This window comes from Pseudomonas sp. LARHCG127 (genome assembly GCF_052871455.1).
Window position 1 is genome coordinate 1 of sequence record NZ_JBIXJT010000012.1, and the last position, 54,597, is coordinate 54,597.

Annotated in this window: 60 protein-coding genes (1 of these 60 only partly in view); 32 read left to right on the plus strand and 28 right to left on the minus strand. The window is 60.4% G+C overall.

The genetic code is table 11. From position 1 onward, the window contains the following. The first annotated feature begins 595 nt into the window (after positions 1 to 595). Both rhtA and ACIPQ1_RS20005 read left to right on the plus strand, forming a co-directional pair. Positions 596 to 1,486, plus strand: a complete 891-nt coding sequence (rhtA, locus tag ACIPQ1_RS20000; protein ID WP_250965323.1) for a threonine/homoserine exporter RhtA — start codon at positions 596 to 598, stop codon at positions 1,484 to 1,486. 168 nt (positions 1,487 to 1,654) lie between these two features. Next, entirely contained in the window at positions 1,655 to 1,936 is a 282-nt protein-coding gene (locus ACIPQ1_RS20005; RefSeq protein WP_014337379.1) for a hypothetical protein, read from the plus strand. A gap of 6 nt (positions 1,937 to 1,942) precedes the next feature. On the opposite strand, the gene ACIPQ1_RS20010 is transcribed toward ACIPQ1_RS20005, so the two are convergent. Continuing rightward, positions 1,943 to 2,512: a TetR/AcrR family transcriptional regulator gene (locus tag ACIPQ1_RS20010; protein WP_250965322.1), complete on the minus strand. Its 570-nt coding sequence runs from the start codon at positions 2,510 to 2,512 to the stop codon at positions 1,943 to 1,945. An 89-nt stretch (positions 2,513 to 2,601) separates the two neighbouring features. Between ACIPQ1_RS20010 and ACIPQ1_RS20015 the strand changes: the two genes are divergently transcribed. Continuing rightward, positions 2,602 to 3,330, plus strand: coding sequence for an SDR family oxidoreductase (locus ACIPQ1_RS20015; RefSeq protein ID WP_250965321.1), 729 nt, complete (start codon positions 2,602 to 2,604; stop codon positions 3,328 to 3,330). A 34-nt stretch (positions 3,331 to 3,364) separates the two neighbouring features. Next, positions 3,365 to 3,955 carry a 2-hydroxychromene-2-carboxylate isomerase gene (locus ACIPQ1_RS20020; RefSeq protein WP_250965320.1) on the plus strand — a complete coding sequence of 197 codons (591 nt, stop codon included), beginning with the start codon at positions 3,365 to 3,367 and terminating at the stop codon, positions 3,953 to 3,955. A 9-nt stretch (positions 3,956 to 3,964) separates the two neighbouring features. Here the strand turns inward: ACIPQ1_RS20020 and ACIPQ1_RS20025 are convergent, their stop codons facing one another. From ACIPQ1_RS20025 to ACIPQ1_RS20045, 5 genes are all read right to left on the minus strand, one after another. Continuing rightward, the gene (locus ACIPQ1_RS20025) at positions 3,965 to 5,773 is read right to left on the minus strand and encodes an aminopeptidase P family protein (RefSeq protein WP_250965319.1); all 1,809 of its coding nucleotides are present in this window, start codon (positions 5,771 to 5,773) and stop codon (positions 3,965 to 3,967) included. Between the two features lie 45 nt (positions 5,774 to 5,818). Further along, positions 5,819 to 6,985, minus strand: a complete 1,167-nt coding sequence (locus ACIPQ1_RS20030; protein WP_446534672.1) for a cysteine desulfurase family protein — start codon at positions 6,983 to 6,985, stop codon at positions 5,819 to 5,821. A gap of 159 nt (positions 6,986 to 7,144) precedes the next feature. Then, positions 7,145 to 7,759 carry a LysE family translocator gene (locus ACIPQ1_RS20035; RefSeq protein WP_053123629.1) on the minus strand — a complete coding sequence of 205 codons (615 nt, stop codon included), beginning with the start codon at positions 7,757 to 7,759 and terminating at the stop codon, positions 7,145 to 7,147. Positions 7,760 to 7,861: 102 nt separating this feature from the next. Continuing rightward, positions 7,862 to 8,128: a hypothetical protein gene (locus ACIPQ1_RS20040; RefSeq protein ID WP_250965317.1), complete on the minus strand. Its 267-nt coding sequence runs from the start codon at positions 8,126 to 8,128 to the stop codon at positions 7,862 to 7,864. A gap of 116 nt (positions 8,129 to 8,244) precedes the next feature. After that, complete coding sequence (locus ACIPQ1_RS20045) at positions 8,245 to 8,610, minus strand: antibiotic biosynthesis monooxygenase (RefSeq protein ID WP_186709636.1); 366 nt, start codon at positions 8,608 to 8,610, stop codon at positions 8,245 to 8,247. A gap of 96 nt (positions 8,611 to 8,706) precedes the next feature. Between ACIPQ1_RS20045 and soxR the strand changes: the two genes are divergently transcribed. From soxR to ACIPQ1_RS20095, 10 genes are all read left to right on the plus strand, one after another. Continuing rightward, a complete protein-coding gene (gene soxR, locus ACIPQ1_RS20050; protein ID WP_446534673.1) occupies positions 8,707 to 9,159 on the plus strand; it encodes a redox-sensitive transcriptional activator SoxR in 453 nt (150 codons plus the stop codon). Between the two features lie 104 nt (positions 9,160 to 9,263). Then, the gene (locus ACIPQ1_RS20055; RefSeq protein WP_186730980.1) at positions 9,264 to 9,722 is read left to right on the plus strand and encodes a VOC family protein; all 459 of its coding nucleotides are present in this window, start codon (positions 9,264 to 9,266) and stop codon (positions 9,720 to 9,722) included. A 284-nt stretch (positions 9,723 to 10,006) separates the two neighbouring features. Next, positions 10,007 to 11,221: a PepSY-associated TM helix domain-containing protein gene (locus tag ACIPQ1_RS20060; RefSeq protein WP_411385224.1), complete on the plus strand. Its 1,215-nt coding sequence runs from the start codon at positions 10,007 to 10,009 to the stop codon at positions 11,219 to 11,221. Then, a complete protein-coding gene (locus tag ACIPQ1_RS20065; protein ID WP_250965312.1) occupies positions 11,218 to 11,760 on the plus strand; it encodes a thiamine pyrophosphate-binding protein in 543 nt (180 codons plus the stop codon). Before ACIPQ1_RS20060 ends, ACIPQ1_RS20065 begins: the two co-directional genes overlap by 4 nt. Next, positions 11,757 to 12,083, plus strand: coding sequence for a hypothetical protein (locus ACIPQ1_RS20070; protein WP_186709646.1), 327 nt, complete (start codon positions 11,757 to 11,759; stop codon positions 12,081 to 12,083). Before ACIPQ1_RS20065 ends, ACIPQ1_RS20070 begins: the two co-directional genes overlap by 4 nt. Then, positions 12,080 to 12,655 carry a DUF6162 family protein gene (locus tag ACIPQ1_RS20075; protein ID WP_411385225.1) on the plus strand — a complete coding sequence of 192 codons (576 nt, stop codon included), beginning with the start codon at positions 12,080 to 12,082 and terminating at the stop codon, positions 12,653 to 12,655. The genes ACIPQ1_RS20070 and ACIPQ1_RS20075 overlap by 4 nt, the downstream gene beginning before the upstream one ends. 35 nt (positions 12,656 to 12,690) lie before the next feature. Continuing rightward, positions 12,691 to 13,620: a metal ABC transporter substrate-binding protein gene (locus ACIPQ1_RS20080; protein ID WP_053123647.1), complete on the plus strand. Its 930-nt coding sequence runs from the start codon at positions 12,691 to 12,693 to the stop codon at positions 13,618 to 13,620. Continuing rightward, positions 13,617 to 14,369, plus strand: coding sequence for a metal ABC transporter ATP-binding protein (locus tag ACIPQ1_RS20085; protein ID WP_446534674.1), 753 nt, complete (start codon positions 13,617 to 13,619; stop codon positions 14,367 to 14,369). The genes ACIPQ1_RS20080 and ACIPQ1_RS20085 overlap by 4 nt, the downstream gene beginning before the upstream one ends. Further along, positions 14,369 to 15,268, plus strand: a complete 900-nt coding sequence (locus ACIPQ1_RS20090) for a metal ABC transporter permease (RefSeq protein WP_014339414.1) — start codon at positions 14,369 to 14,371, stop codon at positions 15,266 to 15,268. Before ACIPQ1_RS20085 ends, ACIPQ1_RS20090 begins: the two co-directional genes overlap by 1 nt. Then, the gene (locus tag ACIPQ1_RS20095) at positions 15,269 to 16,162 is read left to right on the plus strand and encodes a metal ABC transporter substrate-binding protein (RefSeq protein ID WP_446534675.1); all 894 of its coding nucleotides are present in this window, start codon (positions 15,269 to 15,271) and stop codon (positions 16,160 to 16,162) included. Positions 16,163 to 16,435: 273 nt separating this feature from the next. On the opposite strand, the gene prpF is transcribed toward ACIPQ1_RS20095, so the two are convergent. From prpF to ACIPQ1_RS20120, 5 genes are all read right to left on the minus strand, one after another. Continuing rightward, complete coding sequence (gene prpF, locus ACIPQ1_RS20100) at positions 16,436 to 17,626, minus strand: 2-methylaconitate cis-trans isomerase PrpF (protein ID WP_446534676.1); 1,191 nt, start codon at positions 17,624 to 17,626, stop codon at positions 16,436 to 16,438. Between the two features lie 51 nt (positions 17,627 to 17,677). Then, positions 17,678 to 20,269, minus strand: coding sequence for a Fe/S-dependent 2-methylisocitrate dehydratase AcnD (gene acnD, locus ACIPQ1_RS20105; protein ID WP_446534677.1), 2,592 nt, complete (start codon positions 20,267 to 20,269; stop codon positions 17,678 to 17,680). A 199-nt stretch (positions 20,270 to 20,468) separates the two neighbouring features. Beyond that, on the minus strand, positions 20,469 to 21,596 hold the full coding sequence (gene prpC / locus ACIPQ1_RS20110; protein WP_250965304.1) for a bifunctional 2-methylcitrate synthase/citrate synthase: 1,128 nt from the start codon (positions 21,594 to 21,596) through the stop codon (positions 20,469 to 20,471). Positions 21,597 to 21,637: 41 nt separating this feature from the next. Further along, positions 21,638 to 22,522: a methylisocitrate lyase gene (gene prpB / locus ACIPQ1_RS20115; RefSeq protein ID WP_186709668.1), complete on the minus strand. Its 885-nt coding sequence runs from the start codon at positions 22,520 to 22,522 to the stop codon at positions 21,638 to 21,640. After that, on the minus strand, positions 22,519 to 23,232 hold the full coding sequence (locus ACIPQ1_RS20120) for a GntR family transcriptional regulator (RefSeq protein WP_186731048.1): 714 nt from the start codon (positions 23,230 to 23,232) through the stop codon (positions 22,519 to 22,521). The genes prpB and ACIPQ1_RS20120 overlap by 4 nt, the downstream gene beginning before the upstream one ends. A 284-nt stretch (positions 23,233 to 23,516) precedes the next feature. On the opposite strand from ACIPQ1_RS20120, the gene rloA reads away from it, so the two are divergent. The 4 genes from rloA to pabB all read left to right on the plus strand — a co-directional run bounded on the left by rloA (position 23,517) and on the right by pabB (position 28,237). Further along, positions 23,517 to 24,053, plus strand: a complete 537-nt coding sequence (gene rloA, locus ACIPQ1_RS20125) for a retropepsin-like aspartic peptidase RloA (RefSeq protein WP_053186065.1) — start codon at positions 23,517 to 23,519, stop codon at positions 24,051 to 24,053. A 5-nt stretch (positions 24,054 to 24,058) separates the two neighbouring features. Beyond that, on the plus strand, positions 24,059 to 25,591 hold the full coding sequence (gene rloB / locus ACIPQ1_RS20130) for an osmotic stress tolerance membrane protein RloB (RefSeq protein ID WP_186709676.1): 1,533 nt from the start codon (positions 24,059 to 24,061) through the stop codon (positions 25,589 to 25,591). Then, the gene (locus tag ACIPQ1_RS20135; protein ID WP_446534678.1) at positions 25,591 to 26,577 is read left to right on the plus strand and encodes an alpha-L-glutamate ligase-like protein; all 987 of its coding nucleotides are present in this window, start codon (positions 25,591 to 25,593) and stop codon (positions 26,575 to 26,577) included. Before rloB ends, ACIPQ1_RS20135 begins: the two co-directional genes overlap by 1 nt. Before the next feature lie 316 nt (positions 26,578 to 26,893). Further along, positions 26,894 to 28,237, plus strand: a complete 1,344-nt coding sequence (gene pabB, locus ACIPQ1_RS20140) for an aminodeoxychorismate synthase component I (RefSeq protein WP_446534679.1) — start codon at positions 26,894 to 26,896, stop codon at positions 28,235 to 28,237. 57 nt (positions 28,238 to 28,294) lie between these two features. On the opposite strand, the gene thrH is transcribed toward pabB, so the two are convergent. Further along, positions 28,295 to 28,912, minus strand: a complete 618-nt coding sequence (thrH, locus tag ACIPQ1_RS20145) for a bifunctional phosphoserine phosphatase/homoserine phosphotransferase ThrH (protein WP_411385233.1) — start codon at positions 28,910 to 28,912, stop codon at positions 28,295 to 28,297. 173 nt (positions 28,913 to 29,085) lie between these two features. On the opposite strand from thrH, the gene ACIPQ1_RS20150 reads away from it, so the two are divergent. The 3 genes from ACIPQ1_RS20150 to ACIPQ1_RS20160 all read left to right on the plus strand — a co-directional run bounded on the left by ACIPQ1_RS20150 (position 29,086) and on the right by ACIPQ1_RS20160 (position 32,597). Continuing rightward, positions 29,086 to 29,829, plus strand: coding sequence for a phosphoadenylyl-sulfate reductase (locus tag ACIPQ1_RS20150; RefSeq protein WP_207966986.1), 744 nt, complete (start codon positions 29,086 to 29,088; stop codon positions 29,827 to 29,829). Positions 29,830 to 30,281: 452 nt separating this feature from the next. Next, on the plus strand, positions 30,282 to 31,808 hold the full coding sequence (locus ACIPQ1_RS20155) for an NCS1 family nucleobase:cation symporter-1 (protein WP_446534680.1): 1,527 nt from the start codon (positions 30,282 to 30,284) through the stop codon (positions 31,806 to 31,808). 60 nt (positions 31,809 to 31,868) lie between these two features. Further along, a complete protein-coding gene (locus ACIPQ1_RS20160; protein ID WP_060741345.1) occupies positions 31,869 to 32,597 on the plus strand; it encodes an aspartate/glutamate racemase family protein in 729 nt (242 codons plus the stop codon). A 146-nt stretch (positions 32,598 to 32,743) separates the two neighbouring features. On the opposite strand, the gene ACIPQ1_RS20165 is transcribed toward ACIPQ1_RS20160, so the two are convergent. Then, positions 32,744 to 33,667: a LysR family transcriptional regulator gene (locus ACIPQ1_RS20165; RefSeq protein WP_411385235.1), complete on the minus strand. Its 924-nt coding sequence runs from the start codon at positions 33,665 to 33,667 to the stop codon at positions 32,744 to 32,746. A gap of 125 nt (positions 33,668 to 33,792) precedes the next feature. On the opposite strand from ACIPQ1_RS20165, the gene ACIPQ1_RS20170 reads away from it, so the two are divergent. After that, complete coding sequence (locus ACIPQ1_RS20170; RefSeq protein WP_446534681.1) at positions 33,793 to 34,539, plus strand: 3-oxoacyl-ACP reductase family protein; 747 nt, start codon at positions 33,793 to 33,795, stop codon at positions 34,537 to 34,539. 87 nt (positions 34,540 to 34,626) lie between these two features. Here the strand turns inward: ACIPQ1_RS20170 and ACIPQ1_RS20175 are convergent, their stop codons facing one another. The 6 genes from ACIPQ1_RS20175 to ACIPQ1_RS20200 form a co-directional block, all read right to left on the minus strand. Further along, on the minus strand, positions 34,627 to 35,322 hold the full coding sequence (locus ACIPQ1_RS20175) for an HAD-IA family hydrolase (RefSeq protein ID WP_411385237.1): 696 nt from the start codon (positions 35,320 to 35,322) through the stop codon (positions 34,627 to 34,629). A gap of 263 nt (positions 35,323 to 35,585) precedes the next feature. After that, positions 35,586 to 35,969: a hypothetical protein gene (locus ACIPQ1_RS20180; protein ID WP_411385238.1), complete on the minus strand. Its 384-nt coding sequence runs from the start codon at positions 35,967 to 35,969 to the stop codon at positions 35,586 to 35,588. An 88-nt stretch (positions 35,970 to 36,057) separates the two neighbouring features. Further along, positions 36,058 to 36,258, minus strand: a complete 201-nt coding sequence (locus tag ACIPQ1_RS20185) for a hypothetical protein (RefSeq protein ID WP_250964984.1) — start codon at positions 36,256 to 36,258, stop codon at positions 36,058 to 36,060. A 69-nt stretch (positions 36,259 to 36,327) separates the two neighbouring features. Next, positions 36,328 to 36,501, minus strand: coding sequence for a hypothetical protein (locus ACIPQ1_RS20190; protein WP_163006860.1), 174 nt, complete (start codon positions 36,499 to 36,501; stop codon positions 36,328 to 36,330). A 387-nt stretch (positions 36,502 to 36,888) separates the two neighbouring features. Next, positions 36,889 to 37,299, minus strand: a complete 411-nt coding sequence (locus ACIPQ1_RS20195; protein ID WP_411385239.1) for a glycine zipper domain-containing protein — start codon at positions 37,297 to 37,299, stop codon at positions 36,889 to 36,891. 770 nt (positions 37,300 to 38,069) lie between these two features. Beyond that, complete coding sequence (locus tag ACIPQ1_RS20200) at positions 38,070 to 40,259, minus strand: response regulator (protein WP_446534682.1); 2,190 nt, start codon at positions 40,257 to 40,259, stop codon at positions 38,070 to 38,072. Positions 40,260 to 40,656: 397 nt separating this feature from the next. On the opposite strand from ACIPQ1_RS20200, the gene ACIPQ1_RS20205 reads away from it, so the two are divergent. The 3 genes from ACIPQ1_RS20205 (at position 40,657) to ACIPQ1_RS20215 (ending at position 43,010) form a co-directional block, all read left to right on the plus strand. Beyond that, positions 40,657 to 40,935 (plus strand): hypothetical protein, encoded by a 279-nt coding sequence (locus tag ACIPQ1_RS20205; protein WP_058544244.1) that lies wholly within the window; start codon positions 40,657 to 40,659, stop codon positions 40,933 to 40,935. Positions 40,936 to 41,310: 375 nt separating this feature from the next. Beyond that, positions 41,311 to 42,366: an alpha/beta hydrolase family protein gene (locus tag ACIPQ1_RS20210; protein ID WP_446534727.1), complete on the plus strand. Its 1,056-nt coding sequence runs from the start codon at positions 41,311 to 41,313 to the stop codon at positions 42,364 to 42,366. 74 nt (positions 42,367 to 42,440) lie between these two features. Then, on the plus strand, positions 42,441 to 43,010 hold the full coding sequence (locus tag ACIPQ1_RS20215) for a DJ-1/PfpI family protein (protein WP_446534683.1): 570 nt from the start codon (positions 42,441 to 42,443) through the stop codon (positions 43,008 to 43,010). Positions 43,011 to 43,093: 83 nt separating this feature from the next. On the opposite strand, the gene ACIPQ1_RS20220 is transcribed toward ACIPQ1_RS20215, so the two are convergent. Continuing rightward, positions 43,094 to 43,597, minus strand: coding sequence for an Lrp/AsnC family transcriptional regulator (locus ACIPQ1_RS20220; RefSeq protein ID WP_446534684.1), 504 nt, complete (start codon positions 43,595 to 43,597; stop codon positions 43,094 to 43,096). Positions 43,598 to 43,728: 131 nt separating this feature from the next. On the opposite strand from ACIPQ1_RS20220, the gene ACIPQ1_RS20225 reads away from it, so the two are divergent. The 3 genes from ACIPQ1_RS20225 to ACIPQ1_RS20235 all read left to right on the plus strand — a co-directional run bounded on the left by ACIPQ1_RS20225 (position 43,729) and on the right by ACIPQ1_RS20235 (position 46,396). Further along, positions 43,729 to 45,189: an L-lactate permease gene (locus tag ACIPQ1_RS20225; protein ID WP_446534685.1), complete on the plus strand. Its 1,461-nt coding sequence runs from the start codon at positions 43,729 to 43,731 to the stop codon at positions 45,187 to 45,189. Between the two features lie 118 nt (positions 45,190 to 45,307). After that, positions 45,308 to 45,700, plus strand: coding sequence for a hypothetical protein (locus ACIPQ1_RS20230; RefSeq protein ID WP_411385244.1), 393 nt, complete (start codon positions 45,308 to 45,310; stop codon positions 45,698 to 45,700). 15 nt (positions 45,701 to 45,715) lie between these two features. Beyond that, positions 45,716 to 46,396 carry an HD domain-containing protein gene (locus tag ACIPQ1_RS20235; RefSeq protein WP_446534686.1) on the plus strand — a complete coding sequence of 227 codons (681 nt, stop codon included), beginning with the start codon at positions 45,716 to 45,718 and terminating at the stop codon, positions 46,394 to 46,396. Between the two features lie 29 nt (positions 46,397 to 46,425). Here the strand turns inward: ACIPQ1_RS20235 and ACIPQ1_RS20240 are convergent, their stop codons facing one another. Then, positions 46,426 to 46,971 (minus strand): NADAR family protein, encoded by a 546-nt coding sequence (locus tag ACIPQ1_RS20240; RefSeq protein ID WP_446534687.1) that lies wholly within the window; start codon positions 46,969 to 46,971, stop codon positions 46,426 to 46,428. 350 nt (positions 46,972 to 47,321) lie between these two features. Next, positions 47,322 to 47,945, minus strand: a complete 624-nt coding sequence (locus ACIPQ1_RS20245) for an SMI1/KNR4 family protein (protein ID WP_446534688.1) — start codon at positions 47,943 to 47,945, stop codon at positions 47,322 to 47,324. Between the two features lie 72 nt (positions 47,946 to 48,017). Here ACIPQ1_RS20245 and ACIPQ1_RS20250 point away from each other — a divergent pair, with 72 nt between their 5' ends. Together ACIPQ1_RS20250 and ACIPQ1_RS20255 are read left to right on the plus strand one after the other, a co-directional pair. Next, on the plus strand, positions 48,018 to 48,473 hold the full coding sequence (locus tag ACIPQ1_RS20250; protein WP_446534689.1) for an N-acetyltransferase family protein: 456 nt from the start codon (positions 48,018 to 48,020) through the stop codon (positions 48,471 to 48,473). A 35-nt stretch (positions 48,474 to 48,508) separates the two neighbouring features. Then, on the plus strand, positions 48,509 to 48,703 hold the full coding sequence (locus ACIPQ1_RS20255) for a hypothetical protein (RefSeq protein ID WP_250964969.1): 195 nt from the start codon (positions 48,509 to 48,511) through the stop codon (positions 48,701 to 48,703). A gap of 66 nt (positions 48,704 to 48,769) precedes the next feature. On the opposite strand, the gene ACIPQ1_RS20260 is transcribed toward ACIPQ1_RS20255, so the two are convergent. The 3 genes from ACIPQ1_RS20260 to ACIPQ1_RS20270 form a co-directional block, all read right to left on the minus strand. Further along, positions 48,770 to 49,585, minus strand: a complete 816-nt coding sequence (locus ACIPQ1_RS20260; protein WP_446534690.1) for a suppressor of fused domain protein — start codon at positions 49,583 to 49,585, stop codon at positions 48,770 to 48,772. Beyond that, positions 49,582 to 50,679 (minus strand): sterol desaturase family protein, encoded by a 1,098-nt coding sequence (locus ACIPQ1_RS20265; RefSeq protein ID WP_446534691.1) that lies wholly within the window; start codon positions 50,677 to 50,679, stop codon positions 49,582 to 49,584. The genes ACIPQ1_RS20260 and ACIPQ1_RS20265 overlap by 4 nt, the downstream gene beginning before the upstream one ends. A gap of 126 nt (positions 50,680 to 50,805) precedes the next feature. Next, positions 50,806 to 51,294, minus strand: coding sequence for a GNAT family N-acetyltransferase (locus tag ACIPQ1_RS20270; protein WP_446534692.1), 489 nt, complete (start codon positions 51,292 to 51,294; stop codon positions 50,806 to 50,808). A 95-nt stretch (positions 51,295 to 51,389) separates the two neighbouring features. Between ACIPQ1_RS20270 and ACIPQ1_RS20275 the strand changes: the two genes are divergently transcribed. After that, positions 51,390 to 51,956, plus strand: a complete 567-nt coding sequence (locus ACIPQ1_RS20275; RefSeq protein WP_446534693.1) for a nucleotidyltransferase family protein — start codon at positions 51,390 to 51,392, stop codon at positions 51,954 to 51,956. 6 nt (positions 51,957 to 51,962) lie between these two features. Here ACIPQ1_RS20275 and ACIPQ1_RS20280 read toward each other — a convergent pair whose 3' ends face one another. The 3 genes from ACIPQ1_RS20280 to ACIPQ1_RS20290 form a co-directional block, all read right to left on the minus strand. Then, entirely contained in the window at positions 51,963 to 52,409 is a 447-nt protein-coding gene (locus ACIPQ1_RS20280; RefSeq protein WP_250964964.1) for an NUDIX hydrolase, read from the minus strand. A gap of 75 nt (positions 52,410 to 52,484) precedes the next feature. Continuing rightward, a complete protein-coding gene (dapF, locus tag ACIPQ1_RS20285) occupies positions 52,485 to 53,288 on the minus strand; it encodes a diaminopimelate epimerase (protein WP_446534694.1) in 804 nt (267 codons plus the stop codon). A gap of 112 nt (positions 53,289 to 53,400) precedes the next feature. Continuing rightward, the gene (locus ACIPQ1_RS20290; protein ID WP_446534695.1) at positions 53,401 to 54,210 is read right to left on the minus strand and encodes an MmyB family transcriptional regulator; all 810 of its coding nucleotides are present in this window, start codon (positions 54,208 to 54,210) and stop codon (positions 53,401 to 53,403) included. A 116-nt stretch (positions 54,211 to 54,326) separates the two neighbouring features. On the opposite strand from ACIPQ1_RS20290, the gene ACIPQ1_RS20295 reads away from it, so the two are divergent. Beyond that, positions 54,327 to 54,597, plus strand: partial view of a DUF2834 domain-containing protein gene (locus ACIPQ1_RS20295; protein WP_446534696.1) — the 5' portion only. Its footprint extends 59 nt past the window's final position; 271 of the gene's 330 nt are visible here — the first part of the coding sequence; it begins with the start codon at positions 54,327 to 54,329; its stop codon lies off the right edge, out of view.

Consider the following 54,597-nt stretch of genomic DNA (forward strand, 5'->3'; position numbering starts at 1 on the left):
GCTGATAATCTGTTGACTAGCAGTCTGACTCCACAAGCACCCACACGAATTGCTTGATTCAGTTGTTAAAGAGCGGTTGGCTGAGTCTTTCGTCTCAACCGAGGCGCGCATTCTACAGCGCCCCGTGTATCTGTCAAGCGGTTATTTTAAGAAGTTTTCAAAGTTTCGCTTCGGAAACATCAACAACTTCAACCACTTGCGCTTCCGATCTCTCGTTAGCGGGAGGCGAATTCTACAGCGTTACTCGCTGCTGTCAACACCTCTTTTTCACCGCTTTCGACCGAGAAGATCGAACCGCCGATAGAGCCAAACATCACCGCTCTATCTGCTCCTTCCGGGCCTCGATGAACTGAAGCCCAACACTCTCGAAACCTACTTAACTCATTGAATCTCAAGGAGTTTTCCGTTTCGACCGCGCCGGAAGTGGGGCGAATTATAGACTTCCAGAATCTGCCGTCAACCCTTAATTTGATTTTTCTATCTAACGCGTCGAGACGGCACTTAAATAGGGCCGCTATATAGACGGAATCGCTGCATATGCGCAATATACTGCTCAACTCAGCTTCTCCGCACTTACTCTGGACGACACTTCGCAATGACCCCCCTCTCACATCGCAACCTGGCTTCCACCCTGTACCCGGTTGCCTTGCTATTAATAGCCATGGCTTCCATTCAAGCGGGGGCTTCCCTCGCCAAAAGCATGTTCCCGGTAGTGGGCGCACAAGGCACGACGACGCTGCGACTCATCTTTGCCAGCCTCATCATGCTGTTGATGCTACGCCCCTGGCGCGCCAAGCTCACCGCCCAGTCCCTGCGCACGGTGATCGTCTATGGGATGGCACTGGGCGGCATGAATTTCCTCTTCTATATGTCAGTTCGTACCGTTCCGCTGGGCATCGCCGTTGCATTGGAATTCACCGGGCCTCTGGCAGTCGCCATTTACGCCTCGCGCCGGGCCATCGACTTTCTCTGGATTGCCCTGGCAGTGGTGGGTCTGTTGCTGCTCATACCGACCGGCGCGACCAGCGCCAGTATCGACCTGGTGGGTGCCGGCTACGCACTCGGTGCCGGTTTCTGCTGGGCGTTGTACATCCTGTTTGGCCAGAAAGCCGGTGCGGACAATGGTGTGCAGACCGCTGCACTGGGGGTCATGATCGCGGCCCTGTTCGTCGCGCCCATCGGCATTGTCCACGCGGGCGCCGCACTGCTCACACCGAGCCTGATTCCAATCGCCATCGGCGTCGCCATCCTGTCCACAGCCCTGCCCTATACATTGGAAATGATTTCCCTGACTCGAATGCCTGCCCGTACCTTCGGCACCCTGATGAGCATCGAACCGGCAATCGCAGCCTTGTCGGGGCTCGTCTTTCTCCAGGAGTACTTGTCCCTGGCCCAGTGGATGGCCATCACCTGCATCATCCTCGCGTCGGTGGGTGCAACGCTGACCATGGCTAATACGGCAAAGCCTGCCGTCGCGGCAGATTGAAGCAGGATTTAACGAAGCTCTGGTATTTGCCGCGCATTTAGGCCATGTTTAGGTCCGTAACCTAATGTCAGACATGGATTTTTTCATACAGGACGTCATGAACGCTTTACGCAAGAGCGAACACGATCGTACGCGGACACAAGATCCGCGGCGATTATAAGGACGGGAATGAAACGAATTTTGATACTGATCGCCGTACTTGCAGTAGCGGGCTGTGCGGCGACATCGAAAACAGAAGTCAAGCGCGGCAAAAAAGGCCTGCACATCAACTGCTCCGGCCTGTCCTCATCCTGGGACCAGTGCGCCGCCAGCGCCGCCAACTCATGCGCTCCCAAGGGTTACAAGGTCATTGCCAAGTCCGGCGACGCCGTCGAAGAACCCGGGGATTATCCCTTCGGCCTCAACCCCGCCGGCTATACCAGCCGCAGCATGATTGTCATCTGCAAATAAGCGACCTTAGTCGAGCCCTTGTTCGGCCATTCGACGACTGATTTCCTCATGGCTGGACCTGAGGACGTCACGCTGGACCTGCGGCGAGACCAACATCCGCGCAACCACCAATGCCCCCACGCATTGAGACAGAATGGCCCAGGCCAGGCTGTCGCTTCCCAATATCCGCGCCCAACTTTCATGCAAACGGCAGATCCACGTTTGCGCCGCCTCCCTCACTTGGGCATCTGATCGTGCGATCTCAGCGCCCAGTACCGGCAACGCACACCCTGCCTCGGGCTGCTCGACATGGCTCATGCTCAAGTATTGCTTGAGGCAGCGCTCCAGTTTCATCGAGTCCATGGCGCCGTCGCCGCTCAAGCGGTCGAGGCTTTGGGCCAGTTCCCGCTCAACAATGGCCTTGAACAGCTCATCCTTGGATGAGAAGTGGCTGTAGAACGCGCCGCCGCTCAACCCGATCGCTTTCATCAGGCCATCGACACCGACCGTGGAGAAACCTGATTTCTTGGCGGATACGGCACTGCTGGCGAGCAGTTTCTCGCGGGTTTCCATTTTGTGATTGGCTGAATATCGCATGGTCCTGCCCCTGATCGCTCACCTTGACGCTTGCCGGATCTTAGCATAACGTCCGTTTAGTTAACGATCGTTTACCAATGAGGCTAACCATGAATAACAAGAAGGTCGTACTGGTTGTTGGCGCAGGCGATGCCACTGGCGGAGCGATCGCCAGACGCTTCGCCGAGGAAGGTTACGTGGCCTGTGTGACCCGTCGCAGCGCCGATAAACTCGAGCCGCTGGTCAACGGCATCCGCGCCGAAGGCGGCGAAGCCCACGGGTTCGCCTGTGATGCACGCAAAGAAGACGACGTGATCGCACTCATCGAGCAAATCGAGAACCAGATCGGCCCGATCGAAGCCTTTGTGTTCAACATCGGCGCCAACGTCCCCTGCAGCATCCTTGAAGAAACCGCGCGCAAGTATTTCAAGATCTGGGAAATGGCCTGCTTCTCAGGCTTTCTCAATGCACGGGAAGTGGCCAAGCGCATGGTCAAGCGCCAGCGCGGGACAATTCTGTTTACCGGGGCAACAGCGGGATTACGCGGCGCTTCGGGGTTCGCCGCATTCGCGGGGGCCAAGCATGGCATTCGGGCGCTGGCCCAAAGCATGGCCCGTGAACTGGGACCGCTGAATATCCATGTGGCTCATGTGGTGGTGGACGGCGCTATCGACACCGACTTCATCCGCGATAACTTCCCGGAAAAGTATGCCACCAAGGATCAGGACGGCATCCTGAACCCCGAACACATTGCCGACAATTATTGGTACCTGCACAGCCAACCCCGCGACGCCTGGACCTTCGAGCTGGACCTGCGCCCCTGGAGCGAACGCTGGTAACCCCTCCCCTCATAACAACAAGAGCACAGTTACCATGAGCAAATCCGTGGAGTTTTACTTCGATCTGGGCAGTCCGACGACGTACCTGGCCTACACCCAGCTGCCAACGCTGTGTGCACAGACAAACAGCCAGTTGATCTACCGTCCGATGTTATTGGGGGGCGTCTTCAAGGCGACCGGCAACGCATCGCCGGCAACAGTGCCGGCCAAGAACCCTTACCTATTCAAGGATCTGAATCGCTTCGCCAAACGCTACGGCGTCGCGTTCCAGTTCAATCCACACTTTCCCGTCAACACACTGTTGCTGATGCGCGCAGTGACCGGCATGCAACTGCGCCACCCCGAACGCTTCGAGGCATTCGTCGATTGCCTGTTCCGCGCCTTTTGGGTGGACGCCCGCAACCTCAATGACCCGGCGACGGTCGCATCGGTCCTGAACGAAGGCGGTTTCGACGCCGACTACGTGCTGGCCCTGACGAACGACGAGCAGGTTAAACAAGCACTCAAGAGCGCCACCGAAGCAGCCATCGGCCGGGGCATATTTGGCGCCCCGAGCATGTTTGTCGGCGACGAGCTGTTTTTCGGCCAGGATCGGCTGGACTTCGTCCGTGAAGCCCTCGCCTGATCCTATAGATCAGATCGCCATCGTCCGGGTGTTGAGCCATTGCAGTGCGTCACCGTCCAGCAATGGGCTCAATCGACGCTGAACCTCGGCATGGTAGGCGTTGAACCAGTCTTTTTCATCCTGGGTCAGCAGCGAAGGTTCCAGGCAGCGGGTGTCGATCGGGCACAGGGTGAGGGTTTCGAACTTAAGGAACTCACCGAACTCGCTGCTTCCGGCTTCGCGGTTCAACACCAGGTTCTCGATGCGCACACCCCAGCGGCCGGGACGATAAGTGCCCGGTTCGATCGAGGTGATCATCCCGGCCTGCATCGCCGTTTGCGGCGCGGCAGCGGCTTGATAGGCAATCACCTGCGGGCCTTCGTGGACATTGAGGAAATAGCCTACGCCATGGCCGGTGCCGTGGCCGTAATCGACCTGCTCCGCCCAGATCGGCGCCCGAGCAATGGCATCGAGCAAGGGCGAAAGAATACCCCGCGGAAATTTGGCCCGGGACAGGGCAATCACCCCCTTGAGCACGCGCGTGCAATCACGTTTCTGCTCAGCGGTGGGTGTTCCGACCGGCACCATACGGGTGATGTCCGTGGTGCCTCCCAAGTACTGGCCGCCGGAATCGATCAGCAACAGGCCATCACCTTCGATGACCGCATGGGCTTCTTCCGTCGCGTGGTAATGAGGCATCGCGCCGTTGGCGTTAAAGGCAGCGATGGTGTTGAAACTCAGGGAGACGAAGTCTGGCCGGCGCGTGCGGGCGGCGGTCAGGTGCTCGTCGATGGTCAGCTCGGTGATGCGCTCGCGGCCCCAGGCCCCTTCCAGCCAGGCGAAAAACTCACAGAGCGCCGCGCCGTCCTGCTCCATGGCGCGACGGATGTGCTCGGCGTCGGCCAGGCTTTTGCGCGATTTAGCCAGCGTCGTTGGATTCAGGCCTTCGACCAGCTTCACGCCGCTGCCCAGGTTATCCAGCAAGCCGACCGTCACCCTCGCCGGATCGATCTGCAGGCTCGCGCCGTCCGGCACTTCACGCAACGCGGCGGCGGCTTCGCTGTAATCACGCAGGGTCACGCCGTCCTGCGCCAGAACGGCCCGCAACGGTGCGTCAACCTTGTCCAGGGCCACGAACAGCGTTGCCTGCTGCTGGCTAATCAAGGCAAAGGAGACGAACACCGGGTTGAACGACACATCCGCACCGCGCAGGTTGAACAACCAGGCGATGTCGTCCAGCGTGGCGATGAAATGCCAGTCGGCACCACGCTCCTGGAGGGATTCGCGCAACTTGGCGAGCTTTTCGACGCGGCTGACGGTCGCCTGGGGTGGCAAATGGGCGTAGACCGGTTGATCCGGCAAACTCGGGCGATCGGTCCAGACTTCCTTGAGCAGGTCGATGTCGGTGCGCAACCGCGCGCCGCGTTCGGCGAGCTTGCCGCCCAGGGTGCGGGCCGAGGCCACGGCCATGACTGCACCATCGACCGCGACCACCCCGCCCTCGGGCGTTTGTTCGGCCAGCCAGTCCAGCGGACCGGACTGGCCCGGAATGAGCTTGACCAACTCGATACCGCTGCCCTCCAGCTCCTTGGTCGCCTGCTCCCAATAACGGCTGTCAGCCCAGACACCGGCGAAACTGCCGGTTACGATCAAGGTACCCACCGAGCCATGGAACCCCGACAACCATTGTCGTCCCTGCCAATAACCCGGCAGGTATTCAGACAGATGCGGGTCGGCCGATGGCACCAGCAATGCGTGAACGCCCTCTCGGCTCATCAGTTGGCGGATTCGGGCCAGACGCTGGGGAACCAGTCCATGGGGCAAAGGCTCGGTGCTCATTGTTTCTCCTGCTCATTGAAATTGTTGTTCGATGCCGAAGACGGCTTATTGAGTGGTGACCCAGAATGCCGGCGCAGTCGCGCACGCGGCCTTGATCAACCGCACCGCCTCATCGATATCCTGCTCGGTGGTAAAGCGCCCCAAGCTCAAGCGAATGGTCCGCCCGGCCGCCCGGGCATCGTGACCCAGGGCCAGCAGCACGTGGGACGGCGTGTTCTGCGCCGAATTGCAGGCCGAGGTCGCGGAAAACGCAATCGATGCGCCCAATGTCGCCGGATTGAACTCACCTTCGTTGAACGTCAGGCTCAGGGTGTGGGGAATCCGGCAGCTTGCACTGCCGTTTATACACACTCCGGGCAAGGCCAGCAGCGGCTCGAGCAAACGATTGCGCAATCGGGCGACTTTAGCGAGTTCTTCGTCGAATGCCGTGGCTGCCAATTCGAATGCGGCGCCCATGGCGGCAATCTGGTGGGTCGCCAGGGTCCCGGAGCGCAAACCGCCCTCATGGCCACCGCCATGAATCTGCGCCGACAGCCGTGGCCGGGCACGGTCGCCGACGTAGAGCGCACCGATGCCCTTGGGGCCGTAGATTTTATGCGCGGAAAAAGACATCAGGTCCACCGGCCAGCGGGACAGGTCGATCTGTACCTTGCCGGCGCCTTGGGCGGCGTCCACATGAAACAACGCACCGTGCTGGCGAACGATCTCGCCGATGGCGATGACGTCGTTGACGGTGCCCAGCTCGTTGTTCACCAGCATCAGCGACACCAGGAACGTGTCTTCACGCAACGCCTCGCGAACCGCCTGTGGGCTGACCAGCCCCTCGGCGTCCGGCGCCAACCAGGTGACCGCGACGCCGCTCTCTTCGAGTTGGCGCGCCGTATCGAGAATCGCCTTGTGCTCGATCAGGCTGGTGATGATGTGGCCGGCGCAAGCACCGCGTGACTGGGCCACACCCTTGAGGGCCAGGTTGTTGGATTCGGTGGCGCCGGACGTCCAGACGATCTGTTCGGGCTGGGCCCCCACCAATTGCGCCACCTGCTGGCGGGCACGCTCCACCGAGCGCCGGGCCTCCTGGCCGAAGGCGTGGGAACTGGAAGCCGGGTTGCCAAAGTTGCCGTCAAAACCCAGGCACTCGACCATGACTCGGATGACCCGCTCATCCACCGGCGTGGTGGCGGCATAATCGAAATACAAAGGACGTTTATTCATAGGAAACTCGCAGAGCCTGCTCCGGGATCAGGCGCCCTCGTTGGGTTCGAGACTAGCAATACCTGATCAAAGACCTTAAAGAAGTCGGACTTCGTTTAAAAGTGCGTAGGAACGCTCCTGAACAGCGAGCTTAGCAGGCATCGCGTCGAAGCTCAGCCCTCAACTGATGCTTTCGAGCAGCAACGGATACATCGAAGCGACCAACAACAGCGCCATGCCCCAGTTGAACACGCGCAACCAGCGACGGTCCCGCAACAGGTTGCGCAACAGGCTGCCGCACACCACCCACAGGCTCACGCTTGGCAGGTTGATCAAGGCAAACACCGCCGCAATCACCAGCACATTGAAGAAGTAGCCTTGAAGTGGCGTGTAGGTGCTGATGGCACCGATGGCCATGATCCAGGCCTTGGGATTGACCCATTGGAACGCCGCGGCGCCCCAGTAGCTGATCGGCGTATTGTTCCCCGGCTGGCTGTCCGAAACCGGACCGGAGTGGGCAATTTTCCACGCCAGGTACAACAGGTATGCGGCGCCGATGTAGCGCAGCGCGGTATAGAGCAGTGGATATGTCTGGAACACCGCACCCAGGCCAAGGCCTACCGCCAGCACCAGGGAAAAGAAGCCGCAGGTAATGCCCAGCATGTGCGGAATGGTGCGGTTGAAACCGAAATTGACACCCGAGGCCAACAACATGGTGTTGTTAGGGCCGGGCGTGATCGAAGTCACCAGGGCAAACAGGGCGAAGCCCAGCAGCAGGTCAAGCGAAAGGGTCATGTCAGGTCAGTCCATCAGGGGCGGTCAGTCAAGTCACGACCCTACCCCACGTCCTGGCCCAAACCCACGGACAGTTAGGCAAAACTTTGAGCGGTACAGTCCTTAGCTTGACCGGCCTGGCTGTTGCACGACCTGCTCGGCGCTCATCTGGCCTTGATCGTCGAACCCCACGTTTTTCGGTGACGAGCCGAGCAGCTCGGCTTTCTTTGCGTGGTACTCCTCGAACGAAAGGCCTCGGCGATTCAAGGCTTCAAGGGCCAGCTCGCGAGTCTCGTCGGCGGTGTAGGGGCGCAGCTCCGGGGAGGAGCTGGCGCAGCCGCCCAAGAGGGTGGCGGCCAACAGCAGCAAAACAGCTAAGGTACGGTTCATGGCAGGTGTCCGGTGTTCTGGAGTTGGGCGATGAACAAAGGCTACCCGCCGGCCTTGCGCTGCAGAAATCAACCCTCTCGATAGTGGGTATTGCCTACTTGGATCAGCCGTTGCGCTTAATCGACCAACTGGCAATGCAGCGCGTTGTCCAGGCTGCGCTCAATGTTGCGTAGCACCTGGAACGAGCCGAATGTGACGGCTTTGGCTCGATGAACCTGGATCAGCCGCCAGAAACCCGAGTCGCCACTTTCGAAGCTTCGAAGCGCCGCCTCGCCGGCCTCGCGGGTTTGCCACTGCAAATAGTTGAGCACGCGCCGACCATCCTCGCTGGCCTGGATACTCGCACTCAGGAAACCCTGGTGGTCCCGGGCCAGGCGCTCGGTCTGTTCCGACAAGGCCGTGACCAGCGCCTGCTGCCATTGAGGTTCGATGTCGAATTCCATCAGTTGGGTGAAACTGCGATTGTTCCTTGGCGATTGCATGAAAGGTCCCCTATGCAGGTCAGGCGGATCTTGCGATCCGAAGGCGTGCAGGGTAAAACCTCTAGTTAAGTCAAGGTCAAGCAGTGAATTGAGGCGATGGCGCAAATCGATGTCCACAAGGAACTCACCGTCGGCCAAGTGGCCGCCCGCAGCGGCGTGGCGGTGACTGCCCTGCACTTCTACGAATCCAAGGGGCTGATCAAAAGCACGCGCAATCAGGGCAACCAACGTCGTTATCCACGGGCGGTATTGCGCCGCGTGGCACTGATCAAGGTCGCCCAGCGCCTGGGCATTCCCTTGGCGGAGATCGGCGAGGCGTTGAAAAAACTGCCGGACAACCGTGCCCCAACGGCCGCCGACTGGCAGACCTTGTCGGCGCAGTGGAGCCAAGACCTGGACGAGCGCATCAGCCAATTGATGGCGCTGCGTGATCGACTCAACGGCTGCATTGGCTGCGGATGCCTGTCGATGGAAGCGTGTCCGCTGCGCAATCAGGGCGATGTGCTGGGCCAGCACGGGCCGGGAGCCCATCTGCTGGAACAGCCCTGAAGCGTTCGTCGGGCTCCACGCCCACCCAGGCTCGCTGGCCTATAGTGGAGGGGCGCAAATCGACGAAGACTCTCTTCGCCTCCCATAACAAAAGGAGAAACGTCATGGGCGTCAACGCTATTCCCGAAGGTTTCCATAACATCACCCCCTACCTGGGCATTCAAAAAGCCGCCGAAGCCATCGACTTCTATAAAAAAGCCTTCAATGCCACCGAGGTCATGCGCCTGGCCATGCCTGATGGCGGCATCGGGCATGCCGAACTGCGGATCAACGGATATCCGATCATGCTCGGCACCCCTTGCGATCAAGGCCCGCTGAGTAACCCGGACACATCGCCATCGGTCGGCCTGCATCTCTATGTCGAAGATGTGGACAGCGCATTCGCCCAGGCCATTGCCGCGGGCGGCACGGTGATTTCCGAGGTCAAGGACCAGTTCTATGGGGATCGCACCGGCACCTTGAAGGATCCCTATGGGCATCTATGGTTCCTGGCGACACACAAAGAGGATCTGAGCCAGGAACAGATCGAGCAACGGGCCAGGGAGATGTTTCAACAAGGCTGACTTGACTGGTATCCACTGGTTCGCCCCCCTGTAGGAGCTGCCGAGTGCAACGAGGCTGCGATCTTTCCCCAGACACTTGAGTCTCAAGCGAAAGATCGCAGCCTTCGGCAGTTCCTACCACGCGAAACATTTTCTTTCATCTTTCCCTTCAGGATTGGGATCGCTCGTTCGTCTTAATTAGATGCAGCAGGCCGCGTCGGCAAAAGCCACGGCCTGCTTTTTGGGTTCACGGGTATTACGAAGCCCGTAATACGGAACCTTTCATCGAATCAAGACGTTCAATCATGTCGAAGAAATCCCGCTCCAAACTCTGGTTCCTGGTCCATAGCTGGCTGGCATTGCCCATCTGGTTCTTCGTGCTCATTGTCTGTGTCACCGGCACCCTGGCGGTGGTCAGCCAGGAGATCGTCTGGCTCGTCAACCCTGAGATGCGCGCCAGCAAGCCCTCGGACGATGCCGCGCTGCTCAGCTACGACCAGATCATCAGCGCGATCAAGCAGGCCCAGCCGCAAACCCAGGTGCAAAACATCATTCGCCCGGACGAGTCGCATTTTGCCCTGGAAGTCGGCGTGACCTACCCTGACGGACGTCCCGACACGGTCTACGTCAACCCGTACAGCGGCGCCATCCAGGGCTCGGCGCCGACGTTCAACTTCCAGGCCTTCACCCGCGCCCTGCATGGCTGGTGGCTGGTGCCGTTCACCAACGGCTACAGCTGGGGCTGGTACCTGGTGTCGTTCCTAGGCCTGCCGTTGCTCGCGTCACTGGTGACGGGGCTGGTGGTCTACAAGCGTTTCTGGAAAGGCTTCTTGCGTCCGACCCTGCGAATCCGCCATGGCGCGCGGATTTTCTGGGGTGATTTCCACCGGCTCAGCGGGATCTGGTCGATCTGGTTCATCGCGGTCATCTCCGTCACCGGCACCTGGTTCCTGATCCAGGCCTTGCTGGGCGACAACCAGATCTCCATTTCCAGCGAACCGGTCATCCCGGTGGTGGCCCGTGAAAACGTGCCGTTGTCCGTCGACGGCCTGCCGCCCCCGCTGTTGAACCTGGACCGGGCCATCGAGATCGCCCAGCAACGCATCCCGGGACTGGAAGCAAGTTTCATCAGCCTGCCCGCCAATGCCTACAGCCATCTGGAAATCGGCGGCCGCGGCTGGTATCCGCTGATGTTCCAGACTGCCACCATCAACCCCTACAACGGTGACGTGGCCGCCTCGCGGCTGCTGTCCGATCGCACGACCCTGGAGTTCGTCACCGAATCCATGCGGCCCTTGCACACCGGGGATTTCGGCGGCCTCTGGATCAAGCTCATCTGGTTTTTCTTCGGTTTGATCATGAGCATGATGGTCCTCAGCGGGCTGCTGATCTGGACCAAACGCACGGCCCTGGCCACCGCCAATGCCTTCAAGCGTAGCCAGAAACCTACCCGTGGCGCCCGCCTCACGCAGGCATTGCAACCGTCCGTCCACCGCGAATCGTCGGAGGGCAGCCTGTGACCCCATCCAATGCCGCTTCATCACCGTCGCGCCTGAGCCTGTTCTGGCATAAATGGCGCTTCCACCTCAACGTGCTGTTGCTGCTGATCCCCCTGGGGTTCATGCCTAAATACCTCTCCGAAGCCGCGCTGTTCCGCGGTGATGCCGGGCTGGGCGAGCGGGAAGTCGGCGAAGTCCAGGTCGGACCCTGGAGCCTGCGCCTGGCGGAATTTCGCAACGAAGCCCCACGCATCCAAGGGCCTGCCGGCCCCATGAAACACTTCAACGCGGCTCTGTGCCAAAGCTGTATCGGCCAGGTCAAGGCCACCTACCTGCGCATCGGCAAACCTCGCAGCCTTAGGGCCGCCGGGGTGATTTTCTTCGGCTCGCCCTACCGTATGGGTGCCTTGTTGCCCGTCCCGGCAAAGACCCAGCCCGACGCCGAACTGTGGATAACCCTGGAGGGTTGGGACGGTTCGATGCATCAGGCTTCCATCCCCCTGAGCCAGGCCTCCCCGGCCACTGTTGCCTGGCTGAAGAATCAAGGAGCCAAACCATGACCCTTCGCGCCTTATCCAAGGGCCTGGCGCTGCTGTTATGCGCGGGCGCAAGCACCAGCGTCCTGGCCCACAACCCGATGTGCGAGTGCAAGGCCATCGACGCCGAGCAGATCCAATGCACCGGTGGTTTTTCCGACGGCAGCGGTGCGCCGGGGGTGACCCTCGACGTGATCGGTTATGACGAAACCATCCTCGTCCCGGGCAAGCTCGGCGCCGACTCGAAGCTGACCTTCAAGAAACCGAACGCTGAATTCTACGTACTCTTCGACGCCGGCCCCGGCCACGTGGTGGAAATCGACCAAGCCGACATCGAGGCCCCATGAGCAACGCCACGACTCAAGTCATCCGTCCCGCCGGCGCGGGTCATGAAACCCTGTATGTGTTGTTGCTGTGCCTGGTCATCGCGCTGGTGGCCGGGTCCGTGGTGGCGTGGCATGGCAAAGCCGAAGAGGCCCCTCACCTGGCCTCGAACCAACTCGACGCCCGCCGCGACCTCAGCGCCGCCGAGCAAGGTATCTATGCCGACCTGCGGGTGACCCTGGATGAAATCCGCTTGCTGCGCGAAGACCAACACACCCTGCCCGCCCCGCAGACCCTGGCCGAGGAAGGCTTTGCGCCATTCGCCCAGGACGCCAGTTCCGTCAGCCGCGGCGGCCATGCCTGGCAACAGCTGCAGGACCAGGCCTACTTCGGCGCCAGTGCCAATTCGTCCGTGGCTGGTTCGTTTCTGATGCGCATCGGCGAAGCGTCCAACGCCGCCCCGGACATCTGGCTCAACCGCGGCAAGGGCCTCGCGACGCCCACCACCCTGGACGACGCGGCTTTGTCCGCCGCTGGCTGGCGGCAGATCGTCGCGCAATACGATGCCGGCGTAACCCGCCAGCACCGGCACTGACCCCACGCCCTCATTCGAGAGAAGACCGTTTGCCCATGCCTATTGCATCCCAACGCCGACCCTTGCTGCGCCTGCTATTGATCGGCCTGCTGGCCTGCCTGTTCACCTCGCCGGTGAGCGCCGAAACAGCCAAGCGCCTGCGCATCGGTATCACCTTGCACCCGTATTACAGCTACGTGGCCAACATCGTCGGCGACAAGGCCGAGGTCGTGCCGCTGATCCCGGCCGGTTTCAACCCCCACGCCTATGAGCCCCGGGCCGAAGACATCAAGCGTATCGGCGGCCTCGATGTGATCGTGCTGAACGGCGTCGGTCACGACGATTTTGCCGACCGCATGATCGCCGCCAGCGAAACCCCGAACGTGAAGGTCATCGAGGCCAACGAGAACGTGCCCCTGCTGGCCGCCACCGGCACTGCCGCCCGAGGCGCGGGCAAGGTGGTGAACCCGCACACCTTCCTGTCCATCAGCGCCTCTATCGCCCAGGTCAATAACATTGCCCGGGAGTTGGGCAAGCTCGACCCGGACAATGCCAAGGCGTACACCCAGAACGCCCGCGCCTACGGCAAGCGCCTGCGGCAGATGCGCGCCGCCGCCCTGGCGAAACTGACCCAGGCCCCCAATGCCGAATTGCGGGTCGCCACGGTGCATGCCGCCTACGACTATCTGCTGCGCGAATTCGGCCTGGAAGTGACCGCCGTGGTCGAGCCGGCCCATGGCATCGAGCCGAGCCCCAGCCAATTGAAGAAAACCATCGATCAATTGCGCGAGCTGGACGTGAAGGTGATCTTTTCGGAGATGGATTTCCCTTCCACCTACGTCGACACCATCCAGCGTGAATCGGGCGTGAAGTTGTACCCGCTCTCGCACATTTCCTACGGCGACTACAGTGCCGAGAAGTACGAAAAAGAAATGGCCGGCAACCTCGACACCGTGGTCCGGGCGATCCAGGAGTCCGGCGCATGACTGTCCAGGAACCCCTCACCCTGCACCCCGCGGGTCCCTTGATTGCGTTCGCCGAGGTCAGCCTGAACCTGGGCCGCACCAGCATTCTCGACAACGTCGCCTTCCAGGTGGAGCCCGGCAGCATTCATGCCTTGGTCGGCCCTAATGGCGGCGGCAAGAGCTCGCTGATCAAGACCTTGTTGGGGCAGATGCCGCACCAGGGCCGCTTGAGCCTGCAATGGCCGGGCGAACCCGGGGTGATCGGCTACGTGCCCCAGGCGCTGGAATTCGACCGGGGCCTGCCGATGACGGTGGACGATTTCATGGCGGCCATGTGTCAGCGGCGACCGGCGTTTCTCGGTTTGAGCAAGCACTACGCTGGCGCCATTGGCCAGGCCCTGGAGCGGGTCGGCATGCAAGACAAGCGCAAGCGGCGCATGGGCGCGCTGTCCGGCGGCGAGCGGCAACGGGTATTGCTGGCCCAAGGGCTGATTCCCTCGCCACAACTGCTGGTGCTGGATGAACCGATGTCAGCCCTGGACGAGGCCGGCATCCAGGTGTTCGAACGGTTGCTGCAGGACTGGCGCCAAGCCGGGATTACCGTGCTGTGGATCGAACATGACCTGGAAGCCGTCGGGCGCCTGGCCGACCGCGTCACGGGACTGAATCGCCGGGTGCTGTTCGACGGCCCGCCACGCCAGACCCTGACCCCGGAGCGGCTGCTGACGCTGTTTTCCACCCATCCACGCACGAACGGGAGCGCGGCCTGATGAGTTATGAAGCCTTTCGTTTGATGGTCCAGGGCTGGGCATCGGCCGGTTACTTGCCTGAAGCGCTGGCCTACGGTTTCGTGGTCAATGCATTGCTGGCCGGGCTGTTGATCGGCCCGGTACTGGGCGGCCTCGGCACGCTGGTGGTGGTCAAGCGCTTCGCGTTTTTCTCCGAGGCGGTGGGCCATGCGGCGCTGACTGGCGTGGCTATTGGTATCCTGCTCGGTGAACCCTACACCGGGCCTTACGGCAGCCTGTTCGGCTACTGCCTGTTGTTCGGCATCCTGCTCAATTACCTGCGTAACCGCACCGGCCTGGCGCCCGATACGCTGATCGGTGTGTTCCTGTCGGTGTCCCTGGCCCTGGGGGCCAGCCTGCTGCTGATCCTGGCGGGCAAGATCAACGTGCATATCCTGGAAAACGTACTGTTCGGCTCGGTGCTGACGGTCAATGGCAACGACCTGCTGGTACTGGCCGTGGTCGGCTCGTTGGTGATGGCCCTGGCCTTGCCGCTGTACAACCGCATCATGCTCGCCAGCTTCAACCCGCAACTGGCGGCGGTACGCGGGGTGGCGGTCAAGACCCTGGACTACCTGTTCGTGGTCCTGGTGACGTTGATCACCGTGGCGGCGGTGAAAGTCATCGGCGCCATCCTGGTGGGCGCGTTGCTGGTGATTCCCGCTGCGGCGGCGCGCTTGCTCAGCCAATCATTGAAAGGCTTTTTCTGGTGTTCGGTGCTGATCGCCACCGTCAGTACCTTGTGCGGGATCCTCGCGCCGATTGTGTTCGACCTGCCGATCCCGTCCGGTGCCGCGATCATCCTGGTGGCCGGCATCGCCTTCGCCCTGAGCGCCATCGCCCGTGGTGTCGTCCCCAGCCTCAAAGGGAATCTTGGATAAATGGTTTTTTCATTGCGACAACTGACCCTGGCCGTCGCGTTGTGCGGCGTGGCCGTCACCTCGTCATTCGCCGACGAAAAGGTCCGTCTGCTGGCATCGCTGCCGGTCACCTATGGGTTGAGCGAGGCCTTGCTCAAGGGCACCGAGGTCAGCCTGGAGCGGGCCGCGCCCGACAATCTGCCCGGCACCCGCCAGAGCGCCTACTTCAGCGGCCGGGGCGCACCGGCCTTGAGCAAACTGGCCAGCAATGCCGATGGGGTGGTCGGCCTGCGCTCGCTCTGGCCGGACGATCCGCTGTACCCCATGGCCCGACGCAGCAATATCCGCATCGTCGAAGTCGATGCCGCGCGCCCGGTGGACGGCGCCCTGCCCGGTATCGCCGTGCAACCGGGCATGGCCGACGGCTTGGCAAGTCAACCATGGATGGCCAGCCATAACCTGGGGCGCATGGCCGACGTGATCGCCGCCGACCTGGTGCGCCTGGCCCCGGCGGACAAATCGAAAATCGACGCCAACCTGGCGGCCCTCAAGCAGCGCCTGCTCAAACTCAGCGCCGACAGCGAAAAACGCCTCGCCAGCGCCGATAACTTGAGCGTGGTCAGCCTGAGCGAGCATTTCGGCTACCTGATCAGCGGGCTCAACCTGGACGCCATCAGCACCGACACCCGGCCCGATGCCGAGTGGTCAGCCGAAGCCCTCAAGCAGTTGAGTGCGATATTGAAAGACAACGACGTAGCGCTGGTGCTGCATCACCGCCAACCCTCGGATGCGCTGAAGGCCGCCATTACCGAAGGAGGTAGCCAACTGCTTGTGTTGAGCACCGACGGGCCCGATCCGGTGGCCGAGCTGGAAAGTAATGTTGGGCTGGTGGTCACCGCACTGACGGCGGACTGACGGAAGAAATACGATCAACCTGTGGGAGCGAGCCTGCTCGCGATGGGGTCGGCGCATTCAACATTGATGTGGACTGACACACCGCTTTCGCGAGCAAGCCCGCTCCCACAGGTTTGTCGTGGATGTTCGAAGATTCTGTGTTCACCACAAATCCACTGTGGGAGCGGGCTTGCTCGCGAAGGGGTCGGCACATTCGACATTGGCGTCGACTGATCCACCGCCATCGCGAGCAGGCTCGCTCCCACAGGTTTTGGTTATTCCTGAAGTATTGAGTTAGAAAGCATCCCCTGGCACCCGCACGAACCCTTCCATCAAAACCCGCGCACTGCGGCTCATGATGGCTTTTTTTACGGTCCATTCGCCGTTGACCTGGCTGGCCTCGGCGCCGACGCGCAAGGTGCCGGACGGGTGGCCGAAGCGCACGGCGTTGCGCTCGATGCCGCCCGCCGCGAGATTCACCAGGGTGCCGGAAATCGCCGCGGCCGTGCCGATGGCCACTGCTGCCGTACCCATCATGGCGTGGTGCAGCTTGCCCATGGACAGCGCCCGTACCAACAGATCAACGTCACCAGCCACCACGGCTTTCCCGCTGGATGAAACGTAGTCCGCCGGCGGTGCCACGAATGCCACTTTCGGCGTGTGCTGGCGCTGGGCGGCTTCGTCCAGGTGCTTGATCAAGCCCATGCGCAAGGCGCCGTGGGCGCGAATGGTTTCGAACATCGCCAACGCCTTGGGGTCGCCATTGATAGCACCTTGCAACTCGGTGCCGGTGTAGCCCACATCGCGAGCATTGATGAAAATCGTCGGGATCCCGGCGTTGATCAGCGTCGCCTTCAAAGTACCGACACCGGGCACCTCCAAGTCATCCACCAAATGGCCAGTCGGGAACATCGAGCCGCCACCGCCCTCTTCCTCGGCCGCCGGGTCCATGAACTCCAACTGCACTTCGGCCGCCGGAAATGTCACGCCGTCGAGTTCGAAGTCACCGGTTTCCTGCACCGCGCCCTCGGTGATCGGCACATGGGCGATGATGGTCTTGCCGATGTTGGCCTGCCAGATCCGCACCACGGCCACGCCGTTGTGCGGAATACGGCCGGGCTCCACCAAGCCACTGCTGATGGCAAACGACCCCACCGCCGCCGACAGGTTGCCGCAGTTGCCACTCCAGTCCACGAACGGTTTATCAATGGACACCTGGCCGAACAGGTAATCGACATCGTGGTCGGCCCGGGTGCTCTTGGACAGGATCACCGTCTTGCTGGTGCTGGAGGTTGCGCCGCCCATGCCATCGATCTGCTTCTCGTACGGGTCAGGGCTGCCAATCACCCGCAGCAACAGGGCGTCCCGGGCCGGGCCAGGGACGCGGGCCGCTTCGGGCAGGTCTTGCAGGCTGAAGAACACGCCTTTGCTGGTGCCGCCACGCATGTAGGTCGCGGGAATCTTGATTTGAGGCGAGTGAGCCATGCTCTAACTCCTGAAAAAATGGGTGGCCAGAACACCGGCCACCCAAGCGATTTAAACGGCGACCGCCGACTCCAGGAAATCCTGGGCGAAGCGTTGCAACACGCCCCCGGCTTCGTAGATCGACACTTCTTCGGCGGTATCGAGGCGGCAGGTCACCGGCACCTCGACGCGCTCGCCATTCTTGCGAGTGATGACCAGGGTCAGTGTCGCCCGCGGGGTGCGCTCGCCGATCACGTCATAGATTTCGCTGCCGTCGATGCCCAGGGTCTTGCGATCGGTACCGGGCTTGAACTCCAACGGCAACACGCCCATGCCCACCAGGTTGGTGCGGTGGATGCGCTCGAACCCTTCGGCCGCGATCGCCTCGACACCTGCCAGGCGTACACCCTTGGCCGCCCAGTCCCGAGACGAACCCTGGCCATAGTCGGCACCGGCAATGATGATCAGCGGCTGCTTGCGCTCCATGTAGGTCTCGATGGCTTCCCACATGCGCATGACCTTGCCTTCCGGCTCGACCCGGGCCAGGGAACCCTGCTTGACCTTACCGTCCTCAACGACCATTTCGTTGAACAGTTTCGGGTTGGCGAAAGTGGCGCGCTGCGCGGTCAGGTGGTCGCCGCGGTGGGTCGCGTAGGAGTTGAAGTCCTCTTCCGGCAGGCCCATTTTCGCCAGGTATTCACCGGCGGCGCTGTCCAGCATGATGGCGTTGGACGGCGACAGGTGATCAGTGGTGATGTTGTCTGGCAGCACCGCCAGCGGGCGCATGCCCTTGAGCGGCCGCGCACCGGCCAGTGCGCCTTCCCAATACGGTGGGCGACGGATGTAGGTGCTTTGTGGGCGCCAGTCGTACAGCGGCGTCACTTTCGGCCCGGTGTCTTCCTGGATAGCGAACATCGGGATGTACACCTGGCGGAACTGCTCGGGTTTCACTGACGCCTTGACCACGGCGTCGATTTCTTCATCGCTCGGCCAGATGTCCTTGAGGCGGATTTCCCGACCGTCCACCACGCCCAGCACATCCTTCTCGATGTCGAAACGAATGGTCCCGGCGATGGCATACGCGACCACCAGCGGCGGCGAGGCCAGGAACGCCTGCTTGGCGTACGGATGGATACGCCCGTCAAAGTTGCGGTTGCCCGACAACACGGCGGTGGCGTACAGGTCGCGATCGATGATTTCCTGCTGGATCACCGGGTCCAACGCACCCGACATGCCGTTACAGGTGGTGCAGGCGAACGCCACCACGCCGAAGCCCAGCTTCTCGAGTTCGGACGTCAGGCCGGCTTCATCCAGGTACAACGCCACGGTTTTCGAACCCGGCGCCAAGGACGACTTGACCCACGGCTTGCGGGCCAGGCCCAGGCGGTTGGCGTTGCGCGCCAGCAGGCCGGCGGCGATCACGTTGCGCGGGTTGCTGGTGTTGGTGCAACTGGTGATCGCGGCGATGATCACCGCGCCGTCGGGCATTTGTCCGGGCACATCGTCCCACTGGCCGGAAATGCCTTTGGCGGCCAGGTCCGACACCGCGACACGGGCGTGGGGGTTGCTGGGACCTGCCATGTTGCGCACCACCGACGACAGGTCGAAGGTCAGGCCACGCTCGTATTGCGCGCCCTTGAGGCTATCGGCCCACAGGCCCACGTGCTTGGCATAGGTTTCCACCAACTGCACCTGGGTGTCTTCGCGGCCGGTGAGCTTCAGGTAATCGATCGTCTGTTGATCGATATGGAACATCGCCGCCGTGGCGCCGTATTCCGGGGCCATGTTGGAGATGGTCGCGCGGTCGCCCAGGGTCAGGGCGCTGGCGCCTTCGCCGAAGAACTCCAGCCACGCCCCGACGACTTTCTGCTTGCGCAGGAACTCGGTCAGCGCCAGCACCATGTCGGTGGCGGTAATGCCCGGTTGCAGCTTGCCGGTCAGCTCGACGCCGACGATTTCCGGCAGGCGCATCCACGAAGCGCGACCGAGCATGACGCTTTCGGCTTCCAGGCCACCGACGCCGATGGCGATCACGCCCAGGGCATCGACGTGAGGCGTGTGGCTGTCGGTGCCGACGCAGGTGTCGGGGAAGGCCACGCCGTCACGCTGCTGGATCACCGGCGACATTTTTTCCAGGTTGATCTGGTGCATGATCCCGTTGCCCGGCGGAATCACATCGACGTTCTTGAAGGCTTTCTTGGTCCAGTTGATGAAGTGGAAGCGGTCTTCGTTGCGGCGGTCTTCAATGGCGCGGTTCTTGGCGAAGGCTTGCGGGTCGGAACCACCGCTTTCCACCGCCAGGGAATGGTCGACGATCAGTTGCGTCGGCACCACCGGGTTGACCTGCGCCGGGTCGCCACCCTGCAAGGCGATGGCGTCACGCAAGCCGGCGAGGTCCACCAGGGCAGTCTGGCCGAGGATGTCATGGCACACCACGCGCGCCGGGAACCACGGGAAGTCCAGGTCGCGCTTGCGCTCGATCAGTTGCAGCAGCGACTCGCGCAGCGTGGCCGGGTCGCAGCGCCGCACCAGGTTTTCCGCCAGCACGCGGGAGGTATACGGCAGGCCGTCATAGGCGCCGGGGCGAATGGCCTCCACTGCCCCGCGAACGTCGAAATAATCCAGCGAAGTGCCGGGCAGCGGTTTGCGAAATTCTGTGTTCATCGTCAGGACTCGGGTCACGGTGGTTTCAGAGGGTGGCGCAACCATTGAAGTGAACTCGGTCCAGTGTGGGAGCGGGCTTGCTCGCGAATGCGGTGTATCAGCCGACATCAATGTTGAATGTCAGTCCGTCTTCGCGAGCAAGCCCACTCCCACAAGGGGTTTTCGGTTCCTTCAGTTCCGGCGGCTAGTGCCCTCCAGCTCAGCGTTGTTCGATTGGCACGAACTTGCGCTGTTCGACGCCGGTGTATTCGGCGCTCGGTCGGATGATGCGGTTGTTGGCGCGCTGTTCGAACACGTGGGCGGCCCAGCCGGTCAGGCGCGAGCAAACGAAGATCGGCGTGAACAGCTTGGTCGGGATGCCCATGAAGTGGTACGCCGAGGCATGGTAGAAATCGGCGTTGGGGAACAGTTTTTTCTGCTCCCACATGGTCTTGTCGATGGCTTCGGAGACCGGGAACAGCACCGTGTCGCCCACTTCGTCAGCGAGTTTTTTCGACCAGCCCTTGATCACCTCGTTGCGCGGGTCGTTGTCCTTATAGATCGCGTGGCCGAAGCCCATGATCTTGTCCTTGCGCGCCAGCATGCCGAGGGTGCCTTCGATGGCATCCTGGGGCGAGCTGAAACGCTCGATCATTTCCATCGCCGCCTCGTTGGCACCGCCATGCAGCGGGCCCCGCAGCGAACCGATGGCGGCAGTGATGCAGGAGAACAGGTCCGACAGCGTGGAAGCGCAGACCCGGGCGGTGAAGGTCGAAGCGTTGAATTCGTGCTCGGCGTAGAGGATCAGCGAGACATTCATCACCTTGACGTGCAGCTCGCTCGGTTTCTTGCCGTGCAGCAGGTGCAGGAAATGCCCGCCGATGGACACTTCGTCGGTCACGCAGTCGATGCGCTGGCCTTGGTGGCTGAAGCGATACCAATAGCACATGATCGCCGGGAACGCGGCCAGCAGGCGATCGGTCTTGTCGTGCTGCTGGGAGAAATCCTGCTCAGGTTCCAGGTTGCCCAGGAACGAGCAACCGGTGCGCATCACGTCCATCGGGTGGGCGTCGGCGGGAATGCGCTCCAGCACTTCTTTCAAGGCTTGGGGCAAATCGCGCAACTGGCGCAGTTTACCGGTGTAGGCGTCCAGCTGGGCCTGGGTCGGCAGCTCGCCGTACAGCAGCAGGTAGGCGACTTCTTCAAATTGCGCATCTGCCGCCAGGTCGCGAACATCGTAGCCGCGATAGGTCAGGCCGGCGCCCGATTGGCCCACGGTGGACAAGGCGGTTTGCCCGGCCACCTGGCCACGGAGCCCGGCGCCACTGAGTACTTTTGCTTCGGCCATTTGCTGTCTCCATTTTCTTGAATTTGTAGGGGAGTCGCGCCTTACTTCTTCGCCGCGAATAACGCATCGAGCTTCTGCTCGAAGGTGTGGTAGTCGATGCGATCGTAAAGCTCCATGCGGGTCTGCATGGTGTCGATGACATTCTGTTGCGTGCCGTCGCGGCGAATCGCGGTGTAGACGTTTTCGGCCGCTTTGTTCATGGCCCGGAAGGCCGACAACGGATACAGCACCAGGGACACGTCGGCACCGCCCAGCTGTTCGGTGGTGTACAGCGGGGTCGCGCCGAATTCGGTGATGTTGGCCAGGATCGGCGCTTTCACGCGGCTGGCAAACAGCTTGTACATTTCAAGTTCGGTGATGGCTTCGGGGAAAATCATGTCGGCACCGGCCTCGATGCACGCGGCGGCGCGGTCCAGGGCCGACTCCAAGCCTTCCACCGCCAGGGCATCGGTACGGGCCATGATCACGAAACTGTCATCGGTACGGGCATCGACGGCGGCCTTGATGCGGTCGACCATCTCCTGCTGGGAGACGATTTCCTTGTTCGGACGGTGGCCGCAACGCTTGGCGCCGACCTGGTCCTCGATATGGATCGCCGCGGCGCCGAACTTGATCATCGACTTGACCGTGCGCGCCACGTTGAACGCCGAGGAGCCGAAACCGGTGTCCACGTCTACCAGCAGCGGCAGGTCGCAGACATCGGTGATGCGACGCACATCGGTCAGCACGTCATCCAGGCCGGTGATGCCCAGGTCCGGCACGCCGAGGGAACCGGCCGCGACGCCGCCACCCGACAGGTAGATCGCCTTGAAACCGGCGCGCTTGGCCAGCAGCGCGTGGTTGGCGTTGATCGTGCCGACCACTTGCAGCGGATGCTCGCTGGCGACCGCATCGCGGAAACGCTGGCCTGGAGTGCTGTTGCTCATGACTCACCTCGTTCAGTGGCGGCGCTGTCCTGGAAATGACGCGCAATGTTGCGTTTGGACGCGCCGATGTGCCGGCGCATCAATAATTCAGCCAGTTCGCCGTCACGGTCGGCGATGGCGTCGAGAATCCGATGGTGCTCGGCAAAGGCCTGGCGCGGACGGTTGGGCGTGGTGGAGAACTGGATGCGGTACATGCGCACCAATTGGTATAGCTCGCCGCAGAGCATCTGCGTCAGGGTGCGGTTGCCGCTGCCCTGGATGATCCGGTAATGAAAGTCGAAATCGCCTTCCTGCTGGTAGTAACCGACCCCGGCCTGGAACGCCGCATCGCGCTCGTGGGTCTCGAGGACCCGGCGCAGTTCGTCGATTTCTTCCAAGGTCATGCGTTCGGCCGCCAGGCGGCAGGCCATGCCTTCGAGGGACTCACGGATTTCATAGAGTTCCAACAGCTCGGCATGACTCAGCGACACCACCCGGGCACCGACGTGGGGCACCCGCACCAGCAGGCGCTGGCCTTCCAGGCGGTGGATCGCCTCGCGCAGCGGCCCGCGGCTAATGCCGTAGGTGCGCGCCAGCTCGGGCTCGGAGATCTTGCTGCCAGGCGCGATCTCGCCCTTGACGATAGCGGCCTGAATACGCCGGAAGACGTTCTCGGACAGGGTCTCCGAGTCATCCTGGGCGACCACCGGGGTTTCGAGCTGATCGAGCATATTGTCGACACCTTGAAAATCAATATGGCAAAAACTAACCAATAGTGCCCTTAACGTCAAAACAAAAATCAATATTGTCGACAATCTTCTAATAAACGCTTTGCCGATAACCCTGCTATATGAAGAGACTCGTAGCGTCCGGCCAGCGGTGGCGCCAGAAAACCACCGTGCTAGAATGCCGCGGTTATTCGCCGCTCTCCTTTTATAGAGAAAGGCTGCCTAGGGAGCTTGTGCAGTAATGCCAGGGCCTGAACCGATAAACGGAACGCTGCGCACCAGGATCTATGACACTCAAGCCCTTATCTGCTGCTTTCTATTTCATGTGCCTGCCGGGGCTTGCCGTGGCGGGTGAAAAAACCGTGTACGGCCTTAACGAATATGCCGCCCTGCAGGGCATCGACCTGGAGGTCGCCGCCAAGCTGGACACCGGCGCCAAGACCGCCTCACTCAGTGCCCGGGACATCAAGCGCTTCAAGCGCAATGGCGAATCCTGGGTGCGCTTTTACCTGGCCATCGACGCGGCCCACTCGCACCCCATCGAACGTCCGCTGGCCCGAGTCAGCAAGATCAAGCGCCGCGCCGGTGACTACGACCCGGAAGAAGGCAAGAAATACACGGCCCGGCCGGTCATCGAACTGGACATCTGCATGGGCTCGGCCCTGCGCAGCATCGAAGTGAACCTGACCGACCGCAGCGCCTTCCAATACCCGTTGCTGATCGGTTCCGAGGCGCTCAAGCGCTTCGACGCGCTGGTCGACCCCAGTCTTAAATACGCTGCCGGCAAACCCGCCTGCGCCAATGCCGCTCAAACCGCAGAGTAATTCCAATGCGCTCCCTTACCCTCCATTTGAAAATGCTGATCGCCATCCTGGTGGTGCTGGGCCTGTCGGTAACGGCCTATCAGATTTTCGTGCTCGGCATCCCGGTCACCGAAGACGCCACCGACGACTTGTGGAACATCGACGCCAAGGTCGAATTCGTGCCCAACGCCAAGGATCCGGTGAAGATCCAGATGTTCGTGCCGCCCCTGAGCCGCGACTACGTGAGCCTCAACGAGAGTTTCATTTCCAATAACTACGGTGTGGCGGTGAACCGGGTCGACGGCAACCGCAAGGTGACCTGGTCGGCCCGTCGCGCCAAGGGCAACCAGACCCTTTATTACCGCCTGGTGCTGACCAAGCGCTACAGCGCCGAGAAAACCAAGGTCAAGGGTCCGACCTTCCGCGACAGCATCGCCGTCGAAGGCCCGGAAAAACTCGCAGCCGAAGCCCTGCTCGCACCGATCCGCCAGCACTCGGCCGACGTCGAGACGTTCATCAGCGAAGCGATCAAGCGGGTCAACAACCTCAACGACGACAACGTCAAGCTGTTGCTGGCCGGTGATCCTTCGTCGGCCAACAAGGCGCGCATCGTCGAATTGGTGCTGTCCATCGCCCACGTGCCGGTGGAAAAGGTCCACACCATCCGCCTGGTGGCCGACCAGCCGCAGACACCTGAGTTGTGGCTGCGCAGTTTCAACGGCACCGACTGGCTGTATTTCAACCCGGACTCCGGCGAACAGGGCCTGCCCACCGACCGCCTGCTGTGGTGGACCGGCGACGAGAACCTGATCACCGTCGATGGCGGCAAGAAAGCCACCGTCACCTTCAGCATGAACAACAGCGAAATGAACGCCATTCGCCTGGCCAAGCTGACGGACGAGAACACCGACGCCAACTTCCTCGAATATTCCCTCTACGGCCTGCCGCTGCAGACCCAGCAAACCTTCATGATCATGGTGATGATCCCGATTGGCGTGCTGGTGATCCTGGTGCTGCGCAACCTGATCGGCCTGCAAACCCTGGGGACCTTCACCCCGGTGCTGATCGCCCTCGCCTTCCGCGAAACCCAACTGGGCTTCGGCATCATCCTGTTCACGGTGATCACCACGCTGGGCCTGTCGCTGCGTTCGTACCTGGAGCACCTCAAGCTGCAGATGCTGCCGAGGCTCTCGGTGGTGCTGACGTTCGTGGTGGTGCTGATCGCCGCCATCAGCCTGTTCAGCCATAAGCTGGGCCTGGAGCGCGGCTTGTCGGTGGCGCTGTTCCCAATGGTGATCCTGACCATGACCATCGAACGCCTGTCCATCACCTGGGAAGAGCGCGGCGCCGGCCACGCGATGAAAGTCGCCATCGGCACCCTGTTCGCCGCGTCCCTGGCGCACCTGATCATGAGCGTGCCGGAACTGGTCTACTTCGTGTTCACCTTCCCGGCGATCCTGCTGATCCTGGTGGGCTTCATGCTGGCCATGGGTCGTTATCGCGGCTACCGCCTGACCGAGTTGGTGCGGTTCAAGGCCTTCCTCAAGGCAGACTCCTGATGTTCGGCTTCTGGAAGACCTGGAAGGCCCTGGAAGCCCGGGGCATCATGGGCATCAACCGGCGTAATGCCGACTACGTGCTCAAGTACAACAAGCGCAGCCTGTACCCCATCGTCGATGACAAGATCATCACCAAGGAACGGGCCATCGCCGCCGGCATCCATGTGCCGGAGCTGTACGGGGTGATCTCCACCGAGAAGGAAATCGACAAGCTCGACGAGATCATCGGCGGGCGCACCGACTTCGTCATCAAGCCAGCCCAGGGCGCGGGCGGCGACGGCATCATCGTCATCGCCGACCGCTTCGAAGGTCGCTACCGCACGGTGTCCGGCAAGATCATCAGCCATGAGGAGATCGAGCACCATGTCTCCAGCATCCTCACTGGCCTGTATTCCTTGGGCGGTCACCGTGACCGGGCGCTGATCGAGTACCGCGTGACGCCGGACCAGATCTTCAAGAGCATCAGCTACGAAGGCGTGCCGGACATCCGCATCATCGTGCTGATGGGCTATCCGGTGATGGCCATGCTGCGCTTGCCGACCCGTCAGTCCGGCGGCAAGGCCAACCTGCACCAGGGCGCCATCGGCGTCGGCGTCGACCTCGCCACCGGCCTGACCCTGCGCGGCACCTGGCTGAACAACATCATCACCAAACACCCCGACACCACCAACGCGGTGGACGGCGTGCAACTGCCCTACTGGGACGGCTTCATGAAACTGGCCGCCGGTTGCTATGAACTGTGCGGGCTGGGCTACATCGGCGTCGACATGGTGCTGGACCAGGAGAAAGGGCCGTTGATCCTGGAACTGAACGCCCGCCCGGGCCTGAACATCCAGATCGCCAACGATTGCGGCCTGACCTTGCGCACCCACGCGGTGGAAGCCCGCCTGGAAGAACTCCAGGCCCGCGGCATTATCGAAACCGCGCAAGAGCGCGTGGCGTTTGCCCAGGAGTTGTTTGGGCATATTCCGCCGGTTGAGGGTTGAAGCTGATACTTGAGCCTGAGGCTTGATGGCTAATGCTGAGATTTGAAGGCTGAATGAGGTTAAGGGTTAAAACCTGTGGCGAGGGAGCTTGCTCCCGCTGGGTTGCGCAGCAACCCCAAAGCCCAGCACCTCGGTGTATCAGAATGATCGCGCTCAACTGCCCAGGGGGCCGCTTCGCAGCCCAGCGGGAGCAAGCTCCCTCGCCACGGGTCTCATTGAAGCTTCAGACCTGTTCAATACCGACATCCCTCTAGGAGCAAATCCTACAGGGGATTACAATCGCTCCCCCGCCTGAACGGCCGACCCACCCCCGCCCATGCCAACCTGCTCCGTACACCCGTTGCCCTACCGCGCCAACCCCGCCGAATACTTCGCGGCGATCCGTCATGCCCCCGGCAGCGTGCTGCTCGACAGTGGCCGGCCAAGCGCCGAGCGTGGGCGTTACGACCTGCTCAGCGCCTGGCCGCTTACGCAACTGACGGTGCTGCCAGACGAGAGCGGCAGCGATTTCCTGCAACGCCTGCGTACTCATCTGACGCAACTGGGCGACGCGGTACTGCCGGCCACGGTGCAATTGCCCTTCGCCGGCGGCCTGATCGGCTACTTGAGCTACGACTTCGGCCGACACCTCGAAACCCTGCCGTCCCACGCCCAGGATGACTTGCAACTGCCCGACGCACGTTTCGGCGTGTACGACTGGGCGCTGGTCAGCGACCATCAGGCGGGCACCAGCCAACTGGTGTTCCACCCCCATTGTGGCGAAGGCGAACGCCAGCGCCTGATCACATTGTTCAGCCAGCCGACCCCGGCGCCCGTTCTGCCGTTCAGCCTTGAAGGACCGATGACGCCGGACCTCAGCGCCGACGCCTATCGACAGGCGTTCGAACGCATCCAGGCGTATATCCAGGCCGGCGACTGCTACCAGGTCAACTTTGCCCAACGCTTTCGCGCCCCTTGCCAGGGTGATGCCTGGGCCGCTTACCAGGCGCTGCGGGCGGCGTGCCCGACGCCATTTTCCGGTTTCCAGAGCCTGCCGGAGGGCGGTGCGGTGCTGAGCCTGTCCCCGGAGCGCTTCGTCAAGGTCAGCGAAAGCCACGTCGAAACCCGTCCGATCAAGGGCACCCGCCCTCGTGGCACAACGCCCGAGGACGACGCGGCCCACGCCGCCGAGCTGCTGGCCAGCCCCAAGGACCGGGCGGAAAACCTGATGATCGTCGACCTGCTGCGCAACGACCTGGGCCGCACCTGCCGCATCGGATCGGTGCGGGTGCCGGAGTTGTTCAGCCTGGAAAGCTACCCCAACGTGCATCACCTGGTCAGCAGCGTGACGGGCGAACTGGCTGTGGATAAGGACGCCCTGGACCTGATCGCTGGCAGCTTCCCCGGAGGTTCGATCACCGGCGCGCCGAAAATCCGCGCCATGCAAATCATTGACGAACTCGAACCGACCCGGCGCGGGCTGTATTGCGGCTCGTTGCTGTACCTGGATGTGCGCGGGGAAATGGACAGTTCCATCGCCATCCGCAGTTTGCTGGTCAAGGATGGGCAGGTGTGCTGTTGGGGCGGTGGCGGGATTGTCGCGGACTCGGATTGGGAGGCGGAGTATCAGGAGTCGATTACCAAGGTGAAAGTGCTGCTGGAAACCTTGCAGAACCTCTAAAGCATCGCGGGCAAGCCTTGCTCCCACAGGTCCTGTGCCTGTCCAGGTCTAACTGGCTTACAGGTTGAGATTGCGGTTCGAAGCCTTGATGAATTCCTGCTTCAACTCGGCAAACGTGTGCACCGCCGGGAATTGCGGGAATTCACGGATCACATTCTCAGGCGCATGGAACAGAATCCCGGCGTCGGCTTCGCCCAGCATCGTGGTGTCGTTGTAGGAATCCCCTGCCGCAATCACCCGGTAGTACAGGCTCTTGAAGGCCAGGACCGACTGGCGCTTGGGATCTTTCTGACGCAACTGGTAGCCGGTCACCCGCCCGCCGTCATCGGTGATCAGGCGATGGCAGAGCAAGGTGGGGAAGCCCAGCTGGCGCATCAGCGGTTGGGAAAACTCGTAGAACGTGTCGGACAGAATCACCACCTGGAAGCGCTCGCGCAGCCAGTCGACGAACTCGATGGCACCGTCCAGCGGCTTGAGGGTGGCGATGACTTCCTGGATATCGGAGAGCTTGAGGCCATGCTCGTCGAGGATGCGCAACCGTTGCTTCATCAGCACATCGTAGTCGGGAATGTCCCGAGTGGTTGCCCTGAGGGATTCAATCCCGGTTTTTTCAGCGAAGGCGATCCAGATCTCCGGGACCAGCACACCTTCCAAATCGAGACAGGCAATTTCCACAAGACACTCCCATTTTTTTGATGTTTATCGGTTGAGCGAACAAAAGGCCTGCCGACTCTAGCCATTCGTCGAAGCCCGCGCAACGCACAGGGACGCGCCAGCCCCGACAGCTTTTGTTACCATCAGCCCCATATAGAGCGCCCAGCGCCACCGACCTGTAGGAAACCGCCCTGATGAGCCCATCGTTTGACGTCGTGGAACTCGCCACGACCTATGCCAACAAGTCCCCGCAGGACATCCTCAAGCTGGCTTTCGCCGAATTCGGCGATGACCTGTGGTTATCCTTCAGCGGCGCCGAAGACGTGGTGCTGGTGGACATGGCCTGGAAACTGAACAAGAACGTCAAGGTGTTCAGCCTCGACACCGGTCGCCTGCACCCGGAGACCTATCGGTTCATCGACCAGGTGCGCGAGCACTACAAGATCGACATCGAACTGGTGTCGCCGGACCACACGAAACTTGAACCCTTCGTGAAGGAAAAAGGCCTGTTCAGTTTCTACAAGGACGGTCATGGCGAGTGCTGCGGCATCCGCAAGATCGAGCCGCTGCGGCGCAAACTGACCGATGTCCGCGCCTGGGCTACCGGCCAGCGCCGCGACCAGAGCCCCGGCACCCGCAGCCAGGTGGCGGTGCTGGAAATCGACACGGCGTTCTCTACCCCCGAGCGCACCCTGTACAAGTTCAACCCCCTGTCGCAGATGACCAGCGAAGAAGTCTGGGGCTACATCCGCATGCTCGAGCTGCCTTACAACAGCCTGCATGAACGCGGCTTCATCAGCATTGGCTGCGAACCTTGCACCCGCCCGGTGCTGCCGAACCAACACGAGCGCGAAGGTCGCTGGTGGTGGGAAGAAGCCACGCAGAAAGAATGCGGGCTGCACGCCGGCAACATCATCGCCAAATCCAAGGCCGTCTAAGCAAGCGCCGGACCCTGTACACAAAAATGTCACCACAAGTGCCATTTTTGTGTGCACTTAATCCGAAACTGCCCCGAAAGGTTACACCTTCCTTCCCGCGTTATCTGCTCTCCCTTCTTCACTGGCGTTCGCCAAAAAATAAATACCTGTTTAAACGGTCAGTTTTAAATCACGGCATTTCAGTTACTTATTTAAAACCCATAACAAAACGAAATTAGTGCTCCAACGGATAGATCCGTAAGTGGCATAAATCTGGCTTGAGTCGACAAGTGTTTTGTATACAACATTTATAAAACATACACACACTTTAGATCGGCAAGCCTGAAGCGCCCTATCCCGTACAGGCTGCAGATGCCCCGTAACCAATGATGCTCGCCCGCCGCGACGAAGATTTGTCGAGCCTCGCGCTCATGCACAGTCATCGCTGCGCCGAGAATCAGGAGCCTGCCGGAATGCGTACAAGTCTCTCCAATAACATCGCGCTGGATCTGCCCTCCTCCACCCCTGCCCTCGAAGACCACACCGCGTCCCTGGCGCTGAGCCCGAGGCTGCACAACAAGGACCTGGCGCCGACCAAGGCCGAAGGCCGCCGCTGGGGCCGCTACAGCATCTTTGCCTTGTGGACCAACGACGTGCACAACATCGCCAACTACTCCTTCGCCATCGGCCTCTATGCCTTGGGCCTGGGTGGCTGGCAAATCTTGCTGTCCCTGGGGATCGGCGCGGCGCTGGTGTATGGCTTCATGAACCTGTCCGGCTACATGGGGCAGAAAACCGGGGTGCCGTTCCCGGTGATCAGCCGGATCAGCTTCGGCATCCACGGCGCGCAGATTCCTGCATTGATCAGGGCCGTCATCGCCATTGCCTGGTTTGGGATCCAGACCTACCTGGCGTCAGTGGTGTTCCGCGTGTTGCTGGTGGCGATCCACCCGGGATTCGCCGACTACGACCGCGACTCGATCCTCGGCCTGTCGAGCCTGGGCTGGGTGTGTTTCGTGGCGATCTGGTTCGTGCAACTGGTGATCCTGGCCTACGGCATGGAGATGGTGCGCCGCTATGAAGGTTTTGCTGGCCCGGTGATCCTGGTGACCGTCGCGGCTCTCGCCGGGTGGATGTACACCCAGGCCGGCGCCACCATCGCTTGGTCGATCCGCGAGCCGCTGACCGGTGGCGAAATGTGGCGCAATATCTTTGCCGGTGGCGCCCTGTGGCTGTCGATCTACGGCACCTTGATTCTCAACTTCTGTGACTTCGCCCGCTCCTCGCCGTGCCGTCGGACCATCATCGTCGGCAATTTCTGGGGCCTGCCGGTGAACATCCTGGTGTTTGCCGGGATCACCATCCTGCTCTGCGGCGCACAATTCCAGATCAACGGGCAGATCATTGAAAGCCCGACCCAGGTCATCGCCTCGATCCCCAACACGTTCTTCCTCGTGCTCGGCTGCCTGGCCTTCCTGATCGTCACCGTGGCGGTGAACATCATGGCCAACTTCGTCGCCCCGGCCTTTGTCCTCAGCAACCTGGCGCCCAAGTACCTGACCTTCCGCCGCGCCGGGCTGATCAGCGCCGCCATCGCCGTGCTGATCCTGCCGTGGAACCTCTACAACAGCCCGCTGGTGATCGTGTACTTCCTGTCCGGCCTCGGTGCCCTGCTCGGGCCGCTGTACGGGGTGATCATGGTCGACTACTGGCTGCTGCGAAAAGGCCGCATCAACGTGCCGCAACTGTACAGCGAGGACCCAAACGGTGCGTATTTCTACAGCAACGGGGTCAACCTGCGTGCCGTGGCGGCATTCATTCCAGCCGCGCTGATCGCCATCATCCTGGCCCTGGTGCCCGGTTTTGACGCCGTCTCACCGTTTTCCTGGCTGATTGGCGCTTCGATTGCAGGGTTGTTGTACCTGATCATCGCCAAGCGCCAGCCGTATTACGAGGACGTCAGCGGTGAGTCCATCGCTGTGGATAACGTTCATCATTGATCGCCCGAACGGCCCGCCCGGTTCGGGCCGCTTACTTTTGTGTGTTAAGGAGGACAGCTCATGCGAATTCTCGTGGTCAACGTCAACACCACCGAATCCATCACCCAAGCCATCGCCCGCCAGGCCCAGGCCGTCGCCGCGCCGGGCACCGAGATCGTCGGGCTCACGCCGCATTTCGGCGCTGATTCCATCGAGGGCAATTTTGAAAGCTACCTGGCGGCCATCGCGGTGATGGACCGGGTGATGTCCTACGACCAGCCGTTCGACGCGGTGATCCAGGCCGGCTATGGCGAACATGGCCGCGAAGGCCTGCAGGAACTGCTGAACGTGCCGGTGGTGGACATCACCGATGCGGGCGCCAGCACGGCCATGTTCCTCGGCCATGCCTATTCGGTGGTTACCACCCTGGACCGCACCGTGCCGCTGATCGAAGACCGGCTCAAGCTGTCCGGCCTGTTCGACCGCTGCGCCTCGGTACGGGCCAGTGGCCTGGCGGTGCTGGAGCTTGAGCAGGATCCGCAGCGGGCGGTTGAAGCCATCGTCCGGCAGGCCGAGCTGGCAGTCAGCCAGGACAAGGCCGAAGTGATCTGCCTGGGCTGTGGCGGCATGGCCGGACTCGATGAACAGATTCGCCAGCGCACCGGGGTGCCGGTGGTCGATGGGGTGACGGCGGCGGTGACCATTGCCGAATCGCTGGTGCGGTTGGGGTTGTCGACGTCGAAAGTGCGCACCTATGCGACGCCGCGGCCCAAGACCATCATTGGCTGGCCGGGGCGGTTTGGGCGGTGAGTGCATGACTTTAGACCGCATCGCCCCCTTCGCGAGCAGGCTCGCTCCCACACTGGTTTTGTAGTGACCACACATGTTGTGATCATCAAAAAAACCTGTGGGAGCGAGCCTGCTCGCGAAGGGGGCGATGCGGTCCAGAGCCTGCCTCAAACCGCACTAAACCGCCGCGCCAACCCCTGCTCGGCAAACTGCTCGATGATGAAATCGACGAACGCCCGGGTCTTGCCCGGCAGCAACTTGTGCTCGGCGTAGTAGATGGAGATGTTGCCGTCGTCGACGTACCAGTCCGGCAATACCCGCTGCAGCGCCCCGTTTTCCAGAAAGGGAACGGCGATCGGCATGCTCACCAGACCGATGCCAAGGCCTTGGGCCGCGGCCGCGCAGTCGGCTTCCGAATCACTCATGGTCATGCGCGTCTTGAGCGTCAACGGACTATGTTCGCGGCTGCGGCTGGTCAACTGCCAGGAACGCACGCGCCCGGTTTGTGGCGAGCGAATCAGGATGCCCTGGTGCTGTGACAGATCTTCCGGCTCTTTCACCGCGGCATGGGTTTGCAGGTAGTCCGTGGAAGCCACCAGCACCCGATGGGCCACCGTCAACTTGCGCGCCACCACGCCCTGGGGCAGCTCGAAACCGCCGCCGATGGCGGCATCGAAGCCTTGGCCGATCAGGTCCACCTGGCGATTATCGAAATGCCAATCCGGGTTGATCGCTGGGTAGCGCCGCAGAAACTTCCCCAGCAATGGCACGACATACAATCGACCGAACGCCGTGCCCATGCTCACCTTCAGCGTCCCCGCCGGTTGCCCACCAGCGCTGGCCAGGTTGGCGACAGCGTTCTGGATGGTGTTGAAGCTGCTGCCGACCTCCGTCAAGAACAACTGGCCGGCTTCGGTCAGCCGCAGGCTGCGGGTGCTGCGCTGGAACAGGCGTACGCCCATTCGCGCCTCCAGCTTGGCGACGCTTTTACCCACCGCCGCCGGGGTCACGCTCAAGCGTCGCGCCGCCTCGGCAAAGCTGCCGACTTCGGCGCTGCGCACAAAGCATTCGATACTGTTGAAGGTCTCCATGGGCGCCACTCTAAACTTTTGGTTTAGACAGACTATAGCAATGACGGTCTACACACCCCATGACCGCTTCTTGATACTCGCTCCATCACCGCGGCATCTCGCCCCGGCACACTTTGGAGAACATCATGAGTAACCCAGCACTGAACGGTAAAGTCGCCTTGGTCCAAGGCGGTTCGCGTGGCATCGGCGCCGCCATCGTCAAACGCCTCGCGGCAGAAGGCGCCGCCGTGGCCTTCACCTATGTCAGCTCCGGCGCGAAATCTGAAGAACTGCAGAACAGCATCACCGCAGCGGGCGGCAAGGCCCTGGCGATCAAGGCGGACAGCGCCGATGCCGACGCCGTGCGTAACGCCGTCGCCGCCACCGTCGAGGCGTTTGGCCGACTGGACATCCTGGTCAACAATGCGGGCGTGCTGGCCATGGGGCCGCTGGATGAATTCAAACTCGAAGATTTCGACCAGACCCTGGCCGTCAACGTGCGCAGCGTGTTCGTCGCCACTCAGGCGGCAGCGCGGCACATGACCGAAGGCGGTCGAATCATCAACATCGGCAGCACCAATGCCGACCGCATGCCCTTCGCTGGCGGCGCCACGTACGCCATGAGTAAATCGGCGCTGGTCGGCCTGACCAAAGGCCTGGCCCGTGACCTCGGCCCGCGCGGCATCACCGTCAACAACGTGCAGCCCGGCCCGGTGGACACCGACATGAACCCGGCCGACAGCGACTTCGCCTCCAGCCTGATGTCGCTGATGGCCGTCGGCCGCTACGGCAACGTCGATGAAATCGCCAGTTTCGTCGCCTACCTGGCCGGGCCGGAAGCCGGTTACATCACCGGTGCCAGCCTGACCATCGACGGTGGTTTCGGCGCCTGATCCAGGCATGAAAAAACGCCGGTCATGGCTTCATCCCATGTGGCGAGGGAGCTTGCTCCCGCTGGGCCGCGCAGCGGCCCCTTTTTTTCAGGCCCACTCCAGTTCCGGCAAACCGCAAAGGCTTGGCTGGAACATCCTCAAGGAGCGGATGATCCCGTCGGCATGGGCATATTTTTCGTCTGCCATGGCCGAATCCGGAATGGCAATGGCGGTCATGCCGGCCGCTTTCGCGGCCGTCACGCCGAACGGGGAATCCTCGAACACCAGGCAATCGCGCGGCTCGACACCCAGGCGCCGGGCGGCGGTGAGGAAGATATCCGGTGCCGGTTTTGCCGCGCCGACCTCGGGGTCGTCCGCCGTCACGATGCAATCGAACAGCGCGAACCAGTCCCGGTGCAAGGTGGTTTTCAGCTCGAACGTAGGGCTCGACGAACTGGTCCCCACCGCTATCGGAATGTTGTGGGCCTTCAGATGCCGCACCAGCTCCTCGGCGCCGGGCATGCCCAGGGCGTGAGGAAAACGCTCGCGCATCAAGGGCTCGCGGATGACCAGGAATTCCTGGGGCGTGATCGGTAATTCCAGCGCCTGGACGACGTAATTGGCCAGGTCCACGGCCCCGCGTCCGATGATGTTCTGTTTGACGCTCCAATCGAACGTGCGCCCGTAGCGCTCGGCGATGATGGAAGTCACCTCGGTGTAGATCCCCTCGGTGTCCAACAACAGCCCGTCCATGTCGAAAATCACAGCCTTGATCGGGCCAAACTCTTTCAGCGGTGCATTCATCGCATCTGATCCGTTATCAACACAACATTCCAGGGATGGCTCAGGTGCGGCCAGGGTAGCGTGTTTGCCTTAAAGGATTCAGCAGAATAACGAAGGGGGCTTGGAACCGGCAATGGGAAATCCATGGACGGGTTTTGTGGCGAGGGAGCTTGCTCCCGCTCGGTTGCGCAGCGACCGTAAGATCGTGGGGCTGCTTCGCACCCCAGCGGGAGCAAGCTCCCTCGCCACAAAAAAGCGGATCGGTTTGGATGAGGATGCAGCGGTTATTGACCCGAGCTGCCGGAGCCGCCCGATCCCGAGCCGCTGCCGCCCGAGCTGCCACCGCTGTCGCTGGTACCGGTTCCTCCGCTGGTGCCACCACCGGCGTCGGCACCGCCCATCGTGCTGCCGCCACTCGTCGAACCGCTGCCCGTGCCGGGGCTGGTACTGCTGCCGCTGGCATCGCCGCCATTGCCACCACCGACGGAGCCTGGGGGCAAGGCGTTACCACTGGCACCGGACGTTGAGCCAGCCTCCATTTCCGAAGAAGGTGGCATCCCGCCCTTGTCCACGGGAGGCGTGCCGCTGGAAGATTGTGCGAAAGCGGCCAACGAACTGACGGAAAGAATCCCGGCGAGTGTCAGCGCTGTCATGTTGGACTTCATCATGGTGAGTCTCCTTTTCAAGGTACTTACCTGATGTGTGGCATGCGTGAAGGGTCGATGGTGCCACTGGATCGACGGGCGGGGCTGTCGATCAGCTCGGCTTGCCGGAGGCGTCATCACCGGCGATGTCCGGATCATCCGGGGTCGCCTCGACATCTTCATCGTCGCTGGGCACCTGCTCGACGCCCGCTTCGTCATCGGGCGGCAACTGGTCGCGGCTCAGCGGGTTGGTCGGCGACGGCAGCGGGTATTCCGGGGTTTCGTCGTTGGGGGCGTGGGAATCGGCAGTCATACAACCTCCTGGCAGGTGAGCGCACCTGTTCTGCAGCTTAAAGAACGCGGGCGATCCGTTTGAGGGCTTTCATTTGTAGGATTCGTCCTCAAGTTCAGCGTCCTCATCGTCGAGCAAGGGCACTTGGGCGTCGTCCATCAGGGAACCGGGGTCTTCGTTGCCTGGGTCGTTGAGGCCTGGATCATTGATGAAGGGAACGCCCGTCGGGCCTTTTTCTTCCTTGCCTTCAGTTTCCGGCGTCATGACACACCTCGCGATTGCTGATGGATGTATGAATTTGAGGCGGGGGGGCGGCAATCGTTCCCCTGTGTGGGAGCGGGCTTGCGCGCGAAGGCGGTGTCACAGTCGATGACGATGTCGGATGTGCTGGCCTCTTCGCGAGCAAGCTCGCTCCCACAGGTTTTTGTGTCGTACGCAAATGTTACGAACACCCCAAATCCCCTGTGGGAGCGAGCTTGCTCGCGATGGCGGTGGTGCTGTTACACAGCGGCTGGCGCTGTCTGTTGCCCTTGCTTCAGGCATCAAAAGAAGCCCAAAAAAACGGCGCTTCTCATTTCTGAAAGAAGCGCCGTTTTTTCTAGTTGAACAGCATCACGGCATGAGGCCGGGTCCATTCATCCAAGCATCCGCTTAGCGATGCTTTCTCTTGTGCTTGTGCTTCTTGCCACCAGAGTGACCGTCGTTGTCATTGGACAGGTTGCTGCCCAACGCGCCGCCCGCCGCGCCGCCGATACCTGCGCCGACGGTGGAGCCGGTGGAGCCGCCCAGGCGGTTACCGACAATCGAGCCACCGGCCGAGCCCAGGCCACCGCCGATGGCGGCTTCCGTGCGGCTGCCTTTGCGCGCGCCCACGGCGCTACCGGCTGCGCCGCCGACACCGGCGCCAATCGCGGCGCCTGTGCTGCCGCCCATCTGCTGGCCGACCACGTTGCCCAACACACCGCCCAGACCACCGCCGACCGCGGCGGTACCGTCGCCGGCAGCCATCGCGCCCTGGGCAACCACTAACCCCAGTAACAAGGTGGACAAAGTCAAACGCATGATAGAGACCTCAAGAATGCCGCTTCGGGGAGAAATGGCCGATGCGTGCGGGCGCGAGTTTACGCCACACCACGTCAGCCATGACGGTTGGACAACGAAACGGCGGATTATTTTATGACAGGCAAAAAAAAGCCCGCTGGGGAAACGGGCAGGTACTGCTTTCTAACGGATGAGCTCAGAGTACGTACCTGCTTGTGAAAGAAACGTGAAAGGAACCGCGGTTTGAGAAAAGATGAAAAATATTTATGTAAAGACCGGGATATCCTTGTAGGAGCTGCCGAAGGCTGCGATCTTTTGATCTTTGATCTATCGCTTGAGACTCAATTGTCTGGGGAAAGATCGCAGCCTCGTTGCACTCGACAGCTCCTACGCAGCTCCCACACAGCTCCTATGCGGCCCGGCGGGAACGATCTCTGGCCACGACTTGTCGTCACTTCTTGACCGGAACCCTGGGCAAAAACTTGGACTTCTCCCCTCGCTGCACTTTGGCCACCTTCGTCCTGATGGACTTGATCGGTTCATCGCCAAAGTCTGCATGGTAAGTCGACTGGCCACACTGCAACCCTTCATTGATCGGATATGTGGCTCCGTGCTCCTCGCTGTACGGTGTTCCCATTGCCTTTCCCCTTTCATTGAGGTCCATACCGGCAACAACCGGTTGCCTGACAATATCGACCTTCACGAGTGAGACTAGTCGGTCATCAACAGACTGTTGATTCAACAACACCCTTCGCCGACGAATGGAACCCACTGTTTCAGAAAGGAAACACTCATTCAGCGCCCAGCATCGTCCGGTTCAAAATCCGGGAAACCTGATCGGCGGAATAGGGTTTGGACAAGAACTCGAAGCCCTCATGACCGCTGTGGGCCAACTCTTCGCTGTAACCAGAAGTCAGCACCACCGGCAGGTCCGGGCGACGCTGGCGCAGTTCTCTCGCCAGGGCAATCCCACTGATGCCGGGCATCACCACGTCAGAAAATATCGCGTCGAACGCCATCGCATCCTGGCCGACCATCTCCAGCGCTTCTTCGGCGTTGGTCGCCCAGGCGGTTTCGTAGCCCAGGTCCTGGAGGATCTGGTTGGCAAAACGCCCCACCTCCAAATTGTCTTCCACGACCAGCACCCGACGCTTGCCCTTTTCCAGCACCAGGTGTGTATGTTCCTCCTTGACCGGCTCGTGGTTTTTCTCAGGCTCCACTTCCGGAAGGTACAAGGTAAACACCGTCCCTTCGCCCACCACGGTCGAAACATCGACGTTGCCACCGGACTGCTTGGCAAAGCCAAACACCTGGGACAACCCCAGCCCCGTGCCCTTGCCCACTTCCTTGGTGGTGAAGAAGGGTTCGAAGATGTGCTCGAGCACTTGCGCGTCAATACCCGTACCCGTATCAGCCAAGGCAATGGCAGCAAAGGATTGCCCGGCCCCGGCATGACCACGGATCGGCGGCATGCCACCGCCGCAGCTGAGCCGCAGCCACAGCGTGCCCTGGCCATTCATGGCATCCCGGGCGTTGAGGGCCATGTTGATCAGCGCCGTCTCGAACTGGCTCAAATCCGCACGGATGTAACAGGGCCGGTCGCACAACTCGACGTTGACCTGGATCCGCGCCCCCGTGACGGTTTGCAGCATGTCCCCCAGGCTCTGCACTAGCTTGCCCACGTCAATGACTTGCGGCTTCAAGGGCTGGCGCCGGGCAAACGCGAGCAACTGGCTGGTCAACTTGGAGGCGCGCTCCACCGTTTCGGACACCGCCGTCATGTAGCGTTGCCGGCGATCGTCGGACAGGTTGGGCATGCGCAGGAAATCGACCGAAGAACGGATGATTGTCAGCAAATTGTTGAAGTCATGGGCCACGCCGCCGGTGAGCTGGCCGATGGCTTCGAGCTTTTGCGACTGACGCAGCGCCGCTTCGGTCTGCTGTAACCGGGTGGTGCGTTCCTCGACCCGCTCCTCCAACGTCGCGTTCAACTCGGCCAGGGCCGCCAGGCCTTCGCGCACAGCGGCGTCGGCACGGGCGCGCTCAATGTGGGCCCAGGAGCGCTCGGTGACTTCCATCAGCAGCGCCAGATCGTTGGACGACCAGATCCGCGGCGTCTTGTCGTGAATAGCCATCAGCGCGGTCAATCGCCCACCCTTGATCAACGGCACGCAAATGGTCGCCGCGATGCCAAGGGCCTGGAACGCCGCCGCTTCCTCCGGCGGCAGCTCCTTGAGATTATCGTTGAGCACCAGCGGCTTGCCGGCCCGCAGATTCGTGACCGCCAGTCGGCCAAAATCAGCCAGCCGATAGTGCCCAAGAATATGCGGCGAGCCCACCCGGGCCCAATCGCCGCGAATGGTGAAACCGTCCTCGTCCTCATCCATGTCGGCGTAGGCACAATTGGACAGGTTCAAGTGCGCCGCCAGGATCCGCGTGGTGGTCGCCATGATGGCCTGCGGGTCGGTGGCATTTGCCACGGCGGTGCCGATGGCATCCAACACCGCCAGCCGCTGGGTCATGAACACCGTGGAAGTGGTCTCGGTGACCGTGTCCAGCATGCCCACCACCGTGCCGAACTGGTCACGGATGGGGCTGTAGCAGAACGTGAAATAGGCCTGTTCAGGACCCTCGCCGCGCTCGATGATCAGGGGGAAGTTCTCTATATAAGTGGCTTGCCCCTCGAAGGCGGCCTGCACGATCGGCCCGATATCGCGCCAGACCTCCTGCCACACCTCATCGAACCCCCGCCCCAGCGCCTCGGGCTTGCTGCCGAGGATCGGCAGGAATGCATCGTTGTACACCGTGATCAGGTCTGGCCCCCACACGATGGCCTGGGGAAAATGCGAGGCCAGGCTCAGCGCCACGGTGGTCTTCAACACATCGGGCCACTGCCCTGGCGGCCCAAGCGATGTCTCCTCCCAAGGATGGCGGCGGACCCGTTCAGCCATTTCTCCGTAGCTCTGGAGCCAATCTGTCATGCGTTCGATCCTTCTGAGACGCCAATACCAACGAGGGGAAAGCTTGTGACCCCAGGCAGGGCCGTATTATCCCGCGCGGGGTGGGAATGCGCGATTGGAATGTGGGATGCGTCGGGGGGTAAATGGGGGGTAACGGGCAGATAGTGGCGATGAGGCTACAGAAATATCCTACAAATCGTTGTGTTTTGGCCGGATGTACGTGAGGGGCTTACCTGGTTGTAAGACTTACAGCTCAGATACTCAGGGCTATGGCAACGTCCTACATATGATTGGGAATCCCCTTCCCTATCAATCCCTTGCGTATTTTTTGCGGTGGCGACTATAGTCTTGGCGTCGCCCAAATGGTGGCCGGGTTTGGCGACCCGCAGTGGGCAAAACTATCCAGTGGAGCTTACTTATGAATCAATACATGGGCCTTACCAGCAACGCCGACGATCAACCCCTCTACGTCGACACCACCGCCCCGCTACACATCCTGCTCGACTCAGCCGCCTACCGAATCCGTGCCGCCACCCAGTTCCTGGAGAACTTGGCGATGCGTGATGAACTGACCATCGACCCCGCGACCCTTCAGGACCTGGCACAACTGTGCTGCATCCCACTGCGCGATGGGTGCGACGTGATGGATGTGATTGCCCGACGATTGGATGCAGCACCGGCCGGTTCCACTTTATAAGCCTGCCAATCGACAACCCCGTGGCGAGGGAACTTGCTCCCGCTGGGCTGCGCAGCGGCCCCTTTTGTGAGCGCTACGCACTCAAGCGGGAGCAAGCTCCCTCGCCACAAAAGAAAACAGCTCCATGCCAGGGTCTGGCTGTGGTAGAGAACTCCCCAATGACGCAAACCGCTACCGACAATGAAAAAGACGCGCCAAGAAATGTAGTGGCGTTGCGCAATATTCGTATGGACACCGGTGATAACTTCTCCCTCTCGGAGTGTGCCTTCGCGCTAGTTTCTCGGGTCGATGAAAGTTATGCACTGCGGTTCGAATCTGAGCTTTAATGCCGGGGCTTATCGACAGCCCATTCGTCTAATCAAGGAAGAAACGACATTGAAAACAGCTCTCGGCGCCCTGTTGTTGGCTTGCCTGACAACGACCGCATTTGCTGACGAAAACCCCGTCGGCTTCCAATCCTCCACCCTGCCGGACCCACACAATGGCCGCGCCCTAGAGATGGTCGTCTGGTACCCCAGCGCAACCACCGCGACCCCGCAATTGATCGCCGATAACGCGGTGTTCGTCGGCGCGGCGGCCGTGCGTAACGCGCCGCCCACTGCCGGCGAACATCCACTGGTGGTGCTCTCCCACGGCTACAGGGGTAACTGGAGCAACCAGATCTGGCTGGCCAGCGCCTTGGCCCGGAAGGGTTACATCGTCGCCGCCATCAACCACCCCGGCAGCACCACCCATGACCGCAGCCCGCAAGCAGCGGCGCAGCTATGGCAGCGGCCCGTTGACCTGCGCCGAGCCATCGATGCGGTCACAACTCAACCGGAAAAATTTGGCCGCGTCGCCAATGGCCGAATTGCAGCCGTGGGCCATTCACTCGGCGGCTGGACTGCCCTGGAAATCGCCGGCGCTCGCTTCGACCCAGAGCGCTTCGCCCAAGACTGCAAAGCCCATTCGCAGTTATCCAGTTGCACCGTTTACCAACAGATGAACCCCGCCAGCACCTCGGAAGCAAAGGCCGAGCTGGCCACTGATTGGCGTGACAAACGTGTTACCTCGGTGGTGACATTGGACCTCGGCCTTTCACGGGGCCTGACCGATGAAAGCCTGGCCGCGCTGCCTGTTCCCGCCCTGGTGATCGCGGCCGGCGTGCCGTCGCGAAAGCTTCCTGCTGAGTTGGAGTCTGCCAACCTGGCCAAGCGTCTGCCCCAGGCGTCAAGCCGTTACGTTGAGATCAAAGACGCGAGCCATTTCAGCTTTATGTCGATGTGTAAGCCGGGTGCGGAGGAAATGCTTGAAGAGGAAGTGCCAGGCGATGGGATCATTTGTCGGGATGGTGATGGCGGTCGTGCTCGGGGGGTGATTCAGCAGCAGGTTGTATCGCTGATCGCGGAGTTTCTGGCGCAACCATCTACAGACAAAAAAGACAGTTTGTAACGAGTAGTACTGAGTTGCTGCGGCTTAACAAAATGCCGAGGGAGGCATTTGGCATTCATGGAGGATTGTGACTGATGGCACGCGTGGGTTTGATACTGACAGCCGGTTTTGCGGACTGGGAATATGCTTTCATCGCTGGAACTGCGTCCCCTTTTTACGGAATCGACGTCAGGTTTTTTGCGCCTGCTACGGGACAGTTCCGCTCCCAGGGTGGATTGGCCGTAACGGTTGATAGCAGTTTGCAAGAATGTCTGAACTGGAAACCAGACGTTGTCGTCGTCATTGGAGGAATGGCCTGGGAACGTGCAGAAGCGCCCGATATTCGCGATTTCCTTCAGGCGAGTCGATCAAGTGGAGCGACAATTGCCGGCATCTGCGGAGGAACGCTGGCACTGGCCAGGGCCGGGCTTCTCGACAGGGTTCCTCATACCTCGAACAGCGCCGACTTCTTGCAAAAGAATGCCGTGGGTTATGAAGGAAATGAGTTTTATCGAAGCAGCCCAGTAGCTGTGGTTGCGGACCGCATCATCACGGCTCCAGGCCCTGCCCCCGTTAGCTTCACCTGTGCGGTGTTCGAAGGCGCCGGGTTATCTTCAGAGATCATTGCTCAGTTCAGGTCGATGTTGGCAGCGGAACATGGGTAAGCGCTTCGCCCTACGTGAGCGTATGTCAAAATCACGCGCCCGACCCGGCCGGATTTGCTTTATGGAAGTAAAAGTAAATCCCCCTATTCCCTCTCTTTTCCCACCGGCACACTCGGCACATCAAGCCCGACTTTCACCCGGTCCAGCGCCACGATTGTCTTGAACCAGGTCACGTTGGAATTTTCGGCAAACAATCGCCGCGCCAACGCCTGGTATTCGTTCATGCTGGCAACGGTTAACACCAGAACGAAATCCACTTCACCGGTGACGTAATAACACTGCTGAACTTCGGGCACCGCGAAGTGTGCCTTCATCGCCTCAAGTGCCTCGATGCTGGTGCGCTCTGCCATCACTTCCACAATGATCGTGATCGGTCGTCCTACGGCGGTGGGGTCCACGATGGCGACGTTGCCCGTGATGACGCCCCCCGCTTCCATCCGCTTGATACGGCGCTGAACGGCGGCCGTGGAAAGATTGACCTGCTCGGCCATGAGGCGCAGCGGCATCGTGTTGTCGCGCTGGACGAGGTCCAGGATGGCACGGTCGAATTTGTCCAACGATTCAAGTGCAGCGTCGTTTTTTGCCATGGTAAACCCGTGAGAAATTTTCTCGAAAACTAACAGAAAACTGCACCCCTTTATCTAGCCTGGAGAAATATTATCTTTCCAGCAGTCTGCGTACGCAGCCTTGGTCGCAACACACACAGGATATTATCGGCATGCTCGCACTGTTCCATCTCTCCCCTGTCCTGTTGGTGACAGCCATGCTCGTCGTGCTGCGCCGGCCACCCGTGCATGCCGCCATCGCAGGCACTGTATGGGTCATGGTGCTCTGGCTCGCCGGCGCTGCCGACGCGTGGCACCTGGGCAGCATGGTGGCCGCTGCTCAAGATACGGCCGTGCTGTTTGCAAGTACGGCTTTCGTGATCGTTCCAGGCCTGGTTTTTGTGATTTTTATCGAGCGCATGGGTGTCAACCTGGCGCTTAGCCAATGGGTGCGGTCACTGGGGCTTGGGCGCGGCGATCAAGTCGTGTTTATCGTTCTTGGACTGGCACCGTTGCTCGAAGCGATGACCGGCTTCGGCGTGTCGTTGATCGCCACGGTGCCCCTGCTGCTCAGTCTCTTCGAACGTCGGGTCGCGCTACGGATAGCACTGACCGGCATGGCAATCATGCCTTGGGGAACGCTGGGCCTGGCATCGGTCATTGGTGCTTCGTTGGTTCACCTGGACGCAACCGCGCTGGCAGCGACCTCGGCATTGACCAGCGCACCGGTTTTTTTGGTCCTCAGTGCAATCGCGCTATCGCTTGCAGGCGTTCGTGATTCGCGGGAATGGAGGGCGTTGGGCGCTTTCTGGCTGCTGTTCGTGGGCGTGCTTTACGGTGCCAGTCGGTGGCTGGGGCCGGAAGTGGCCGGCGTGGCAGCAGGCCTGGTGACGGCTGCTGCGGTACTCTCTGCTGGGCTGTGGCGCCTGCGCCGCAACGATAGCGAGCGCGGTGCGGTGCAATGGCCGCGTCAGGCATGGCCATATCTGGTCCTGATTGTCTGCATTGTCGCGTTGAAGACGGTGTGGACGATCACCGCTTGGCCAGATCACTGGGTTGTACAGGGCGCCCAGGTCACCTGGAAACCACTCGCCTCACCCGGCCTGGCACTGGTTCTGGTGCTGATCGGGATAGGGTTTCACACGCGCCACACACAACGCCCGGCAGCACTCGACGTCAACCTGCCTGCTGCACTGGTGGCGCGGGCGAAGCGGCCACTGTTGACCATTTTCTTCTTCCTGGCGATGTCGCAGATGATGGTGAAGGCCGGCTTCCTCGCGGGTTTGATGCAACTGCTAGCGGGCCTCTCACCCGCCGCCGCGACGTCGCTGGTGGCCCTGTTTGGCGCGCTGTCAGGCTACATGACCGGGTCGAATGTTGGCGGCAACGCGATCTTCATGCCGGCCATCGCGATGTTGCCGGAATCCTCTCGCCTGTTGTTGGCTGCCGTCCAGAACAGCTCGGCAGGGCATGCTGCGCTGGGCTCGCTGTCGGTTGTCATGCTGATCCTGGGACTTGCCAAGACCCAGACCAAGGAAGAAGGCGAACTGGTAAGGTTTGGCTTCACGCTGGTCTGTCTCAATACCGTGTTAGTCGCGTTGGGCGCGGCGTTGCTGAGTGGGTGGTTTGGATAGTGGGGTGTTGGCAAGTGGGCCCCCTTCTGCACTTTTTCCAATCCCCTTGTTCATGTCTCTTTCCCAATAGTTTCTGACTTAACTATCCTACGCCTCCACCCCAAACGGATTCGCCACGATGTATCTGCGCTCAAGCTTCTTGTTGTGCCTGTGCCTTTTCAGCAGCCTGAGCCAGGCCGCTGTTAACTGTTCGGCCCTGGCGGAAAAGATCTCCGGGACGGTGCCGGAGTTTCATCCGTCGGTGCAAGGCAAAGTCATTGGCACCGGACGCCTGCATTTCCACGAAGCGCCCGATGAAGCCTGTGCCAATAAGAAGATTTTCGTCATACCCGGCGACTCCCTCACCGTTTACTCCAACCTTGAAGACGAATCATGGCTGGAAGTGAACTTCATCGCCAAGAGCGGCGACGACTATACCGGTTGGGTAAAGGCTGATCGGGTCGAGATTGGCGCACCTTACGGAGCGCCAGCAGACGATACCGACGACGCGCCGGCGGGTGATGCTCAATAAAGTGGAGAAGAAACAATGACGAGTCCACCAGACGGGAACGGTCTACTCCTGGCCAGTACGAACGACAATATGGCTGATGGCATCGGTTTCGCCGCCTGGGCTCGCGTCTGGAAGGCGCTTGGCATCAGAGACGCGTCACGCGAAACGTACGAAGAGCTCATTAGACACTACGGCGAGCCGCACCGCGCGTACCACAACCTGCAGCATCTGAAGGAATGCCTTCATATGCGCCGATACATCAACGCGGCCTGCCAGGCCCCCGCAGAAGTCGACCTCGCGTTATGGTTCCATGACGCGATCTACGACCCCCTTCGCAGCGACAACGAGTTGCGCAGTGCGCAATGGTTGGACGACGTGGCACGCGATAGCGGCCTGGACGATGAAACGCGACGCAGGCTTTACGATCTGGTGATGGTGACGCGACACGACGGTGTCCCGGCAACGGCAGACGAAGCGGTCTTGGTGGACACGGACCTGGCGATCCTTGGAGCATCGTTCGAGCGGTTCGAGGAATACGACCAACAAATTCGCCGCGAGTATCAGTTTGTGCCTCTGCCTGTGTACCGCCAAAAGCGGCGCCAGGTCCTTGAAGGCTTCCTGGCGCGTGGACGGATCTATACGACCGCAGCGTACTTCGATGCGTTTGAGCAGCAGGCGCGCGCGAATCTTGCACGCGCTATCGACCGTCTCGACTGAGGACTGAATTCAAGCGGCGGAGGGATAACTTACTCCCCGTCCCGCACCTGCATCAGCGCAAACCCCAGTAGATTCAAGCCTTTCCACAGATTCGGATTGTTCGCATCCGCGTTGTCCTGTGCGAGCCCTATACCCCAGATGTTATCAACCGGGCTGGCTTCGACAATAACGCTCGAACCGGTTTGTAGAAGATATTCGTTCAACTGCGGATTCTGAGAGAACTTGGCCTGGTTCGCTCGAACGACGATGTCGTATCGGTGTTGCAGCCAAACCTGATCATTGAAGCCACGCACGTTGCGGCCCAGTGCTTTGGCGGCATTAGGAGTAGGAGCGTGGAGCACCTGCGCACGAATTTCCTGATCGCCGAACAAGGCCGCTTTCTCGGCCATCATGAAGTGTTCGGCTGTCGGGTAATGTTGCCCCTCGACAATGAACCCGGCCTCGAACCATTGGCTGAAGCACGAAGCCGTAACGGCAATTTTGCTGCGCTGGTGCCCCCAGAAAAACGTAAACTTCAGATGTTCTCCAGAGTTGAAACGGGCACACAGTTCTTTCACATGTTCAGAGTCGTTCAATGAGATGTCCTTGCTGACTGAAGATCGAAGTTACAGCTACTGTGCTGACCAAGGCCGCTTCGTGTCTATAGCTCCCACTTGCATCGCTCATAGCCTATCGAAAGTTAACATTGTTGCCTGAAGCCTTAGGCAAGACAGCCAAGATAATTCTGCTCGAATCAACAGGTCGTCTTTACCTATTTCTCTGCTTCCCGATGAGGGCCGGCTTTATCTGGAAGCATCGCCAAAATCCGCAGTCTTTAAAAAAGCTACGAACGCCCGTAATGCTGCCGATTGGTGGCGACGACTTGGGAAGTAGAGGTAAACAGCCTCCAGGGGACAAGACCGGAATTCAGCCACCCAATCAGTCTTCAAATCAACCGATCCAAAACCCTCACATTCCACAATTCCCGATACCGCTCCCGCCACCCCGGGCTCCCCTTATCCAACCACTCCAACGTCGCCTCGATACTCTCAGGGCTGATCATGAAGTGATTGATATGCTCCTCGATCCGCTCTTCCGATAAATGCAGCGAATCCAGATAACCGTTGAAAGAATCCGCCAACACCACGTACTCATCGCCCTGCTGACGGCGCCCGGTCCACGCGGGCAAGCCCGCCACCATCGCCGCCACGTCCTGGCGCCCTTCCCGCACATCCAGCAGCAAGATACTCGCGCCGCCGTCGCGACCTATCGGCAACACTCCCGTCTCGGGGAAGCCGGGCTGGGCCCGCAGTTGCTCCAGTTCAAAGGGGTTGGATTCATACTCTTTGTCCGGGTCCAGCCCGTACAGCGAAAAGCTGAGCAATTCCTCATCGCCATTGGCGAGCGTGGCCAACACATCGTATTCCACGTAGGCGCCGTTGCAGGTCTTGAGAAACTGGAGATAGTCGTCCGGCAGGCGGGCTCCCAGGCTGGCTTCCAATTGTGCGATGGCACGGTCGGTGGCGCCTTCACGGGTGTCTTCGAGGATGAGTCCGCGATAATCAGTCATTACGCCTTCCGTTTTGGTCAGTGAGGCCGAATCCTTCTATGCTCAAGCGACTATGCGCAAGGAGCAACCTTAATGGACTACCTGATTCGAAACGCTATGGCCACCGATGCCCCGGCCATCAGTCAAACGATCATCAATGCCCTGCGCCAGTCCAACGCCCAAGACTACTCACCCGAAATTATCGATCAAGTGGCGCAAAATTTTTCCCCGCCGGCAATTCTTCAATTGTTGGCTCAACGCCAGATACTCGTAGCCACAGTCGACAATCATATCGTTGCAACGGCGAGTCTCGATCAAGACGTGGTCCGAAGCGTGTTTGTCGACCCGAGCTATCAAGGGAAGGGTCTCGGAAGACACCTGATGGCGAGGATTCAATCGATCGCCATCAACGCAGGTCTGAACCTGCTGCGGGTCCCCTCTTCAATCACCGCAGAAGGCTTTTATGCTTCGCTTGGCTTTGAAAAAGTCCGGGATGAGTTCCACAAATCAGAGCGCACGATCATCATGACGAAAACCTTGGACCCGTAGCACTGCAGCGTCCAAGAAGATGCCAGGACCAAAGCATGGATCATATTTTTGATTTCTTATTGAACGTGTTGGCTCATCGGATTGGCGTTTACATACTTCGTTTACTCAGTGGCGGTCGTTTCAAGGGAGAGAGCGGTTTTGCCTGGGGTTGGGCACTCGCCGTCGGCAGCTTGGTGATGTTTGCGCCGTTCGTGATTTTCATAGCCTTGCTCATCTATGCCAGCGGGTGAGTTGATGAATATTGAAAATGAAGTGAGCGTTCGCCATGGTTGGCCTTTGGCCGATTCCCTCTGTCATCACACCACGCTTGCCCGATGCAGACTGCTCAAATGCCCAACGCCCGCCGCCTGCAAACGACTCACCAGATCCTCCCGTGCCGCTCGCCCACCCGAACGCACGTACTCAAGCTCCGCCGCGGTGATCAATACCACCGGCACCAATCTGACCGGGGACAATGGCATATCCTCCAGTAGGGTCGGGAAATCCGGCGCCGGGGCACCGAGCAGGACGCCGGTGGAGTCGTCATCGGTCACGAAGTGTTTGGGCAATTGGTCGCTCATGTGGTGCGATTGGCTGAGCCCGGGAAGTTCAAGGGACAGCGCCCCATACTGGTCGAGTTGGTGGGTGATGCCGCCCGCGTCGGCCACCGTCTTGGCGACGTGTTCCACCAGTTCGAATGCCCAACTGCCCTTGAAAGGATCGACCTCGCCCACGGGGCCACGGGCGTGTTCGGGGATGTCCGCGGTTTCGACGAACAACTCCATTTCGAAACCGTTGCCCATGCCTTCCGTATCATCGAATGGATCGGACAGGCCTTCGGTGGCGAGGATGATCGTCTCGCCACGGCGAACCACGCGATAGGCCTGGCGAGTCGAAGGCCAGTACGGGCCGCCGGAAAAGGTCGGGCTGATCAGGTAGGCAAGGACATCCCGCTCGACCGTGCCGACAGCACTCCAATGACGATCCAGACACGCTGCGCCGGCTTCCCGGACGGCCAGATTGGCGGCTTCAGCCTCAGTCAGGTCGACAAGTTCAGGGGATTGCGGCGCGGGCTGGTCGCCATGGGTTTCAGGGGTACTCGATGAACCGAAGAGCTTCTTGAAGAAATTCATGGGCGTTCCTTGCTGGGTTTTCGCTCGGCTTCATCGGTATCAACACTCGCTGATCCGAAGGCAGGCGTCGGGGGCATTGTGGCGTGTGGGCGTTGATATGAAAACGCTGGCAGGCATTTGCGAGCAGTCTCGACGAAGGGCGTGACAATTAGGCTATACAGCGTCAGGTAGCGCTGCCGGTCCTGTTCCCCAGTGCCGAAACGCAAGGGCTCGGGCCGAGTGCTGGTGACATAGAGCGTGCCGAACATCCAATCCCACAGCGACAGGTTGACGCCAAAATTGCGGTTGAAATGACGCGGGGCATCGCTGTGGTGGATCTGGTGTTGGGCCGGGCTGTTTAGCACATGTTCCAGCGTCGGGCCGAAGGACAGCCAGACATGGGTATGACGCAGATTCGCCGCCAGGCTATTGAAAATAAACACCAGGTACGTCACGCCGAACAACGTGTAACGGCTGATCTCACCACCACAGGCGTACCAGAAAGCACCCGCGAAGAGGCCCAGGCAGGCAGTGACGCCAAGCTTCTCGACGATCTTCTCGACAAAATGCACCCGGCTCGCCGTGGCCGGTACCAGCACGGGTGCCGAATGATGCACCTTGTGAAACGCCCAGAGCCAGCGCGAGTGAAACGCCCGGTGCGCCCAGTAATGGACGAAATCCTTCACCAGGAACACCCCCAGCCCATAGAGCAATGCCAGCGAAAGGTTCTCCCCCAGGCGCGGACGCGCGCCCCACAGATTATTGAAAAAAACCGAATAATCTCCAGAGCGCAGGATATACGGATCGACCAGATGGACAATGGGCAGCACCAAGGCAACCTTGAGAACCGCCTGGACGAAGTAATAGCGATAGTCCAGCAGCGCCGAGCGATGCAGATTCACCCGGCCACCACCGATGAATTGCCAGAACGAACGAGCCTCGGTCAGGCGACGGCGCTTCCTGTAACGGAACAGGCTATAGGCGACGCCGTAGGAGGCACATAGAAACAGCACTCCGAACCGGCCGTTCAGGTTGAAAATGCTGAGGAATTGCTGGGTGATGGGTGCGATTACCCATGCGCTCAGGTGGTGATACACAAGGGAAAACGCATCCACGAACGCCAGCCTCTGCCGAAGGAGCGGTATTGTAAATCAGTCGCGTTGGGCGAGCTTGAGTTTTCAACCTTTTTCCGGAGTTGGCTGCTCAGAGCAAAATGCACTAGGACGCGTCAGGGAAAGAAATCATGCTTGACCCACTCTACCGCGACGCATGTGGATGAGTGCGGTCCTACGATGATCTGGAGAAACTCGCTCTTCAACAGCAAAGGGCAAAAAACCCAGCTTTGGATAAAGCAGCAAGCCGGCCGTGTTTTCGTTGAAGCACGATATCTGCACCTCAGTGGCGTCGTAGCAGTCGAACGCCAAGGCAGTCATCGTTTCCACAAGAAAGGTTGCAACACCTTTGCCTCGAGCCTCTTGGGCGACAATGACATTACCGATACAGCAAACTCCACCGGTTTCAGCCCTATAGAAATTAGCAAAGCCAACGACACGGTTCTCTGCTTCGATGACCGTCGAATCGAATCGTTGAGCGATAGCGCCAGACAATTGAGCTTCAGTCAGTGGGTATCGAGCCTTCGGAAACATATAAAACAGTTCCCGAGCGTCCAGCACAAAGCTGCAGATGGTCTTGATGTCATCGGCCGTCACTGGCCTGCTTTGCAATGTCATTGGGCCTCCTTGAGATTGATGCGTTTGGTATCTTAGATCACCTGATTTTGCTCAGACATCTGCCGGGCGCCAGGATCGATTCCAAGAGGATGAATATGACATTGACGGTCGAACGCTTGGTCGAAATAGCAATGACCAATCCAATCAACGGACAAATCACTTCGCGCTTGCCTGCACTCGGTTTAAATCAATGCATGCTCACGGCAGGCTGCCTGTTCCAAGCCGTCTGGAATCATCAATCGAAGCAACAGTCCTCTTGGGGCGTTAAGGATTACGATGTTTTTTACTTTGACCCGGACCTGTCTTGGGAAGCCGAGAACGAAGTGATCAACGCCGCCCAGCGACTCTTCCAGGACCTCGACGTCAACATCGAGGTCAAGAATCAGGCTCGCGTCCACCTCTGGTACGGTCAGCGGTTTGGCAAGCCTTATCCTCAGCTTCAGTCGGCCAAGGATGGCATTGATCGTTACTTGATTGCGGGCACGTGCATTGGGCTGGATGTTGAAACCGGTGAGGTCTATGCGCCCTTTGGCCTGGACGATATCGAGCAAGGCTTTCTGCGTATCAATCCAAATAATCCGCAGCCGGATTTGTTCGATGAGAAGGCGAAGAGTTATCAGGCTCGCTGGCCGTGGCTCAGGATTGTGGATGCCTTTCGCTGATTCTACTTATTCCAGGAGCGAAGCCGACTTGAGCAAATCGTAAAGTCCTTCAGGCACCAGCGGTGACAGAGCCGTGAAGCTGTCACTGGAGCACCACGTGGCCTTGAACGATGCACCGTCGCTTTCAAAGCCTTCCAGCCAGGGTTGTTTGTAGAGATCGGCGTCGTCAAACCTTGCATCGTAGACTTGGACGATCTCGTGCCCAGGCTTGCCGGCGTAGGTGAAAATGCTTTCCAAGGTGCCAATCAATCGAAGGTCGCTGATCGAGGCACCCAGCTCCTCTTGCACTTCTCGGACGATGGCCTCATAGCTTCTTTCGCCGAACTCAATACCACCGCCAACGGGACGAAAAAACATCTGTTTTTTATTGGCATCGTAAAACCGGTTGACCAGTATTTTTCCGTGATGATGAAAGATACAAAGAGCGAGGGGCCTAATGCGTTGCTCCGACATGAATAAAACTTCCTTTTGATTTAATGATGCACAACGTCCTGCGAATATCAGTATCAGGGTTTAAACACCACCCACTCAACCTTGACTCATCGTCCCCGAAAAACTTGCCTCCACCGGCCCGACAAGAACGACCGCACCCACGCCATCCCACTGAACCGTCACGCTTCCGCCATCACATTCAACCTCGACGGTGCTGTCCAACAAACCACGACGAATGCCGTTAACAACCGCAGCGCACGAGCAGGATCCCGAACCTAGCGCAATACCCGCCCCACGTTCCCAGATCCGCAGCCGTATATGGTTGCGATCAATGATCTGGACGAAATGAACGTTGGTCTTGAGAGGGAACAGCGCGTTGGTTTCGATGGCCGGACCGATCGTCGCGATATCAACACTGGCCAGATCATCGACAAAATAAGTGCAGTGCGGATTACCCATGCTGCACGCGGCAGGACTGCCGGCCAGTGGCAAGGCGGCGGTGTCCAGTTCTTGCGCTAAAGGAATGTCCGACCAGCCGAAAAGCGGCACGCCCATGGCGACGGAAATGTCGCCGGTTGGAGTACGCTCGCAAGTCAGCAGACCACGGTTAGTGCGCATCACCAGCGAAGTAGCATTTGCTTCGCGCATCAGCAGATCCGCCGCTCCTCGCGTCGCGCTGCCGCAAACATCCAGCGGGGAGCCATCTGCGTTCCAGAACATCACCCGCGCATCGGCATCGTCGCAATCGAGCAACACCGCGAGCTGGTTGAAGCCAACGCCCCGGTTCCGATCCCCCATTCGCCGAGCCATGGCACCTGTCATCGGATTGGCCGAGTTTCGCGAATCGACAATAACGAAGTCATCGCCATTGGCATGCATCTTATGAAAGCTCAGTGACATGAAAACGCTCTGCCGGAAATGGAATTACCGTAATAAAAAATGCAGGTTGCCTGAGCGTTCCGGACATACAACATGATTCGATTGAGTGACAGTTGCATGTATTCATCCGTGATCAGGGTGAGTGTTGCGTCTTCTTATATGCCGTCGTCATGACCTCCCAGGTTCCAGTGTCGGCAGGAATCAGATGCTCGATACGCAATGAGCTCATCGTGATGTCGAGTGGCATACCGAAGGTGGTGAACGTCGACATGAACTTAAGCTCACCCTGGGAAGAGTCGACTCGCGTCAGCAGCAGCGGAGGCAGTTCGTTAGCCAGCGCAGCGCTGTGTGGGGCCGGCAGGCTCTTCAGGATCTCAGCCAGCGCCGGATGACTCAAGGCTTCCCTGGATGCGCGTTGCCAAGCCACTAATCTTATTTCCTCGGCGTTACTCAGATGATCACCCAAGCCACCGGGTTGCAGCAGTGTCACCAACAGGTTAAGTCCCTCTGCCGCCTCTCTGGCAAGACCCACCAGATCGAACAAGACTCCCGCGCTGGCGTTGGCGGCAAGGATGTCCCATTGAGCATCCAAGACAATTGCTGGGGCGGGGTTATTGGCGTGAAGGATGTGATCAATGGCAGCACGCACCACCTCCATTGTCGATGATGTGAGCGGCGTCGTTTCGTAGCGAGGGGCGTAGCCGCTGGCGAGGAAGATGTCATTGCATCGTTCCAAAGGTACATCCAGGGCAGTCAATAAGTTGTGCAGGGTGCCGGGACTTGGCTTCGCGCGTCCCGTCTCGATGCAACTAAGGTGACGCTGAGATAGCCCTGTTATCAGCGCGCAGTCCAACTGACTGAGTCCGGCCTGTTGGCGCAAGTGACGCAGTTGGGCACCGGCCGAGGTTGGCGGCGTTGTTCGAGAGAAAGGTCGACTGGTCATCCGTTGACTCTGGCATTGCGGGTGAACGGCGTCGATGACCTCAGAGGTCATTGAAACCATGAAGGTCTAATCACTAGCCTACCTCCCTGATCAACGAACTTGTCCAGGGAGGCAACTTGAAGAAACCTTACATCGCACTGGTGACATTGCTGCTTTTTTCCGTGTACACGGCGAGTACTTTGTTTCTCGCCGAGCAATCGCTCCTGGCATTCGGCCTCGGGCTCATGTCGCGCCCAGACACCGCGCAGGTTGTCATCGACCTTTATCTGCTCGCTTGCATGGCGTGCGTCTGGATGTACCGGGACGCACGCTCGAAAGGCCGGTCGCTCATATCGCTGCTGCCTTACTTCCTGATCACGGCCATCTTCGTATCAGTCGGTCCACTGT

Coding starts and splice junctions, on each gene's coding strand:
- ACIPQ1_RS20280 (WP_250964964.1), bottom strand. CDS start 52,409: ATGTCGGAGCAACGCATTAGGCCCCTCGCTCTTTGTATCTTTCATCAT.
- ACIPQ1_RS20040 (WP_250965317.1), bottom strand. CDS start 8,128: ATGAACCGTACCTTAGCTGTTTTGCTGCTGTTGGCCGCCACCCTCTTG.
- prpF (WP_446534676.1), bottom strand. CDS start 17,626: ATGGCTCACTCGCCTCAAATCAAGATTCCCGCGACCTACATGCGTGGC.
- ACIPQ1_RS20070 (WP_186709646.1), top strand. CDS start 11,757: ATGACCCTTCGCGCCTTATCCAAGGGCCTGGCGCTGCTGTTATGCGCG.
- ACIPQ1_RS20020 (WP_250965320.1), top strand. CDS start 3,365: ATGAGCAAATCCGTGGAGTTTTACTTCGATCTGGGCAGTCCGACGACG.
- soxR (WP_446534673.1), top strand. CDS start 8,707: ATGGCGCAAATCGATGTCCACAAGGAACTCACCGTCGGCCAAGTGGCC.
- ACIPQ1_RS20260 (WP_446534690.1), bottom strand. CDS start 49,585: ATGAATTTCTTCAAGAAGCTCTTCGGTTCATCGAGTACCCCTGAAACC.
- ACIPQ1_RS20005 (WP_014337379.1), top strand. CDS start 1,655: ATGAAACGAATTTTGATACTGATCGCCGTACTTGCAGTAGCGGGCTGT.
- rloB (WP_186709676.1), top strand. CDS start 24,059: ATGCGCTCCCTTACCCTCCATTTGAAAATGCTGATCGCCATCCTGGTG.
- ACIPQ1_RS20230 (WP_411385244.1), top strand. CDS start 45,308: ATGTATCTGCGCTCAAGCTTCTTGTTGTGCCTGTGCCTTTTCAGCAGC.
- ACIPQ1_RS20075 (WP_411385225.1), top strand. CDS start 12,080: ATGAGCAACGCCACGACTCAAGTCATCCGTCCCGCCGGCGCGGGTCAT.
- ACIPQ1_RS20080 (WP_053123647.1), top strand. CDS start 12,691: ATGCCTATTGCATCCCAACGCCGACCCTTGCTGCGCCTGCTATTGATC.
- acnD (WP_446534677.1), bottom strand. CDS start 20,269: ATGAACACAGAATTTCGCAAACCGCTGCCCGGCACTTCGCTGGATTAT.
- ACIPQ1_RS20270 (WP_446534692.1), bottom strand. CDS start 51,294: ATGACATTGCAAAGCAGGCCAGTGACGGCCGATGACATCAAGACCATC.
- ACIPQ1_RS20045 (WP_186709636.1), bottom strand. CDS start 8,610: ATGCAATCGCCAAGGAACAATCGCAGTTTCACCCAACTGATGGAATTC.
- prpC (WP_250965304.1), bottom strand. CDS start 21,596: ATGGCCGAAGCAAAAGTACTCAGTGGCGCCGGGCTCCGTGGCCAGGTG.
- ACIPQ1_RS20255 (WP_250964969.1), top strand. CDS start 48,509: ATGGATCATATTTTTGATTTCTTATTGAACGTGTTGGCTCATCGGATT.
- ACIPQ1_RS20085 (WP_446534674.1), top strand. CDS start 13,617: ATGACTGTCCAGGAACCCCTCACCCTGCACCCCGCGGGTCCCTTGATT.
- prpB (WP_186709668.1), bottom strand. CDS start 22,522: ATGAGCAACAGCACTCCAGGCCAGCGTTTCCGCGATGCGGTCGCCAGC.
- ACIPQ1_RS20215 (WP_446534683.1), top strand. CDS start 42,441: ATGGCACGCGTGGGTTTGATACTGACAGCCGGTTTTGCGGACTGGGAA.
- ACIPQ1_RS20290 (WP_446534695.1), bottom strand. CDS start 54,210: ATGACCAGTCGACCTTTCTCTCGAACAACGCCGCCAACCTCGGCCGGT.
- ACIPQ1_RS20220 (WP_446534684.1), bottom strand. CDS start 43,597: ATGGCAAAAAACGACGCTGCACTTGAATCGTTGGACAAATTCGACCGT.
- ACIPQ1_RS20180 (WP_411385238.1), bottom strand. CDS start 35,969: ATGATGAAGTCCAACATGACAGCGCTGACACTCGCCGGGATTCTTTCC.
- ACIPQ1_RS20035 (WP_053123629.1), bottom strand. CDS start 7,759: ATGACCCTTTCGCTTGACCTGCTGCTGGGCTTCGCCCTGTTTGCCCTG.
- ACIPQ1_RS20155 (WP_446534680.1), top strand. CDS start 30,282: ATGCGTACAAGTCTCTCCAATAACATCGCGCTGGATCTGCCCTCCTCC.
- ACIPQ1_RS20165 (WP_411385235.1), bottom strand. CDS start 33,667: ATGGAGACCTTCAACAGTATCGAATGCTTTGTGCGCAGCGCCGAAGTC.
- ACIPQ1_RS20275 (WP_446534693.1), top strand. CDS start 51,390: ATGACATTGACGGTCGAACGCTTGGTCGAAATAGCAATGACCAATCCA.
- ACIPQ1_RS20175 (WP_411385237.1), bottom strand. CDS start 35,322: ATGAATGCACCGCTGAAAGAGTTTGGCCCGATCAAGGCTGTGATTTTC.
- ACIPQ1_RS20195 (WP_411385239.1), bottom strand. CDS start 37,299: ATGCGTTTGACTTTGTCCACCTTGTTACTGGGGTTAGTGGTTGCCCAG.
- ACIPQ1_RS20120 (WP_186731048.1), bottom strand. CDS start 23,232: ATGCTCGATCAGCTCGAAACCCCGGTGGTCGCCCAGGATGACTCGGAG.
- ACIPQ1_RS20055 (WP_186730980.1), top strand. CDS start 9,264: ATGGGCGTCAACGCTATTCCCGAAGGTTTCCATAACATCACCCCCTAC.
- ACIPQ1_RS20190 (WP_163006860.1), bottom strand. CDS start 36,501: ATGACGCCGGAAACTGAAGGCAAGGAAGAAAAAGGCCCGACGGGCGTT.
- ACIPQ1_RS20135 (WP_446534678.1), top strand. CDS start 25,591: ATGTTCGGCTTCTGGAAGACCTGGAAGGCCCTGGAAGCCCGGGGCATC.
- rhtA (WP_250965323.1), top strand. CDS start 596: ATGACCCCCCTCTCACATCGCAACCTGGCTTCCACCCTGTACCCGGTT.
- ACIPQ1_RS20030 (WP_446534672.1), bottom strand. CDS start 6,985: ATGAATAAACGTCCTTTGTATTTCGATTATGCCGCCACCACGCCGGTG.
- pabB (WP_446534679.1), top strand. CDS start 26,894: ATGCCAACCTGCTCCGTACACCCGTTGCCCTACCGCGCCAACCCCGCC.
- ACIPQ1_RS20200 (WP_446534682.1), bottom strand. CDS start 40,259: ATGACAGATTGGCTCCAGAGCTACGGAGAAATGGCTGAACGGGTCCGC.
- ACIPQ1_RS20250 (WP_446534689.1), top strand. CDS start 48,018: ATGGACTACCTGATTCGAAACGCTATGGCCACCGATGCCCCGGCCATC.
- ACIPQ1_RS20245 (WP_446534688.1), bottom strand. CDS start 47,945: ATGACTGATTATCGCGGACTCATCCTCGAAGACACCCGTGAAGGCGCC.
- ACIPQ1_RS20095 (WP_446534675.1), top strand. CDS start 15,269: ATGGTTTTTTCATTGCGACAACTGACCCTGGCCGTCGCGTTGTGCGGC.
- ACIPQ1_RS20150 (WP_207966986.1), top strand. CDS start 29,086: ATGAGCCCATCGTTTGACGTCGTGGAACTCGCCACGACCTATGCCAAC.
- ACIPQ1_RS20015 (WP_250965321.1), top strand. CDS start 2,602: ATGAATAACAAGAAGGTCGTACTGGTTGTTGGCGCAGGCGATGCCACT.
- ACIPQ1_RS20010 (WP_250965322.1), bottom strand. CDS start 2,512: ATGCGATATTCAGCCAATCACAAAATGGAAACCCGCGAGAAACTGCTC.
- ACIPQ1_RS20025 (WP_250965319.1), bottom strand. CDS start 5,773: ATGAGCACCGAGCCTTTGCCCCATGGACTGGTTCCCCAGCGTCTGGCC.
- ACIPQ1_RS20170 (WP_446534681.1), top strand. CDS start 33,793: ATGAGTAACCCAGCACTGAACGGTAAAGTCGCCTTGGTCCAAGGCGGT.
- ACIPQ1_RS20185 (WP_250964984.1), bottom strand. CDS start 36,258: ATGACTGCCGATTCCCACGCCCCCAACGACGAAACCCCGGAATACCCG.
- rloA (WP_053186065.1), top strand. CDS start 23,517: ATGACACTCAAGCCCTTATCTGCTGCTTTCTATTTCATGTGCCTGCCG.
- ACIPQ1_RS20160 (WP_060741345.1), top strand. CDS start 31,869: ATGCGAATTCTCGTGGTCAACGTCAACACCACCGAATCCATCACCCAA.
- ACIPQ1_RS20225 (WP_446534685.1), top strand. CDS start 43,729: ATGCTCGCACTGTTCCATCTCTCCCCTGTCCTGTTGGTGACAGCCATG.
- ACIPQ1_RS20090 (WP_014339414.1), top strand. CDS start 14,369: ATGAGTTATGAAGCCTTTCGTTTGATGGTCCAGGGCTGGGCATCGGCC.
- ACIPQ1_RS20235 (WP_446534686.1), top strand. CDS start 45,716: ATGACGAGTCCACCAGACGGGAACGGTCTACTCCTGGCCAGTACGAAC.
- ACIPQ1_RS20060 (WP_411385224.1), top strand. CDS start 10,007: ATGTCGAAGAAATCCCGCTCCAAACTCTGGTTCCTGGTCCATAGCTGG.
- dapF (WP_446534694.1), bottom strand. CDS start 53,288: ATGTCACTGAGCTTTCATAAGATGCATGCCAATGGCGATGACTTCGTT.
- ACIPQ1_RS20205 (WP_058544244.1), top strand. CDS start 40,657: ATGAATCAATACATGGGCCTTACCAGCAACGCCGACGATCAACCCCTC.